We start from the raw sequence: 57,671 nt of genomic DNA, 5'->3' as shown, positions 1-57,671 counted from the left end.
GTCGCGTCCCCGGGCAGGGCCAGGGTCGACACGAGCTTGCGGGTGGCCGTGTCGACGACGTGCAGCATCGGCCCGCTCGCCGTGACGATCCGGGCGCCGTCGTTCTTCACCAGGTCCGGCTCGTCGGCGGCCGCCTCGTGGTTGTTGGTCGTCGAGTGGTCACCCACCGACCGTTGCCGCTGTTCGGCGGGCGCGGCCTCCGCGGGCGCGATCTGCCCCCTCGGCATCGGCGGGTTGCCCAGGCCCCACTCGGTGACCTGGCTCAGCGCCGCCGACTTGAGATCCCGCTCAACCTCCTCGCACGAGCGGTACCCGACCAGCCGCACCTGGCTGTCCCGCACCGCGACACCGGGCTCGACGGTCGCCTGGACACGCTCATCAGGCCCATTCGCCCAGATGACCCCGCCGGTCACGCACGCCCCGGCGAGCACAACGGCCCCCACTGTGATCCACGGACCTCTCATACCCGGATGACGTACCAACCAAGCCGCCCCGTTGCACTGGGCGTATTCCTCCCACCGCCCGCCCCCACTTCCCCACCCGGCATCGTTCCCGACAGGGCGCGGACCCGCTACAGTGGGACAACCGTCGGTGTTTGACCGTGTGCGGTGCGTGTCGATCTAGGTGAGTTCTCCCACAAAGGCGCACGAACCCGCACATTCGGGCTACCCTGGGTGTATGACGGTCGCGTTGGAGCACGTGCTGGCGAAGGCGGGTCTCCGGGTCAACCCGGTCGAGTTCCTCGAACTGGTGGCGGAGGCGGCCCGCAGGCTCTCCCCGGCGAACCCGGACCCGGCCGACTACTTCTCCCCCGACCAGCGCGACGCGCTGACCGACGTGGGACTCGACCTGACCCCGCGCCGCACCGACGAGGTGGACTCGCGGGCGCGCGCGGTGGCCGCCCAGGCGGTGCTGCGCGACTCGGCGCTCACCGTGGCCGACGCCGCCGAGGCGGTCGGCGTGGACACGAGCCGCATCCGGCACCGGCTCGCCGCGGGCAGGCTGGCGGGCTGGAAGGACCGCGGCGGCTGGCGGCTGCCCGCCTGGCAGTTCGCCCCGTCCGGGGTGCTGCCCGGCCTGGAGGCCGTGCTGGCCGCGGTGCCGGACGACCAGCCGCCGCTGGTGGTGGCCGCGTTCATGACCAGCCCGCAGCCGGACCTGCGGGTCGACGACCAACCTGCGACGCCGCGGCAGTGGCTGCTCGCGGGCGGCTCGCCCGCCAGGGTGGCGGCGCTGGCGGCGGTGCTGGGCACCCCGGCCTGAGGGTCAACGTCCCACGATGTCCCGGCTCCCCCAGCCGCCCGCACCCGCCGAGATGAAGACGCTGTTGCGCGTGGACGAGGACGTCGTCGCGCTGCACACCGGCACCCACCTGGTCCGCGTGTTCGCCGCGGCGGGCGCGCACCGGCAGCGGTGGAACTCGTTCCGCTACACCGGTCCGCTGCCGCATGCCCGGTTCGACCCGCAGCCGCTGGGCCCCGAGGGCGGCCCGGCGACCGCGCCCGGCCACGGCGTGCTCTACTTCGGACTGAGCGTGCGCACCAGCATCGCCGAGGTGTACCAGCAGACGTCCGTGGTCGACCGCACCACCCGCAAGCCGCACATGGTGGTGTTCCGGCCGCGCCGCACACTGCGGCTGCTCGACCTGTGCGGGTTGTGGCCGACCAGGGCGGGCGCGTCGCAGGAGATCTCCAGCGGCAGCAAGGCGATCACGCAGGCCTGGGCGCGGGCCATCCGGCAGGCGCACCCCGAGCTCGACGGGGTCTGGTACCGGTCCTCAATGGACAGTGGGGAACCGGCGGTGTGCCTGTGGGACCCGCCGGGCAGCGGCGCGCTGCCGCGCACCCCGGACGTGCTGCTGCCACTGGACTACCCCGGTCTGGACCTGCCGCTGGCCAGGGTGTGCGAGGAGCTCAACTACACCCTGCTCTGAGTCCGATCCGAGTGGGAAACCGGAAAGCACACGGTTCGCAGCCGGTGGGCGAACGCCCTCGCCCACCGGCTGCGAACGGCCCGTGGTCCTACGCCAACCCCGGGCCGCACCTGTCTCACAGGTGCCGTGACCACCACCGCAATACCTCGCGGAAACGTTGCTCGCGGTGGCGGGGCTTACCGGACCGGGTCAGCTCGTGGCCCTCGCCCGGGAAGAGGATGAGTTCGGCGTCGACCCCGCCGCGGCGCAGCGCCACGTACATCCGCTGGGCCTGCTCGACCGGGCAGCGCCAGTCGGTCTCGGAGTGGACGACGGCGAACGGGACGGTGATCCGGTGCGCGTGCGCGAGCGGGCTGCTCGCGAGGTGGTCGGCCGGGTCGGGACCGAGGTAGGCGTCGGCGAACCACCAGCCGATGTCGGAACTGCCGACGAAGGAGTCCCAGGCGTTGACCGCGCGCTCGCTCCACGCGGCGCGGAACCGCCCGCCGTGGTGCGCGGCCAGCCAGCCGGTCATCCAGCCGCCGTAGGACCCGCCCATGACCCCGACCCTGGTGGCGTCGACGTCCGGGCGCTCCAGGGCGGCGTCCAGGACGGACAGCACGTCGTCGACGTCGACGGTGCCCATGGCGCGCAGGATCGCGCGGCCGTGCGCCTGGCCGTACCCGGCCGAACCGCGCGGGTTGCCCAGCACCACGGCGTAGCCCGCGGCGGCGCAGACCTGGGCCTCGTCGAACACGCCCCAGTGGTAGTACGCGAACGGGCCGCCGTGCACCATCAGCAGGACCGGGTGCGGGCCGTCGCCCTCGGGCAGCACGATCCAGCCGTGGGTGGCGTAGCCGTCGGGGGCGACGGCCTTGATCTCGACCGGCTGGCGCACCCGGCCGCGCAGCCCGGCGGAGAAGTCGGTCAGCCTGCGGCTCGTGTCGTTCTCGACCAGCACGACCTCACCCGCGGTGTCCCAGGTGGACACCGTGCAGACCACCCGGTCGCCGTCGGCGGCGAACCCGCGCACCACGGCCTGCTCGCCCGCGACCACCGCCAGCTCGGTCAGGGTCGCCCGGTCGGCGGTGGGCGGGACCCGGCGCAGCTCGACCGCGCCGCGGTTGCGCACGGCGACCAGCAGCCCCGAGGTGGTCTGGACCGCCGCGCCGGAGCTCGGCTCGATGTCGACGGTCTCCGGGTCGGTCAGCCTGCGCGGGGTGGCCGGGCCCGCGTCGAGTGCCAAGGGGACTGTCCACAGTCCCATGGTGCACGCGACGGCACCGACCCCGTCGAACGCCTCACCGAGGTAGGCGACCGTGCCGTCGGTCAGCACGACCGGCCGCTCGACCGTGCCCTCGCTGCGCGCGACCAGAACGGGCTCACCGCCGTCGACCGGGATCGCGTAGAGGTCGGTGTTCAGCGATTCCCGCTCGCCCCAGTCGCGCTTGGCGCGTACCAGCACGTGCTCGCCGGACGGCGCCCACACCGGGTGCGCCGGTTCACCGAGGCCGGTGGTGAGCCGTCGCGGCCGCGCGCCCGCCCGCTCGGTGTCCACTGTGAACAGTTGGGGTGGACGGTCGTGCAGGAACCCGACGCCGTCCAGCCGGTACTCCAGCCGGGTGATCACCCGGGGCGCCTCGGCCGCCGGGCCCGGGGTGTCGCCGTCCGCGGTGGGCACGCCGTAGCGGCCCGGCTCGGCAACCCGCGCCACGAAAGCGATCCGCCGCGAGTCCGGTGCCCACACCGGCGCGTCCGCGCCGAGCGGCGGCGCGGCCACCTCGCGCGGCTCGCCGCCGTCGACCGGCATCACGAACAGCCGCGCGGGCGAAGCAGCGTCAGTGGACCGGAGGAACGCGACTTGGCGGCCGTCCGGGGACAGCGCGGGGGCCTGGTCGCGGAACCCGTGGCTGAAGGCCCGAACATCGCCGCCGCCAAGACCGACCCGGTGCAGGGCGCCGGTGTAGGCGTTCCCCGCCAAGTCCGGGGTGGCGAGACCGACCAGGAGCAGGTCCCCGCGCAACGCGGGCGCGCCGGGCGTCGCCATCAGTTCGATGTCCTCTGGGCGCACGCGATGACCGTACCCGAGTTTCCGTAATCCCCAGGACCCCTCGATTATTCCCACTCGTCCACAGAAAAGCGGTTGTGCATGGGTTTGGACCGCTTTTCCGGGTGGACCGGCCGACCGCCAAGCCGGACTGTCGGGGTTCCGCTCAGTGCCGGTGTTCCACCGGTTCACCCGATTCGGTCGCGGATTCCCGGGCGGGGGAATCAGTCGCCGTGGATTCGGCGGTTCCCGCCGCGATCGCCCGCGCTTCGTCCCGCTTGGACTTGAGCAGGCTGGCCACCGTGGTGATGGCCAGCACGCCCACGATGACCGCCAGCGACACGAGGATGTCCGGCACCGGCACCCCGATCGGCTCGCCGCCGTTGAGGAACGGCAGCGAGTTGTCGTGCAACGCCTCCAGCACCAGCTTCACGCCGATGAACGCGAGGATGACCGCGAGACCGGCCGAGAGGTAGACCAGCCTGCGCAGCAGACCGCCGAGCAGGAAGTAGAGCTGGCGCAGCCCCATCAGGGCGAACGCGTTGGCGGCGAAGACCAGGAAGGGGTGCTTGGTGAGGCCGAAGATGGCCGGGATGGAGTCCACAGCGAACAGCAGGTCCGCGGTGCCGATGGCGATCATCACGATGAACATCGGGGTGACGAACAGCTTGCCGCCGCGCTTGACGAACGAGTTCGCGCCGTCGTAGCTCTCGGTCACCGGGAGGACCTTGCGGGCCAGCCGGGTGAGCGCGTTCTCGTGGTAGTCATCGTCGTCGTCACCGCTGCCGCCGAGGCCCTGCCGGGACAGGTTCCACGCCGTGTAGATCAGGAACGCGCCGAAGAGGTAGAAGACCCAACTGAACTTCGCGATCGCGACCGCGCCGACGGCGATGAACCCGCCGCGCATGACCATGGCCAGCAGGATGCCGATCAACAGCACCTTGTGCTGGTGTATCACCGGCACCTTGAACGCGGACATGATGATGAGGAAGACGAACAAGTTGTCCACCGACAACGAGTACTCGGTGATGTACCCGGCGAAGAACTCACCGGCGTGCGCGCCGCCCGCGAAGGCCCAGATGACACCGCCGAACAGGGCGGCGCAGGCGATGTAGAAGGCGACCCAGCGGCCCGCCTCGCCCACCGTCACCTCGTGCGGGTGCCGATCCACGATGAACAGGTCGACGGCCAGGAGCACGAGCAGGCCACCGATCGTGGCGAACCACGCCCAGACGGGGACAACCATGGGACAAACCTCCGGTTACGGACACACGCCGACAACCGGAGGTCTCTTCCGCCGCCTCCGGATGACCCGATCACGGCCGCCGGTCCCGGGACCCTGGGGTCCGTGCTGACGACACCGGCGCGAAGGAATACTCCCCTCCGACACACTTCTCGATGTCCGATTCTTCCCTGTTTCGCCGCTGCGCACCACCCGACCCGGGGGTTTCCCCGGTTGGCTGGATCACAAACGGCCTGCCGGGCGCGGTCCGGAACCCGCGTGATCACCCGCCCACCTGCGTTGATCGCGGACAGTGCCGGGGCGACCACCGCCCAAGATCCATCCGCTGGACGGGGGCGCGGCCCGCGGGGGAACACAAAGAGCACTCTCAGGATTCGGCGGATAGGTTCGGCACGTGCCCTCCATCCCCCGGCCGAAGCCCCGGCAGATCCTGGTCGCGGCGGTGGTCGTCGTGTTGGCGGCCGCCGGTGTCGTCTGGTTGAACTCCGGCAGCGCGCCCGAGCCGGTCACCACCCGTGAGGCGTTCCTGACGGTCCAGAGCGGACCCGACCGGGACCAGCCGATCCGACTCGACACGACGCTGTACCTGCCCAAGACGACGCCCGCCCCGGCTGTGCTGGTCGCGCACGGGTTCGGCGGCAGCAAACAAAGCGTCGACGCCGACGCGCGCGAACTGGCCCAGCGCGGGTTCGTCGCGCTCGCCTGGTCGGCGCGCGGGTTCGGCCGCAGCGAGGGGCAGATCGGGCTCAACGACCCGGACTACGAGGTCAACGACGCGCGGGGACTGGTCGACTGGCTGGCCACCCAGGCCGAGGTGACCGAGGACGGCCCCGGCGACCCCAGGGTGGGCGTGACCGGCGGTTCCTACGGCGGTTCGCTGTCGCTGCTGCTGGCCGGGCTGGACAAGCGGGTCGACGCGCTGGCCCCGGTGATCACCTACAACGACCTCGGCCAGGCGCTCATCCCGAACTCCGCGGGCCAAGCCGCCGGTACGGCCGCCGCGAACCCGTACAGCGCCAACGGCGTCTTCAAGCGCTCCTGGGCGGGCATCTTCTTCGCGGCGGGCATGGGGGCGGCCGGGCTGGCCAACCCGACCGGCGACGCGGCCGAGGCGGGCACGCAGGACGACAGCGCCGGGTCGACGAGTGGGACCGTGTCCGTGCCGGACACCCCGTCGGCGGGCGAGGGGGCGCGGCAGCAGGCCACCGCCGACCCGTGCGGCCGGTTCACCCCGGCGGTGTGCCGGGCGTACGCGCAGGTCGCGACCACCGGCAAGGCCGACGAGGCGACCACCGACCTGCTCAGCCGGGTCTCCCCGGCGTCGGTCACCAGCAAGATCACCCAGCCGACCATGCTGGTGCAGGGCGAGCAGGACACCCTGTTCGGGCTCGACCAGGCGGACGCCACGGCGCGGCAGGTCAGCGCGGCGGGCGGCAAGGTCAAGGTCGTCTGGTACACCGGCGGCCACGACGGCGGCAACCCGGGCCCGGAACTGCGCGGGGAGATCGCCGACTGGTTCGACTTCCACCTGCGCGGCAAGGGCACCGACCCGGGCACCGGCTTCGAGTACGCGGTGCAGGGAGCGCTCAGGGCCCAGGGCGCCCCGTCGGTGCGGACGGTCAGCGCGGGCGCGTACCCGGGGCTCGGCGGTGGCCAGGCGGCGCAGCGGCGCGAGATCCCCGTGTCAGGGCGCGAGCAGACGGTGGTGAACCCGCCGGGCGGCAACCCGGGCGCGATCTCCAGCATGCCTGGGCTCGGCTCGGTGCTCGGCGGCTCGTCGCGGCTCTCCGGCCGGGTCGCGATCGACCTGCCGGGGCAGGTGGCGCGGTTCCGCAGCGAGCCGATGACATCGCAGTTGCTGATCGCGGGCGCGAGCACCGTCCAGCTCAAGGTGTCGAGCGCGACGGGCGGCGCCCCGGACGGGGCGGTGCTGTTCGCGAAGCTGTACGACGTCGGCTCGGACGGGTCGCGGACGCTGCCGGGGTCGGCGGTGTCCGCGCTGCGCACTCCCCCGCTGCCCGCGGACGGGTCGCCGGTCGAGGTGGCGGTGTCGCTGCCCGGGATCGTGCGCCCGATCGAGGCCGACCACCGGATCGAGCTGGCGATCTCGACCACGGACCAGGCGTACGCGGCGCAGACCGCGTCCGCCGCGTACAAGATCTCCCTGGCCCCCGGCGGTGAACTGGCGGTCCCGGTGGTGCCGGGTACCCGGTCGAGCACCGCGCCGCCCGCCACCCCGCTGATCGGGATCGCGGTCGTGCTGGTCCTGGTGCTGGCCGCGGTCGTCTGGGGTGTGCTGCGGCGCCGCCGCGAGGACGACGTCGACCCGGACCTGGCGGACGTGCCGCTGGTGATCGAGGACCTGTCGAAGTCGTACCCGGGCGGGTTGAAGGCGGTGAACTCGCTGTCGTTCCGGGTGGAGCCGGGGCAGGTGCTCGGGCTGCTCGGCCCGAACGGCGCGGGCAAGACGACCACGCTGCGGATGCTGATGGGCCTGATCCGGCCGACCGGCGGCACCATCCGGGTGTTCGGGCACCGGGTCCGCGCGGGCGCCCCGGTGCTCTCCCGGATCGGGTCGTTCGTTGAGGGCGCCGGGTTCCTGCCGCACCTGTCCGGCCGGGCGAACCTGGACCTGTACTGGGCGGCGACCGGCCGACCGGCGGAGCGGGCGCACTTCGACGAGGCGCTGGAGATCGCGGGCCTCGGCGCGGCGGTCGACCGGAAGGTGCGCACGTACAGCCAGGGCATGCGCCAGCGGCTGGCCATCGCGCAGGCCATGCTCGGCTTCCCGGACCTGATGGTGCTCGACGAGCCGACCAACGGCCTCGACCCGCCGCAGATCCACCAGATGCGCGAGGTGCTGCGCCGGTACGCCGCGACCGGGCGCACGGTGGTGGTGTCCAGCCACCTGCTGGCCGAGGTCGAGCAGGCCTGCGACCACGTGGTGGTCATGCACAAGGGCAGGCTGGTCGCGGCGGGCGCGGTCGAGGACATCGTGGCGGGCGGCGGCGAGGCCACCTTCCGGGTCGACGACCCGACGGCGGCCGCGGCGGCGCTGCACGGGGTCACCGGCGTTCAGGCGGTCACGGTCGAGGGCGACCTCGTGCACGCGGACCTGGACGGGCTACCCCGGTCGGCGGCGCTGGCCACGCTGGTGCGGGCCGGGGTGGCGGTGGAGCAGGCGGGGCCGCGGCGGCGCCTGGAAGACGCGTTCCTGCAACTGGTCGGAGAGGAGCCGTCGGCGTGAGCGAGAACGGCGAGGTGAAGGCCAAGGTCTCGGTGCCCGCGACCGTCGGCACCGAGAACGTGAGCACGGTGCACACCGATCCGGCGGCCATCGACGAGATGGTGGACGCGGCGTCGCACGAGCACGTGGGTTCCGGCGCGGACGGGTCGGTCAACGGGTTCCGGCAGGGGCGGACGCTGCCGCTGCGGGTCGAGTTGGCCCGGCAGTTGCGGCGGCGGCGAACCCAGTTGCTGCTCGGGTTCCTGGTGCTGCTGCCGTTCATCCTGTGGGCGGCGTTCGAGTTCGGGAAGAACGGAAACAACCAGCGGTCCGGCGGGTTCGTCGACCTGGCGACGGCGAGCGCGCCGAACTTCGTGGTGTTCGTGCTGTTCGCGGCCGGGAGCTTCCTGCTGCCGATGATCGTGGCGCTGTTCTTCGGCGACACGATCGCCTCGGAGGCGTCGTGGTCGAGCCTGAAGTACCTGCTGGCGATGCCGATCCCGCGCGGGCGGCTGCTGCGGCAGAAGGCGCTGACGTCCGGTCTGCTGTCGGTGTTCGCCCTCGTCCTGCTGCCCGCGGTGGCGCTGCTGGTCGGGGTGGTCTTCTACGGTGCGGGCGAGGCGGTGAGCCCGACCGGTGACGCGATCACCTTCTCGGACTCGTTGCTGGCCATGGTGTTCGCCGTCGTCTACATCGTGGTGAACCTGCTGTGGGTGGCCGGGTTGGCGATCTTCCTGTCCGTGACGACCGACGCGCCGCTCGGCGCGGTCGGCGGCACCGTGCTGGTGGCGATCCTGTCGCAGATCCTCGACCAGATCACCGCCCTCGGTAACGCGCGCGACTACCTGCCGACGCATTTCTCGTTCGCCTGGTCCGACCTGATCTCCACCGACATCGACTGGTCCGACATGACCCGCGGCGCGTTCTCCGCACTGACCTACGCGGCGATCTTCGGGCTGTTGGCCGCCCGCCGGTTCCGCACCAAGGACATCACAAGCTAGTGACGGTTTTCGTGGTTCACGCGGGTGAAGACCCGCCAGCGGAATGGTCGGCGAGCGTGTTCCTGGCGGGGCCGACCCCGCGTTCCCCCGACGTGCCCTCGTGGCGTCCCGCGGCGTTGGCGGAGATCGAGGCGCGGTGGTCGGGTCCCGGTGTTCTGGTCGTATTCGTGCCGGAACCCGCGACCGGGGTGTGGCCGGACTACGCGCACCAGCGGACGTGGGAATTGCGCTGGGGTGACCGCGCGGATGTCGTCCTGTTCTGGATTCCGCGCAGCGCCGTCATGCCCGCGCTCACCACCAATGACGAGTTCGGGCGGTGGAAGGACTCCGGGCGGGCCGTGCTGGGGACCCCGCCGGACGCGCCAAGTGTGCGCTACCAGCGCGCTTACGCGGGCGATGTCGGGATTCCGTTGGCGGACACGCTGTCCGGCACCATCGGACTCGCTCTCGACGCGCTGGGCGAAGGTGCTTCGCGGCGCGGTGGGGAACGGTTCGTACCGTTGCGGGTGTGGCGGACACCAGGATTCCGGCGGTGGTTGTCGTCACAGGGCGAGAACCGGCTCGACGACGCGCGGCAGGTGTGGGTTTTCCCGGTGACCGGACCGATTGTGTTCTGGGCGCTGCGGGTGTGGATGTGGGTCGCGGCCGAGAACCGGGTCAAGGCCGGCGACATAGTGCTGTCCCGGCCCGATCTGGCCGCCGTCGTCGCCTATCTGCCCGGGGAAACCCCGTGGGACACCGAGGTTGTGCTCGTCCGGGAATTCCGCCCTTCGGCGCGAACCGGGTTCGTGCTGGAGTTGCCCAGCGGATCGCATCCCGACGTCGTCGAACCGATTTCCCTTGCCGCGCTTGAGTTCGGCGAGGAAACGGGGCTGGCGATCCCACCGGACCGGTTGGTGGCGCACTCGTCGCGGCAACTCGCGGCCACGATGAGCACGCACCAGCAGGCGGTGTTCTCCGTCGAGTTGACCGCCGCGGAAATGGACTCCTTGCGTTGTGCCGCGCCGGTTGTGGACGGCTCGGAGATCACGCACCCGGTCGTCTTGCGCGTCCGGGACCTGGTTTCGTCCGACTGCGCCGATTGGACCACTGTCGGCGCGGTGGCCGAGGTGCTGCTCCGCGCACCGTGATCGCTCCGCTACCGTTGTCCGGCGCGAGGGAGGCGAGCAGGCTGGACGAGGTCGACTACTACGAGTTGCTCGGGGTGCGGCGGGACGCCGGTGCCGCGGACATCAAGTCGGCGTTCCGGGCGCTGGCCAAGGTCATGCACCCCGACGCGGGTGGCACGGCGGGCACGTTCCGGCTGTTGAAGTCCGCCTACGAGACGCTGTCCGACCCCCGGCGGCGCGCCGAGTACGACTCGGGCATCGCCGAGCCCAAGCCACCGCCGCCCGCGCCCCGGCCCAAGCGGCGGATGTACCGCGACGAGCCCGCGTACATCCCGGAGGGCTGCGACGTGCCACCCACGTCGTTGCCGTGGTGGCACTTGACGAAACACCAGCCGCGCATCGGGTACGTGCGAACCCCCGGGCACGCGCCCGCCATCGGGATCGGCGTGGCCGCGGTCGTCTTGGCCGTGCCGTTGCTGCTGCCGGAGTGGCTGCCGCCGGTGCTGCTGGTGAGCTGGCTGGGGTTGATCGCGGCGGCGATCGCGGTCGCGGCACGGCTCGGGCGGTTGTACGCGGCGGCGGTGAAGGCGCAGCGGGCGGCGCTGGCGGAATTCGGCGAGCGCACGGTGTTCGGCGTCGCCGACGTCGAACCGGTGGGTGAGCGGCTGACCGCGGACATGCTGGTCACCTACCTGGGTCGGCTGCCGGGGGCGCGGGTGTTCCACGGGCTGTCCACACCGGGGTCGGTGTTCGCCGACGTCGAGCACGCCGTGCTGTGCGGGCACCGGCTCGTGCTGGTCGAGTCGAAGCTGTGGCTACCCGGGCACTACGAGATCGACGACGACGGGTCGCTGTGGCGCAACGACCACGCGTTCCGGGGCGGGTCGACGGAGCTGTCCACCGCGGTGGCGGCGTTCGGGGAGCACCTGCCGGGCGTGCAGGTCCGCGGCGTCGTGTTGGTCTACCCCAGCCGTTCCGGCGAGGTGACCACCGACCCCGCCGCCGGTCGGGGCGTCTCGCTGATGACACCGGGCTCGTTCGTCGAGGAGGTCGGCACCTGGCTGGCGGCCGACTGCGCGACCGTCGACCACCACGTCCTACGGGCCGTCCGCGCCCAGGTGGTCCGCGAACCGGCCGCCTGAACCACCGCGCCTGAACCAACCCCGCCCGATTTACCGCGTCTGGTTCACCATCTCCGGTTCACCGGGTGAAGATCTCCCGGAGCCCGGCCGCGAATCCGGTCGGGCGGGTCATCGGGCCGACGTGGTCGCCGGGAACGATGTCGACCGGGATTCCCAACTCGGCGCCGAGGCCCAGTGCGCACCGGTGCGGAAACGCGTGGGCCGACTTCTCCCCCGCCGCGGGAATGATCCTATCGGCGGCTGACCGAATGGCTTCGACGGCCAATCGGTACCGGTGCACGGCGGGCGCGTCCCGGTCGAGGAAAAGCCGCTGGTTGGCGAAATCGCGCGGGCCGGGCGGCTCGGCGACGACATCCGGCTCGGTATCCGAGTGGTCCATCGCCAGCGCGGCGGCCACCTCCCTCCACTGTGGACCAGACTGCTCCATCTCCGCCTGGATCCCCCGGCTCTCCGCCCGCTCGGCGGCGGGCAGGAACTGCGGCAGCGGCGGCTCGTGCGCCACCAGCAGGCGGACCCGGTCGGGGTGGCGCAGGAGCAGGTCCAACCCGATGACGGCGCCCAGGCTGCTGCCGAAGACCAGCGCGGGCTCACCGGTCACCGCGGCCAGCACCCGCGCGGCGTCATCGGCGTGCCCACCGATCCCCGGGTCCTCGCCGGGATCGTCCTGGGTGCTGCGGGAGAGCCCGCGCCGGTCGAACGTGACCACCTGGAAGTCCGCGGCCAAGCGGTCGGCGAGGGCGGCCAGGGAATCGGCGTCTCCCCCACCGCCGGGCATCAGCAGCAGGGTGGGGCCTGCGCCCCGGACCTCGTAGTACAGGGCGGCACCGGGCGCGGCGAGAGCGGGCATGTGGTGACGATAGAGCACACACCCCGCCCCGATGGGGATTATCCGACCATGTGGGACTGTTGGATTCCTGGGACCGGGGCGCGGATCAGCTCCCCTGGCACACCAGCCACTTGCCGGATTCCTCGACCATGGAGTAGGTGCGCCGGTCGGTGTTCGTGGTGGCCGAGTCGGTGGCCAGGACGGTGAAGGTGGGCGGGTCGGCGGACTCGTCGACCCGTTCCAGCGAGAGGTGGGCGCCCGCGCGCAGGAACAGGTCCGCGGCCCGGGACCGGTTCTGGGTGCAGGTGACCTCTTGCAGCGCGGAGACGTCGGCGACATTGACGGCATCGACGAAGTCGCGGGCGGTGGTCGTCGGGTCGGCGGAACCGGCGCTGAAGATCAGCACACCGGAGACGACCACGGCGGCCACGACGACGACACCGCCGCCGATGACCAGCAACCGCTTGCGGCTGGGCAGCCGGGGCGCCACCTTCGGCCTGCTGACGACCGGTTTGACGGGGGCGGGCGCGGTCGGGCGGGGTCTGGCCGGGACCGGGTCGCCCGACCAGGTCGCCTCCGGCGGCGGGACGCGACGCTCGTTGAACTCGCGGTTTTCGTGGCGCACCAGGGTGGTCCAGGCCTGACCGTCCCAATAGCGCTTCTCCACCCGGCGCTCCGGGTCGGGTTGCCAACCGGGGGCGAGGACCTTCTCGACCTCGGCGGCCAACGGGGGCGGTAAGTCGGTGCGGGCGCGCATCCGCACCAGCAGTCCCCACACGGCGGCCCGCTCGCCTTCGTCGCGCAGCCGCAACCGCAACTGGCGGACCAGTTCGCGCAGCTCGGTCGGGTCCAGTTGGGGCTCGTCGAGCCGTTGGCGGATCGGGTCGAGGTAGGGGACGGCCGGGTCCAGGGGCAGCGGGTCCGGCAGCGGCGGCGCCGGGGGCAAGGCCAGCAAGGCGCCGCGCAGCTTGGGGATCCGCTGGCTGATGTCCAAACCCGACGGTTCGAACAGCGGCGCGGTCTCGGCCTCCGGCGGCAACCCCGTCGCCGCGGCGGACACGAGCAGCACCGGGCGGCGCAGGGCGCGCGCGTAGCGGAGGGTGGCCAGGCACCCGGGTGAACGGACCGCCGCCGGGGAGGTCACCAGGATGAACACGTCGCACCGGCGGACCCGGTGCAACACGCCATCCCACCAGTGCGCCCCGGTGGGCTCACCGCGATCGAGGGCGACCTGCCGCCCGAGTTGGGCCAGGTCGGCGCGAAGTGCCGCCGCGACATCTCGGTCGGACGGCGCGTGGCTGACGAACACCTGCATGCTCTTACTCCGCTACTGCGCTAATCGGCGGTCAGCGACCCGACAGCGCCCGGCTGATGTCGCACACCCTCCACGCGCCGTTCTCGTCGACTAGGGGAATGCGCAACCGCACCGACGTGGCGCCCACGGTGCGGGTGGCGAGAACAGTGAACCGGGGATCGGACCCGCTCACGTCGACACTTTCGAGGGTTACGTTAGCCGCGTCAAGGAACGCCGTGTAGAGATGGGCGTTCTGTTGACGATCAGTCGCGCACACGAACTGCTGCATGGCGTTGGCGTCGTGCGTGTTGACCGCGTCGACGAAGTTGCGGGCGATCTGGGTGGCCGCGTCCTCACCCGGCCCCGAGTTCAGCACCATGACCGCGGCCGTGACACCCGCGGCGAGAACAACCGCGGCACCGGCGCCGGCGAAGAGGAGTTTTTGCCGCTTGGACCGCGGTTTGCGCATCTTGTGCCCGATCCGCTCCGGACGCTTGCGCACGGGCTCCGGCTCGGGTTCCGCGGTGACGACGGGCAACGGGCCGGAGTGGTGCGGCGCGTGCGGGTGCAGCCGGGTGGGTTGGTTGCGGTCGTTGAACTCCCGGCCGTTCTGCACGACCAGGGTGGTCCAGCTCTGTCCGTCCCAGTAGCGGCCCTCGTAGAGCTCGCGCGGGTCCGGCTGCCAGCCCGGCGCCAGGATGTTCTCCACCGCGTTGGCGACCGGGCGGCTCAGCTCCGGCCGGTCGCGCAGCCGCACCAGCAGGTCCCAGACGTCCGCGCGTTCGTCCGGGTTGTCCATCCGGTCGCGCAGTTGGACGAGCAGTTCCCGCTGCGCCCGGTCGTCGAGCTCCGGGGAGTCGATGCGGGCGAGGTAGGCGTTCAGGTAGGAGGTGGGGATCTCGGGCTCCTGGGGCAGGCGGGCGGGGAGGGGACGGGCGGCGGGCAGCGCGCTGAGCGCCTTGCGCAGCCGGATCACGTTCTCCTCGGTCCGGTTGACGTAGTCGACGGGCGCGGGCAGGCCGTCGGGGATCGCGCCCCGGTCGACGGGTCGCACCAGCACCGGCAGGATCGGCCTGCGCAGCGCCGCCGCGTAGCGCAACTCGGCCAGGCACGCCTTGGAGCGCAACGAGTCCGGCGAGAGCGCGAAGGTGAACACGACGCAGCCCCGGACGTGGCTCAGCACGTCGTCCCACCAGTCCTGGCCGCCGTGGGCCTCGCGGTCGTACCACACCCGGTTGCCGAACCGCTCGAAGTCGGCGCGCAGCGAGGCGATCGACGCCTGGTCCCGACGGGCGTAGCTGATGAATACGTGCATCCTCGCTTCTCACGTTCACAGGCAGTAATTCGCGGGTGCACGCACGTTATGTGGGCCGTCTAGTGAAAGACAGGGACCAAAGGCCCTGGCGCGGCCCCGGCGACCGCGCTGCGTGGCCGGAAGAACGCAGGCCGGAGGCGGTGACCGGGATTCGGCGGGCATTCACTGAATGATCTTGTTTGCGGTCCGTGGTTGACCGCCGACCTCACCCGGATGTGATGGCACCCGATCACGCGGGGTTATCGAGTTGGCCGCCGCCGCGCCGGGCGGGCACGCTGGAACGGTGACCGAGTCGACCCTGCGCGCGCAGTTCCGCGGCCCGCTGCCCGCCGCCGTCGAGGCCCTGCCACCGGAGGCGGCCGCCGACCTGGCCGCCGCCCTCCGCGACGCGCGCGAACGGCAGGCCGCGCACCTGGCGGCGGCGACCGAGGACTCCCTGCGCCAACTCCCCCGCCTGCTGCGCCCCCTGGTCCGCCGGGCGTTGGGCCGGTGACCGGCACCGGCGCGGAGATCGCCAAGCTGGCCCGCCTGCTCGGCGAACCCGCCGACCGCTTCCACTACCTGGCCGACCTGTCCCCGGCCGACGTGCGCGCGGTGCGGGACCGGGCGACCGAGGTGCTGTTCGGGTCGAACCGGGTGTGGTTCGAGCGGATCGCGGTGGCCAGCAAACTGGTCCCGGCGGCGTTGACCGCGTCCATCGCGCAACGGTCGTTCGGCCCGCTGCTGAGCGCGCGGGTCGCGGGCGCGCTCGACCCCGAGCGGGCGGTGGACCTCGCCGGGCGGCTCCCGATCACGTTCCTGGCCGACGTCGCCGCCGAACTCGACCCCCGGCGGATCGCCCGGGTACTGCCCCTGCTGCCGGTCGACCGGGTGGTCGCCGTCGCCGGAGAACTCGTCCGCCGCCGCGACCACATCACCATGGGCCGCTTCGTCGGTGACCTCCCAGACCCGACCCTACGCGCCGTGGTGTCCGCTTTGGACGAAGAAGCGCTGCTGCGCACCGCCGTGTACACCGACAGCGTCGACCGGCTGCCGCACCTGTTCGCCCTGATCCCGGACGACCGCCTCCCAGCCGTCGCCACGGTCCTCTGCGACCCAACAGGAACCGATCTCCTACCGCTGTTGACGCACCTCGACACCCCCGGCCAAACCCGCCTCGCCCACGCACTGTCCACTCTGACCACCGCCCAACGCGACCACCTCGCCACCGCAACGGCCACAGTGGACAACCTCGGCCCCATCACCACGGCGCTCACACCATGACCGACCAGATCGCGTTCGCGCACTCAGTCGCCGAGGCCGTCCTCCACCGCTTCGGCCCCCTCACCCCACCCTGGCAAATCCTCGCCGCCGACCTGGACACCAACGTCTTCCCGTCGCCGTTCCTACCCACAAGCGTGGCGGTGACCCTGGGGAACGGCCGGAAACCAGAGATCGCGCTGTACCCGCTGATCACCGACACCGAAACAGCCGTGACCGAGTTGGCCGGCCAAATCCAAGACCACGTCATCGAGAGCACCGGCGGCCTCGCCCTACCCCGGTGCCCCGGACACCAACACCCCATGACTGCCCGCGTGGACAACGGCACCGCCTACTGGCTCTGCCCCGCCAACCCCACCCACCACCGCGAGCCCATCATCCCAACCTAAACCCCCGACGCCACACACACCCTGCCCACGGCCCGATCGCACTCACCGGCACACCCAGAACCAACCCACCGGACCCACGACCCCACCTACCCAAACCGCCACGTCACCACAACAAAACCGACTTCGACGGCACTCCAACCCGCCCCCGGGCGGCCCCACCCTTCCCGGGGGGCGTCCCCGAGGCCAGTCTACCGGTTGGTGAGCGCGGTGGCAGGGGAGGCGCCGATGCTGGGGACGGTTGGGGACGATGTGGACAACTGGTGGCCGGGTTCGGAGTGGACGGCAGGAGACTCCCGGGCTCGAGGGCGGCGAGGGCCGGGATGACCAGCACGGCCCGCAGGGGCTACTGGTGGAGCCAGGCGGACCAGTCGGCACGATTCGATCGCCAAGCCCGGCACACAGCACCTGACGGGGCTATCGCAAGCGGCGAGCCGGGGCGACGACATGATCTGTGGACGGCTTGTCGAGCACGGCGTCCGAGCCACCGACCTGGCAAGCCGCCGGGCGCAGCGCCCTCCGCCAGCACCGTAGGGCGCCTGATCACCCCACGAAACGGGGACCCAAGTGCCCAGCCGTCCTACTTCCGGTTGCGGAGGTAGTCGCTGACGACGGCGGTGCCCAGGCCGTCCACATCCGGGGCGACTACCCGGCCGCCGCCGCGGCGGGCGATGAGGTCGACGAACTCGGCGAGGCTGGGGTTGTCGCCGAGCATGAAGACGGTGACGGAGGCGCCGAGGCGGGCGAGGCTGTCTACTTCGGACAGGGTCTTGCGCAGGGTGGCCTGGGTGGTCGGGTAGTGGAAGACCGCTTCGCCGTCGGGTTCGAGGTGGGCGGTGGGTTCGCCGTCGGTGACGACCAGGACGACGGGGCGGGCGTCGGGGTTGCGGCGGAGGTGGCGGCCTGCCAGCAGCAGCGCGTGGTGCAGGTTGGTGCCCTGCTCCCAGACACCCTCCAACGCGGTCAGCTCTGCGATGTCCACTGTGGACGCGTGCCTGCCGAAGGTGATCAGTTGCAGCTCGTCGGAGCGGAACCGGGTGCTGATCAGGTGGTGCAGCGCCAGTGCCGTGCGCTTCATCGGGACCCAGCGCTCGTCCTGCACCATCGACCACGACGTGTCCACGCACAACGCCACCGCGGCGCGGGCGCGCTGTTCGGTCTCGGCGACCTCCACATCGGACACATCAAATCGGACTCGGCCGGAGCCGGTGGACAGCGTGCGCAGGACGGCGTTGCGGACCGTGCGTGGGACGTCCCACGGCTCGGTCGCGCCGAATGTCCACGGTTTGGTGGACCCGGTCAGTTCGCCCGCCGCGCCCGCCCGTGCCGTGTCCCGCTCGCCTCGGCGACTGCGCAAGCCGCCGATGACCTCCGACAGCGCCGTCTCGCCGAGCCGCCGCATTGCCTTGGGGGACAAGGTAAGCGTCCCATCGGGTGCCCGGTCGAGCAGGCCCTGGTTGCGCAGCTCCCGTTCCAGCTCCGCCAACCGGCGAGCGTCCACACCGGCCTCGCCGCCCAGTTGCCGTTGCAGCGCCTCCAGATCGATGTCCTCCAGCCGGGCACCCGGGTACGACTGTCCCAGTTGTTCGGCCAGACCGTCCAATTCGGCCAGGTCGGCCATCGCCTGGGCACCCTCGCCGAGCCCCAGCGGGTCCTTGCCGCGGAAGCGGGCCGACGACGTCCAGTCCTCGCCCGGCCGCAGCGCCCGCAGGTTCGCGTCGAGGGTGGCGACCTGGTCGGCGAACCGCGGGTCGCCGAACGCGCCCGCCATCAGCTCGGCGAGTTCTTGGCGCTGCTGCTCGGTCATCGAGTTCATCATCCGCTGGGCGGCGGCGGCGCGGGTGGCGAGCGCGTCGACGAGCTCCTCGACCGTGCTGGGGTTCTCCGGGAAGAACTCCCCGTGGTCGGCCATGAACCGGTCGAACCGCTCGTCGGTGTCGTCGCCGCGCAGGTGGGCCAGCAGCAGGTCGTTGAGGTCGGCCATCATCTGCCGGATGCGCTCGGTGTCCTCCGGCCGCATCTCGCCGAGGGCCTGCTTCATGCCCTGGAACCGGGACTCCATCAGCTCCTGGCCGAGCTTCTCCCGGATCTGCTCGTACGCCTCGCGCGCGGCCTGCGAGCGCCAGTCGTAGTCGGCCAGGTCGCGCACCGCGGCGGCGGTACCGGAGGGCAGCGCGTCGAGCTGGGCCTCGCGGAACCGGGCGTCGTCGGACGGGTCCGGGAACAGCTCGGTCCGCTCCGCCGCCAGCGCCCGGTCCAGCAGCTCGCGGACCTCGGTGAGGGTGCCGTCGAGCCGGTGCCTGCGCTGGATGCGGGACCGGCGGTCCCACAGCCTGCGGGTCAGCTCGTCCAGCCCGGCCGTGTCACCCACCCCGCGGCGCAGCAGCTCCTGCAGCGCCGACCGGGGCGAGGCGCCCTCCATCACGTCCCGCCCCAGCGCCTCCAGCGCGGCCCGCAGGTCGACCGGCGGCGCGAGCGGGTCGGGCCCCTCGCGCCAGGGGCCGTAGCGGTAGCCCTCGGCGCTCACGGGCCGTACACCGCCTCCCCGTCGGCGGAGTCCTTGGCCAGTTTCCTGGTCAGGTACAGGTATTCCAGGGCCAGCTCGACGGCGGCGGCGATCCGGCCGGGCGGGTCGGTGGCCTTGACCTCCAGCCGGGCGGCGACCTCGTGCAGCAGCGGCAGCTCCGGCAGCGCGGCCAGCACCTCGCTGCCCGGGACCCGCTCGCCGGTGGCCACCAGGTGCCCGTCGACCACGGCGTCGACCAGCGGGCCGAGGTCGAGCCCGGCGAACCGGTCGCGGGCGGTCTCGGCGACCGCGCGGCGCAGCAGGTGGCTCAGGTGCTCGGTCTCCCTGCCCTCCTCACCCGACTCGAACTCCAGCTTGCCGCGCAGCACGGCGGGCACGGCCTCCAGGTCGATCGGGCGGGCCACCGCGGGTTCCTCGCCGACCAGCGCGGACCGGCGCAGCGCGGCGGCGGCCACCGTCTCGGCGGCGGCGACGGCGAACCGGGCGGACACCCCGGAGCGCTGGTCGATGGCGCTGGAGTCGCGCAGGTTGCGCACGAACCGGGCCAGCACCTCCAGCAGCGGGTCGCCGACCTCGGCCACCAGCTCGGCCTCTTGGCGCACCACGTCGACCTCGGCCTGCACGCCGCGCGGGTAGTGCGTGCGGACCTCGGCGCCGAACCGGTCCTTGAGCGGGGTGATGATCCGGCCGCGGTTGGTGTAGTCCTCGGGGTTCGCGGTGGCGATGAGCAGCACGTCCAGCGGCAGCCGCAGCGTGTAGCCGCGGATCTGGATGTCGCGTTCCTCCATCACGTTCAGCAGCGCCACCTGGATCCGCTCGGCCAGGTCGGGCAGCTCGTTCACCGTCACCACACCGCGGTGCGCGCGCGGCACCAGTCCGAAGTGGATGGTCTCGGGGTCGCCGAGGGTACGGCCCTCGGCCACCCGGATCGGGTCGACGTCGCCGATGAGGTCACCCACGGAGGTGTCCGGGGTGGCCAGCTTCTCCGTGTAGCGCTCGTCCCGGTGCCGCCAGGTCACCGGCAGGTCGGCACCCAGCTCGGCGGCCAGCCGGATCGAGCGCGGGGTGATCGGGGCCAGCGGGTGCTCACCCAGTTCGGCGCCCTCGATGACCGGGGTCCACTCGTCCAGCAGGCCCGCGACCGTGCGCGCGAGCCGGGTCTTGCCCTGTCCGCGTTCGCCGAGCAGCACCACGTCGTGCCCGGCGAGCAGGGCGCGTTCCAACTGCGGGAGCACGGTCTGGCCGAAACCGACGATGCCGGGCCACGGGTCGCGCCCCTCGCGCAGGGCGGCGAGCAGGTTGCCGCGGATCTCGGCCTTGACGCCCCGGGGGGCGTGGCCTGCCGCACGGAGCTCGCCCGCGGTGCGGGGCAGGTGCGGCGGGGGCGGGTTCACAACTGTCACGCCTCGACGCTACGCAGGTTCGGCCGCGCGGTCGACGTGGAGCGACTCCAGCCGGGGTCACGCCCCAGCGTGGTCGGTGTGCTCAGCGTGTCGGATCTCGTCCCGGTCGCCGCGGTAGTGCACCCACTCGTAGCCGAGCATGGCGATGAGCAGCGCGGTCAGCACGACCAGCGCGATCACGGCGGGCACCTGGCCCATCAGCGGGGTGATGGCGAGCAGCAGCACGCCGACGACGATCCGCTGCGCCTTGACGACCCGGGTGCAGCGCCACGAGATCGCCGCGTGCGACAACAGGTACAGGGTCGCGCCGCCGAACAGCGCCCACAGCGGCGGGCCGTGCAGGTGGTCCGCGCCGCTGTGCCCGTCGGCACCGCCCACGTAGGCCAGGACCTTCTTGAAACCCAGCGCCAACAGCACGATCCCGGTGACCAGCGGCAGGTGCAGGAAGGTGAACGCGGTGCGGGCCATGCTGGCGCGCGCGACACCGTCGGCCTCGGCGAGCGCGCGTTCGGTGATGATCACGTGCGTGTCGAAGTACGCCCACCACAGGCCCGCCGAGACGGCGAGGCCGAGCATGGCCGCGACGATGATCGGCCACGAGATGGGCAGGTGGTTCACCCCGACCCCGATCGCCACGATCGACTCGCCCAGCGCGATGAGCACGATCAGGCCGTGCCGTTCGGCGAAGTGCTTGGCCGAGTTGAGCCGCCAGCCCGCGGCGCCGATGGCGAGCGTGCCGCCGTAGTCCGCCACGACAGCGGCGATCCACAGCAGGATCTGCGCGGTCCCGCTCGTACGGGCCGCGACGAGCAACAGGACGGTGCCGCCGACCACGGTCGGGGTGAACCGCGCCAACTGCCTGCGCAGCCCGACGTCACCGTCCGCGCTGATCCAGAACAGCAGCAGGTGCACGGCGCGCACGAGCAGGTAGCAGAAGGCGAACACCAGCGGGCCGGGCAAGCCGCCCGGGATGTCGTCGAAAGCCTCCGGGATGGCCAACGCGATCAGGAACATGGCCGCCATCGCGCCCAGCATCGCCGTGCGGGCGTGTCCCTCGTCGGCCTTCACCAGGTTCGACAGCCACGAGTAGCCCACCCAGCACCACCACACGACGGCCAGCACCAGGGCGCCGCGCAGCAGCCCCTGCCAGGTCGGGTTCTCCGCCATCAACGCGGTCACCTGGGTCAGGGCGAACACGAACACCAGGTCGAAGAACAGCTCCAGGTTGGTGGCCGACGACGACTCCCCCACCCGTTCCAACCTGGCCTTCACCGACTTGCCCACCCGCTTGGTCACGGACCAGATCGTGGCATGCCCCGGCGGGCGTGAGAGCGCCGCGGCGGGCGCCGGGGGCGGGCGCGGTCGCCCGGCGGGCAGCTTGGGGAGCTGATCCACCACGGCGGGAACCGGTCGCGTACCCTCAGCACCCGTGTCAACTCCGAGTGCCACCTTCGCGGTGTGGGTTTCGGCTTGGCTGAACGGCTCCGCCGCGGCGGACGACGTCCTCGACGCGCTCAGCCACTGGTCCCCGGCGCACGACGTCGTCGCTGTCGACGCCGACACCGCCGCCCGCCTGGAGGTCCCGGTGCGCGGCGAGGCGGGCGGCCAGGTCGCCGGTCTGCTCGCCGCCGTCCGCCGGGTCGACGCCACCGGCGGCAGGCTCGTCCTCCCCGTCGCCGGTGACGTGCGCGGCCTCGGCGGGCGCAGCGAGTTCGCCGGTGTGGCCCTGCACGCCGGTGAGGCCGTCGTGCTGCTCGACGCCCCGATCGGCCTGGTCCCCGAGCCCGTCGCGGACGGTGTGCTGCGCTGGACGGCCTTCGAGATCGGCGACGCCCCCGGCGTCGAGCACTTGCCGCTGGGCGAGGCCGAGCACGAGCTGACCGGCGCCATGCGGGTCGCCGCCGGTGTGCTGACCGAACTGGGCGTGGCCAAGCACCGCTCCGGCGTGCGCGAGGAGATCACCGCCCGGATCGCGCACCGCTCCGCCGCGCCGTGGCCCGAGGGCACCCCGCCGCGGGCGCTGCGGGTGCTGCAGCGGGCCAACGAGGTGTCCGCGATCCTGGAGCTCGCCGCCGAGGACTCCCCCGGCGGGGCGCTGTCGTCGTCCTCCGCCCGGCGCCGCGCCGAGGCCCTGCGGCCGCTGTTCGACGCGGTCCGGGTCGCCCGGCTGGCCGCCGTCGCCGAGGCCGTGCGGGTGTTCTCCGAGCACGCCGAGCAGCTCTGAATCGCTCAACCATTCACCCGTCGCGGGCCGCAGGCACCCCCCGTTACGCTGCGTGTCCACCCGGCGCGGAAGTGGGGTGTGACCTGCGCGGCACCCCATCGTCAGCGGCTCACCGAATCGGGCGAACGCGACTGGACCAATCCCGACCTTGATCACTGAATCGCGTCGGACGGCGGCAACCTGGCGGAAACCTTCCGGCCGCCCGCCGCGGGGCATCAGGTGAGCGGGATCCGGTGGGATGTTCCCGCGCCGCAACCGGATGTGGCCGAGAACCGCCGCACCTGTAGATCTTCCGCCGGTACCCCCGGGGAAACCCTTGCCTTCCCGGCGAACCCCGTGCCGACGGCGGCAACCTTCCGCCGCTGAGCAGCGCGAACAGGGCACATCCCGCGACATAACCCGGTGCTATGGCTCTTTGGGATGAGCGTCGGCCGCTCTGGTCGCCGATAGTGTTCGCACTGGACCAAACGCTGTCACCGGAGTCACACCATGACCGCTCAACTGCTCGACCCCAAGCAGGCCGCCCGGCCGCTGGCGCTGGACACCAACCACCTGGGTGCCCTGCAGATGGTCGCGCGGGGCGAGGTCGGCGCCTACGGCGCGAGCGCGGCGCTGCGGCACCGCACCGACGACCTGGGTGTGCTGATGGTCAGCGCCCTGTTCACCCTGCGCCGCGACGGGTTCATCGGCTTCGGCGACGCCGTCCCCGACCCGCACGACGGCTGGCTGCCCGCCGGGCTCACCTCCGCCGGGGAACGCCTGCTCGACATCTGGCTGCGCCGCGGCCGCCGCAGCCCCGACGAGGCCGCCCGCACCCGCGACTGGTTCGTCCTGCTCCGCTGCGCCCAGCGCGGCGACCTCGGCATGACCGAGGCCAACCAGGTCGTCGACCGCGGCACCCCGGTCGAGAGCCGACTCGCCGCCCGCATGCGCGAACTGGTCAACGCGGGCCACCTGGTCATCGGCTCCGCCCGCCTGCGGGACTGCCGGATGATCACCCTCAGCGAGACCGGGAGAGCACTGCACTCCCGCCTCGACCTCTCCCAGTCGAACCACGGGTGACGCGATGATGACGAACCGAAACCCCCGCGTCGAGGTCGACTGGGGCACCAGCATGACCGCCGGTGGCCGAGCGCACGTGCTGTTGCCCGCGGGCAACACCGGCCTCTGCGGCCAACCCGTCGACACCCGCTACCGCGACCGCCCCACCGCCCGCCCCGTCTGCCCCGAATGCGCCACCGCCTACGTCACCGCCGTATTCCCCACCGAGGCGACAGCGCCAGACCTCCGGCACGAGGTCCGGCTGCGCGCCTGAGTGCGGCGTGGGGCCGGGGGTTCCCCTGCACCCCCGGCCCCACGCCCCTCCTTCGTCTCGTCCACAAGCGACACCCACCCCCACCCCCGCCTTCCCAGGCCAGGGTAGGTGAGTTTCCATTTACCGGTCAGAGACCATGTGATGGACCTACGTGAAACCCCACCACCGACCAGTAACCCCACCCCACACCAACAAAGGCCGCCAGCCCGCACCGCGCGCCCAAAACCCAGCCCTGATCGACGAAGCTCCATTCTTGCACCGCGCGCCTCGAAACCCGCCGATACCAACCGCCCGCTGGGGTGAAGTTGTTTTGTTTGGGGGAAGCGGTGGCCTAAGCCGGCAGGCGGGTAAGGCCACGTCTTTCCAGTGGCCCCGCCTTTTAGCCTTACCCAGGCCACCGCCAGGGGCCCCAAACAAAACAACTTCACCCCAGCGGGCACCCCGTATTTATCTGGCGCCCGAGGCCGGCGTCGCCGAAGGCGACCAGGCCGACCCCCGAGGCGCAGCCGAGGCCCAGAGACCCCCTCAACGAGGCCCAGGCCGCCGAGGCAACTCACAACACCCCGGCGCACACAGCGCCCCATTCGCCGTACACCCCAACGCAGGCAGATCCGACAACTTCACCGCAGGCGCAGAATCCAGGTGCTCGCGAATCAACGACACCACCAACTCCGCAAACCGCGGATCACCACTAGCCGTCCCCGCCCGCGCAAAGGCGATCCCAAGCTCAGCCGCCCGAGCAGCCGCCTCCGTGTCCAGATCCCACACGACTTCCAAATGGTCGCTGACGAACCCGATCGGACACACCACCACTCCAGGCGCCTCAACCGCCCCGATGTGGTCGACGATGTCCGGCTCCAGCCACGGCACCTGCGGTGGCCCCGACCGCGACTGCCAGACGACATCAAACTCGGCAACTCCCACCGCGGAAGCAACCAACCGAGCAGCCGTCGCGATCTGGCGCGAGTACAGATACCCGTCCGGCCCCGCAGTCCGGTCAGCGGACACCGGCACCGAATGCGCGGTGAACACCAACCGATATCCCTCCGGCATCCCAGCCGCGGCAACCCGAACAGCGTCCGCGACCGCGTCCACGAACAGCGGATGGTCGAAGAACTGCCGAAGCTTCACCAATTCCGGCGCACCATCAAATGCGCGAGCCCGCGCGATGTCCTCATGGTACTGCCGACACGCCGAATACCCGCCGTAAGCGCTCGTCGGGAACACCAACGCCCGACGCACCCCGTCGGCGGCCATGGCGGCCACCGTGTCCTCGACCAGCGGATGCCAGTTGCGGTTACCGAAGTACACCGGCAGGTCCAGTCCCTGCCGGACCAGTTCGGCCTCGACCGCCGCGATCGCCGACCGGTTGAGGGCGTTGATCGGGGAAACCCCGCCGAAGTGCTGGTAGTGGGCCTCGACCTCGTCCAACCGGTCCGGGGGCACGCCGCGGCCGCGGGTGACGTTCTCCAGGAACGGGCGGACGTCAGCGGGGCCATCGGGGCCGCCGAAGGACAGCCAGAGCAGTGCGTCGACCACGGGTCACATCCCCAGGGCGTGCACGCCCCCGTCGACCCAGACCATGGAGCCGGTGGTGGCGGGCAGCCAGTCCGACAGCAGGGCGCAGACCGACTTGGCGACCGGGGTGGCGTCGTTGACGTCCCAACCCAGCGGCGCCCGGTCGGCCCAGCCCGCCTCCAGGTCGGCGAACCCGGGGATGGACTTGGCGGCCATGGTGCGCACCGGCCCGGCGGCGACCAGGTTGACCCGGACCCCCTTGGGGCCGAGTTCGCGGGCCAGATACCGGTTGGTGGACTCGAACGCGGCCTTCGCCACGCCCATCCAGTTGTACGCGGGCCAGGCGATCCGGGCGTCGAAGTCGAGGCCGACGATGGACGAGCCCTCGCCGAGCAGCGGCAGCGCCGCCACCGCGAGCGCCTTGAGCGAGTACGCCGACACCTCCAGCGCGACCGCGACATCCGACCACGGCGCGTCCAGGAACGGCTCGCCGAGGCAGCTCTTGGGCGCGAACCCGATGGCGTGCACGACCCCGTCGAGGCCGTCGACGTGCTCGCGGACCCGGTCGGCGAGGGTGTCCAGGTGCTCGGGGTTCTGCACGTCCAACTCGACGACCGGGGCGGGCTGGGGCAGCCGCTTGGCGATCCGCTCGACCAGGCTGAGCCTGCCGAACCCGGTGAGCACGACCTGGGCGCCCTGCTCCTGGGCCGCCTTGGCCACGTGGAACGCGATCGACGCGTCGGTGATGACGCCGGTGATCAGCAGCCGCTTGCCTTCGAGCAGTCCGGTCATCGTGAGGTCGCTACCTTCCACTGGAGAGTTCGCTGGAGACATCAACTCAATGCCCCATGCCGAGGCCACCGTCGACCGGGATCACGGCGCCGGTGATGTAGCCCGCCTCGTCGGAGGTGAGGAAGGTGACCGCGGCGGCGACCTCCTCGACGGTGGCGTACCGGTTGGCCGGGATGGTGCCGAGGATCTGCTGCTTGCGCTCCTCGGACAGCGCGTCGGTCATGTCGGTGGCGACGAAACCGGGGGCGACGACGTTGGCGGTGATGCCGCGCGAGCCGAGCTCGCGGGAGATGGAGCGGGCCATGCCGATCAGGCCCGCCTTGCTGGCGGCGTAGTTGACCTGGCCGGGCGAGCCCATCAGGCCGACCACCGACGAGATGTACACGATCCGGCCGAAGCGGGCCTTGAGCATGCCGCGGCTGGCGCGCTTGGTGACCCGCCAGGCGCCGGTGAGGTTGGCGTCCAGGACGCGGGTGAACTGGTCCTCGCTCATCCGCATGAGCAGGGTGTCGTCGGTGATGCCCGCGTTGGCGACCAGGAGCTCGACCGGGCCGTGCGCGTTCTCCACCTCGGTGAAGGCGGCGTCGACGGCGGCGGCGTCGGTCACGTCGCACTGGACGCCGAGCAGGCCGTCGGGGGCGCCGGAGCCGCGGTGGGTGACGGCGACCTTGTCACCGCGCTGCTGGTAGGCACGAGCGATGGCCAACCCGATGCCCCGGTTGCCGCCAGTGACCAGTACCGACCGACCCATGCCCGCTTCCCCGTCCTCCCGGCGACCCGTTCCCGGGGAGGCTATCGGGCGTCCCCCACCCGGCGGCGGCCCGGGGCCGAGGACCAGGGGTGAGCGACGCCACAGCATCGCGGGCCGTTCAGTCGGTCGAGCGCCGCGGCCCGTTCGGGGTAGCGCCGGTGCCGGATTCCTCCCGGCTCGCACCGGTGGTTCGTCGGGGCCACCGTCACCACCCCACACGTTCGGCCGAGCGAATTCGTTTTCCCGGCACTGTCCGTATATCGACCTGCCACACTTTCGTGATGGGCGGAAAGTCCTAGAATCATGGTCATGCCCCGACGGTTCACCGGGTGGCCGGTGCAGGCATTCGACCTGTTGCGCAAGTTGGAAGGCGTGCCCAGCGCCGCGGTGCGCGAGCAGTGCCGCGGGGACCGGGAGAGACTCGTGCGCGCCCCGATGCGCGCCCTGCTGGCCGATCTCGCCGACGCGGACCCCCGGTACGCGGACTCCACGGTGTGGCACTTCGCCGAGGAGCCGTTCTGGTGGCAGCACCAGGGCGCGGTGGTCCGGTTGGCCCGCAACGTGGAACTGGGTCTGCGGTTCGACCTCGACGGGTTGCGGGTGCGCGGCGCCTGGCACTACCCCGACCCCGGCCAGGTGCGCCGGTTCCGCGCCGCCGTGGCCGACGACGACAGCGGGCCGCAACTGGTGAAGATCCTCTCCGTGCTGCCCGCGGACTACGCCGTGTCCGGCGAGGTGACCCGCCGCGCCCCCAGGGAGTTCCCGCCCGAGCACCCGAGGTCCGACCTGCTGCGGTACGGCTCCCTGACGGTCAAGCGCTGGGTCCACCCGGTGGACGCGGTGCACACGAAGGACGCGGTGGAACACGTCCTGGCGATGGCGGGCGAACTCGACGACCTGCTGACCTGGTTGGCGCACAACGTGGTCCTCCCCACACCCCGCGCCGCGGGCTGACTCCCTGGCGGAGGACGGCTATCCGGTCCGCCGCCGCTTGTCCGGCGGCGACCGGTAATCGGAGTCGGAGTCGTCCTCTTCGGTGTCACTGTCGGTGTCGCCGTTGCTTGATGACGACTGCTCCGTCTCGCCCACCCCCGCCCAGGCATCGATCCCGGCGGTGATGGTGTCGATGTGCCGCTGGTGCAGGCCCGCGACCGGCACCCGCACGACTCGGTAGTCCGGATGGTCATGGTGCTCGACGTCGGCGAGACCGGTGAACACGATGTCGATGTCGGGCACCGTCTGGGCGACGATCACCTCGCCGTCGTGGGCCAGTTCGACCCACCAGTGGTCGGGGAGGCCGTACCCACGTCCCATCCGGTAGACGCAGGCGATCGAGGCGACCGCCTCGGCGGGCTCGCACACCGGCAACCCGTAGAACTCCACCACCGTGCGGCACATCCGCTCCATGCGCTGGTGCACCAAGTCCCGCGTCTCCGGCGGATTGAGCCGCTGTTCGATCTCCTTCTCGAGCGTCTTCGCGTACTTCCTCCCCGCCCTGGCCTCGCTCGCCGACAACCGCGGCAGGGCCGCGCGGATGTTGCCCAGCCGCTGCCGGTCCGGATCGACGCTGTCGGCGATCTCCTCGTACCAGGCCTGCGCCGCGGCGATCTCCTGGGTGATCCCGGTCAACCGGGCCCTGGTGCGCGCACTGAGCGCGGCGAACCACGCGGGTCCGGCACCCGTCGGACCCGACATGATCAAAGACCACAGCTCGGGCGCGATCGGCGACTGTCCCGACAGCGCCTGCAACGCCCACACGTGGCAGGCCAACTCCGGATCACTCTTGGCAATCCGGAGCTCTTTCGGCCCCAAGTAGGCGATGAGCGAACTGATCCGGGCGGACAAACCCGCGGCGGGCACGGCCAGGGCGACCGAGGCGGTCTCCTCGTCACCCTCCCGCGCCGCCGCGGGCGGTGGTACCGAATCCGGCTCACCGCCCGGATATCGGGGTACCCATTCCGTGTGCGGCGACGGTGACCATTCCTCCTCCTCATCCGAGGATCGGGTCAACTCCGGCGGCAATCCACCCGAATCGCCGCTCGGCACCCGCTCCTTGCCTTTGCCGGATTCCGTACCTGCGGGGAGCATTCCCGCCAGGCGCGCCCGCAGCGCCCGCGCGAGTTCGCCCGACCGATCGGTACCACCGGCGACAGGCGACCCGCCACGCGGCGTGACCGGACCCGACACGGGCCCGCTCCGCGACTCCGCCGACACCGGGCCGGACGGCGTCCCACTCCACAACTCCGGTGACACCACACCAGACGGCGCCCCGCTCCACGAGTTCGGTGACACAACACCGGACACCAGACCGGACACCAGACCGGACATCAAGTCCGGTTCGCTGCCCTCGTCGTCCGAGTCGTCGATCACGATCGGATCCTGTGCGGTGCCGCGCACCCGTTGGGCGACCGCCGCGTTGCCCGCCAGTCGCTGCAGTGCCACGAGGGCGTCCGGTCCGGTGTGGGCGAACCGCGCCGGGTCCGGCGGCCGCGTATCGGTTTCGGCCGGGAGCTGGTCGCGGTGCTGGCGCATGACCACATTCGACAGCCGGTGCGCGGCCGTTGACAACGGGTGCGGGGTAACTTTGCCCACGCGGACACAATCGACCGATAACGGGCTTTTCACCCGGTGGTGGCGGCAGATTATGGTAAGCGCTGGTTGAACACCAGTGAGGTGGCGGCGGCGAGCAAGGCGACCAGGGTGCCCAGGATCAGCCAGGGTCTGCTCGCGTCGGCGAGTTTGATCTCGTAGCCGATCTGTTCGCCGAGGGTGTCGTAGACCTTGCGCAACTGGTCGGCGGTGGCGGCCTTGTAGAAGTCGCCGCCGGAGAGTTTGGCGATTTCCTGCATGGCGGAGTCGTCGACGGCGACGGACTGGGTGCGGCCCTCGATCTCCACGGTGCCGTCGACGGTGCCGAAGGAGATGGTGGTGATCGGGATCTTCTTGTCGGCGGCGGCCTTGGCGGCGGTGAACGAGCCGCGCGGGTCGTCCTCGTTCTCGGTGGGGATGGTCTGCTTGCCGTCGGACATCAGCACGATGCGGGCGGGCGGCGGGCCGTCCGGTCCGCCGACGACCTGGGAGAACCCGTCGATCGACTGCAGCGCGGCGAAGATCGCCTCGCCGGTGGCGGTGGACTGGGCCAGTTTGAGGTGGTCGATCGCCTGGGCGACCGGCGCCCGGTCGGTGGTCGGCGCCACCAGCACGGTCGCGGTGCCCGCGAAGGTGATCAGCCCCAGGTTGACCCCGGGGGTCAGGCCCTGCGCGAACGACTTGGCGGCGACCTGGGCGGCCTTGAGCCGGGTCGGCGCGACGTCGGTGGCCTCCATGGACAGCGAGACGTCGATCACCAGCATCACGGTGGCCCGGTTGCGCGGGACCCGCTGCTCGGCGGTCGGACCGGCCATGGCGGTGGTCAGCAGCAGCAGCGCGAGCACCATCAGGATGGCGGGCACGTGCCGCCACCGGCTGGGTCCGGCGGAGGTGACCTTCTCCAGCAGTTCCAGGTTGGCGAACCGCAGGGTCCGTTTGCGGCGCGAGCGCAGCACCACCACGTAGCCGAACCCGAGCGCGGCGACGGCCAGCAGCGCCAGGAACCACAGCGGCGCGGAGAAGTTGTGGAAGCTCAGCGTCATGCCGCACCCCCGGACCAGCGGCGCTTGCGGGAGACGACGAACCGCACGGTGTCGGCGATCCAGTCGGAGTCGGTGCGCAGCACCAGGTGCCCGCTGCCCGCGCGGCGGATGCCTGCGGCGACGGCGGCCCGGTGCTCGGCGGCGGCGGCGGCGAACTCCTTGCGCAGCAGCGGCGACGCGGACACCTCGCGCCTGCGGCCGGTCTCCGGGTCGGCCAGCACGACGGTGCCGACGTCGGGCAGGTCGACGTCGCGCGGGTCGACGACCTCGATCGAGACGAGTTCGTGGCGCAGCGACAGCGCGCGCAGCGGCCGCTGCCAGTCGGTGGGCCCGAGGAAGTCGGACACCACCACGGCCAGCCCCCGGCGACGCGGTGGCCTGCGGAGTTGCTCGATGGCGTCGGCGAGGTCGCCGCGAACACCCTCACCCGCGCGCGGGGTCTCGGCGACCTTGCGGACCAGGCCGCGGGCGTGCGCGAGGCCACCGCGGGCGGGGACGCGGATCATGGACTCCCCGGTGGAGATGAGCGCGCCGACGCGGTTGCCGCCACCCCGGGTCAGGTGCGCGACGGCGGCCACGGCGGCCACGGCCAGGTCGCGCTTCTCGCAGCCCGCGGTGCCGAAGTCCAGGCTGGCCGACAGGTCGACCACCAGCCAGGTCTCCAGTTCGCGGTCGGCGACGGTCTCCCGGATGTGCGGGACGGTGGTGCGCGCGGTGACCGCCCAGTCCATCCGGCGCACGTCGTCGCCGGGCTGGTACGGGCGGGCCTCGCCGGGTTCGGAGCCGGGTCCGGGGACCAGGCCGAGGTGGTTGCCCTGCAGGAGGCCGTCCAGCCTGCGCCGGACGTCGATCTCCAGCAGCCGCAGCCCGGCCTCCATCCGGTCGCCGCGCAGTACCGGGGGGACCCAGTTGGGCCGGTCGCCGTCGGTGGACCTCTGCCTGCTCACGGCCTGCCGTTCACCCCGGCCGGGGTCGGCTGGCCGACGGCCTGCGGTCGGGCGGAGACCTGCGGCAGCGGCACGGTCTGCAGCACCCGGGAGATCATGTGGTCGATCGGGACGCCGTCGGCGAGCGCGTCGTAGGAGAGCACCAGGCGGTGCCGCAGCACGTCCGGGACGACGTCGACGACGTCCTGGGGCAGCACGTAGTCGCGGCCGCGGACCAGGGCGAGCGCACGCGAGGCGGCGACGATGCCGAGGCTGGCGCGCGGCGAGGCGCCGTAGGCGATCCAGCCCGCCACGTCGGCGAGGCCGTGCTCGGCCGGGGTGCGGGTGGCCAGCACCAGGCGGACCGTGTAGTCGACCAGCGCGTGGTGCACGAAGACGGTGGACGCCACGGTCTGCAGGCGGCTGAGCTCCTCGGGGGTGAGCACCTGGCTGGGCTCGGGCGGGGTCACCCCCATCCGGTAGACGATCTCCCGCTCCTCCTCCACCGTCGGGTACTCGACGATGATCTTGAACAGGAACCGGTCGCGCTGCGCCTCCGGCAGCGGGTAGACGCCCTCGTTCTCGATCGGGTTCTGGGTGGCCAGCACCAGGAACGGGGTGGGCATCGGGAAGGTCCGGCCGCCGATCGACACGTGCCGCTCGGCCATCACCTCCAGCATCGCCGACTGCACCTTGGCGGGCGCCCGGTTGATCTCGTCGGCCAGCACGAAGTTGGCCACCACCGGGCCGAGCTCCACGTCGAACCGCTCGCTGCCCTGCCGGTAGATGCGGGTGCCGAGGATGTCGGCAGGCACCAGGTCGGGGGTGAACTGCACGCGGGAGAACGACCCGCCGACGACCCTGGCGAAGGTCTCCACGGCGAGGGTCTTCGCCACGCCGGGCACGCCCTCCAGCAGCAGGTGGCCCTTGGCCAGCAGGCCGACCAGCATCCGCTCGACCAGGCGGTCCTGCCCGACGATCACCCGCTTGACCTCGAACACGGTGCGTTCGAGCAGTTGCGCGTCCCGCGCGGGGGTCGTGGGCGCCTCGGCCTCCCCGGGCTCGGTCACCGGCATCCTCCTCGTGCTTGCCGGACCGCGCGGACGGCACTCGCGCGGCCATACTCGTACAGCCAACCGGACCGCCGGTGTGAGCCCTGTGAACTCACTCTGGGAACGCCGGTCCGTCGGTGGGAACAACTCCGGGCATGTCTCCGGGGGTATCGATGTCGCGCGCCGAGCCGTCGCGGTCAGGCACGCGGGCCGGGGACAGTCCCGAGAGGACCTTACGCAGCGCGGCGTTCTCCGGCCGCTCGGGGAGGGCGGCGCGCAACCGCCCGGTGGGCCAGGCGCCGAGCAGCCACTGGTCCCGACCACCCGCGTCGACCAACAGGGCCGGGGCCTCGGCGCGCAGCCGGTCGACGGTTTCCGTTGTCACAGCGGGAAGATCGGCCGCGAGCAGCACGGTGACCGGGGCGGTGACCAACTCCAGCCCGGCGGCCAAGGCGGCCACCGGGCCGGAGCCGGGCACGGGTTCACGGGTCCACCGCACGGGTACCGCCGTGGGTCGCTCAGGACCGACCACGACGATCTCGTCGGCGTGGCCCACGGCGGCGAGGGCATGGTCGAGCAGCGTCTTACCGTTCACGACCAAGGCAGGTTTGTCGATTCCACCCATCCGGGTGGCCCGTCCCCCAGCCAAAACCACCGCCGCCCACATGCCACCGACCCTAGGCGGTGACGCGGGCGTCCCAGTCGATGGTGTGCCGGTGCATCTCGCCGAAGATCCGTTCCGGGCTGAACACGGTGCGCGACAACACGGGGACCAGCGCCTTGCTGACCACCCGGTTGACGGTGCGGGCGACCGGACCGGCCGCCTTGGTGTTGTTGGTGCGCCGGGCGCCCGCGACGATCTTCTCGACCCGGGGCCTGCGCAGCCGCTCGTAGGCGGCGAAGGCGCGCGGGAGGTCGGGCAGGTCGCGCAGGCAGCGGGCGAGCTGCACGGCGCTCTCGACGGTGATCGACACGCCCTGGCCGGAGCTGGCCGACGGGGCGTGCACGGCGTCGCCGACCAGGACCATCCGACCGCGGTACCAGCGGTGGATGGTGGGCAGGATCTCCAGCGCGCCGACCACCTGCACGGTCTCGGCGGCGGCCAGCAGCACCTCGGCCGGGTGGTCGCCCTCGTGCGCCGCGCGCAGCCGCCGCAGCCACTCCTCGCCCGGCACCGCGCGGGCGTCGGCCATGGACAAGGCGCCCTGGTGCGGGAGGTTGCTGAACCACAGGGTGCCGCCGTCGGGGTCGGCCCAGTAGCCGAAGAACGCGCGCCTGCCCTGGGCGAAGTGCATGGTCTCGGACCCGCCGATACCGTCGACCGCCGGGCCGTGGCCGCCGAGGCCGAGCAGACCGACCGGCTCGGGGCCGGGCGCGGTCGGGTCGACCAGGGTGCGCACGGTCGAGCGGATGCCGTCCGCGCCGATCAGCACGTCGGCCGTGGCGGTGGTGCCGTCCGCGAAGACGGCGGTGACGTCGTCGGGTGTCTCCCGCACGTCGACGATCCGCTTGCCGTACTCGACGCGGACACCGGTCTCGGCCGCGTGGGCGTTGAGGACCCGGTAGAGGTCCGGGCGCCACATGGTGCGGCTGGGCGGCAGACCCGGCAGGCCGGGCATGGCGAACACGGCCCGGCCGCGGAAGTCCTCCATGACCATGGTCGTCGTCGGGTGCCCGATCTCGGCGACCCGCTCCCCCACGCCGATCGCGTCGAACGCGTTGAGGCCGTTGGGCGCGACCATCAGCACGCCGCCCACCCCGTCGGCGGGCTCGGCGTACGCCTCGTACACGGTCGCCTCGACCCCCGCCTTGACCAGCGCCGACGCCACCACCGGTCCGGCGACACCGCCGCCGATGACCAGCGCCGTCCTTACCGCTCCCCCTGGTCGGACGAACTCTCCCATTTCTTCTTCCCCTCGTTGAACGCCTCTTGCCAGGCGCGGACGTACTCCGGCGCCCCGAGGCCGTCGATGAGGGAGGTGACGAAGCGGATCTCGGCGTCCAACTGCGCGAGCCGGTACTCCTCCTCGACGAGGAAGACCCACAGCACGCCCATCTTCTTGGTCGCCTCGATGCCCGCGCGGACCCCGGCCGCCTCGGACTCCAGGGCGATCCCCCGCAGGCGGAGCAGGTCCACCGCCTCGGTGGGGTCCAGCACGCCGAGCAGCGAGAGCGCGACCCCGAACTTCGGGTACTCGTGCTCGGGGCGCGAGACCAGCTCCCGCATCCAGTCGTACATCTCGTCCCGACCGGCGTCGGTGAGCGCGTAGACGGTGCGCTCCGGCCGGGCCGTGTCCCGCACCGTCTCCTGTTCGGCGATGAACCCGGCCTTCCGCAACTGCTCCACGACCATGTAGAGCGAGCCGCGGTTGTACCTGATGTTGCGGTCCTTGCCGGTCTCCTTGAGCCTGCGCCCCAGCTCGTAGGGGTGCATCGGCTCGAACAGCAGGTTGGCCAGGACCGCCAACGCCAGCGGGTTACCGACCGCGCGCCGGTTCGCCACCTCATCCTCATTTCCAGCCGACACCAACTATCCATGCCTGACTAGTCAGTGTCAACTATTTTGGGTCAGCCATCTCGGCCCGACTAGTTCGGGTCGGACCATGTCCGGACAGCCTGGCAGGTTCGCGACACCGCGGTTAGGTTGTGCCCATGACCGGCGACGCCGTGCAGGTCGAGGTGGGTGCGCACTCCGTCCGGGTGTCCAGTCCGGACCGGGTGTACTTCCCCGCGCTCGGGATCACCAAGCTCGACCTGGTCCGGTACTACCTGTCGGTCGGCGACGGCATCGTCCGCGCCCTGCGCGAGCGGCCGTGCATGCTGCACCGGTTTCCCAAGGGCGTCACCGCGGACAAGGTCCACCAGAAGCGGGTACCGGGCGGGGCGCCACCGTGGCTGGGCACCGTCCGGGTGCACTTCCCCCGGTACAACCGGTACGCCGACGAGCTGTGCGTGACCGACCTCGCCGAGGTCGTGTGGGCGGTGCAGATGTCCACCGTCGAGTTCCACCCGTGGAACTCCCGCCGCGCCGACACCGAACGCCCCGACGAGTGGCGCATCGACCTGGACCCGATGCCGGACTGCGGATACGACCGGGTCCGCCGGGTCGCGCACGTGGCGCACGAGGTGCTCGACGAACTGGGCGCGGTGGGCTGGCCCAAGACCTCCGGCGGCCGCGGACTGCACGTGTACGTCCGGATCGCCCCGGAGTGGTCGTTCGGCGACGTCCGGCGGGCCGCGCTGGCCTTCGCCCGCGAGGTCGAGCGGCGCGCCCCGGCCGACGTGACCACCACGTGGTGGCGCAAGGACCGCGACCCGTCCGCGTTGTTCGTCGACTACAACCAGAACGCCCGCGACCACACGGTCGCCTCCGCCTACTCGGTGCGCGGCGTCCCCGAGGCGACCGTGTCCACACCGCTGCGCTGGGACGAGATCGACGACGTCGACCCGCGCGACTGCACGATCACCACCGTCCCGGCCCGGTTCGCCGCCCTCGGGGACCTGCACGCGGGCATCGACGACACGGTGTTCGGACTGGAACCGCTGCTGGAATGGGCGGAGCGGGACGAACGGGCGGGCGCCGAGGACCCGGGCGAGCCGGACTAGTCCGGGATCTCGGCCCCACCCGGGCGCAACGGCACTGCTCCGTCCACTGTGGACACTACGTGCACCGCACCGGGACCCACCCCGGGGCGATCAAGCCCGCGGAGCCGGGGCGGTCAGACCTGGCCGAGGTCGGCGGAGGTCCAGTGCTCGACCTTGAGGGTGATCACCGACTGCTGGCCCTCGGCCTTGAGGTACTTGATGTAGGCCTCCAGCCGCTCCGGCCGGACGTAGCGGGTGCACATCTCGACCAGGTGCTCGTCGGTGCCCTCCTCGGTGCTCAGCACCGGGCCCTCGACGGTGACGTAGCGGATGCTCGGCTCCAGCCGCTCCACCAGCAGCGAGAACCGGCCGTGCTCGGCGATCTGCCTGGCCTTGCGGGACTTGGCGGCGGTGAGGATCCACGCCTCGCCGCCGGGCTTGTACTGGTACCACACCGGGACCTGCAGTGGACCCCGACCGGCCGCACCGGCGACGGCGAGGGAGGCGATGTGCGGCTCGAGGAGGAACTGCTCGCGTTCTTCGAGGCTCAATGGCATGCCATGAACATACGGCAACTAACCGACAACCCAACGCGCGCAACGGTTTTTCCTGATCACGGCGTTCAGGGGCCCCTGAACCGGGCATCGCGGGACGAGTCAACCGGTTCCACCGGGGGACCTGGCGGGGGCGGGAACGGCCCGGGTTCGGTATAAGAAGACGTGATCTTCAACGCCGACACCAGGCCCGCGGCGGGTCCGCTGGCCGATCTCGACGCCTTCGTGCGCACCCCGCAGGTGGCCGGGCTGTGGCTGTCCCGCGCCGGTGACCGGATCACGGTCGGCGTCTCGCTGCCCGACGAGTCGGGAACCCGCTACACCCGCTCGCTGTGGGAGATCGACCCGCGCGGCGACCGCCCGGCGCGCAGGCTGACCCGCGGCGCCGAGGGCGAGGTCGGGGCCGGCTTCACCCCATCGGGCGATGTGCTGTTCACCTCACCCCGACCGGGTCCGACCGGCGAGGACGGTCCCGCGCTGTGGTCGCTGCCCGCGGGCGGCGGTGACCCGGAAGCGTTGGCACGCGCGGGCGGCGGGGTGCGGGGCGTGGTGGTTTCCCCCGAGGGGACCGTTGTGTTCGGTTCTTCCCTACTGCCGTCGGCCGTGGACCTGGACACCGATCGGGCCCTGCGCAACCGCCGCTCCGACGCCTGCGTGTCCGCCGTGCTGCACGAGGAGTTCCCGATCCGGCACTGGGACCGCGACTTGGGCCCGGACCGGACCAGACTGCTGACCCTCGGCCCGGCTGGTGTGCGCGACCTGACCGGCCACGTGGGCCGCGCCCTCGGTGAGGACTGCGTCTGGGACCTGAGCCCGGACGGCACGACGGTGGTGACGATGTGGGCGGTGGCCGAACCCGGCGGCTCCCAGCGGCACACGCTCGTCGCGGTCGACGTCGCCACCGGGACCCGCCGGGTGTTGGCCGACGACCCGGACCACGAGTACGACGCGCCCCGGGTGTCCCCGGACGGCACGCAGGTCGCCGTCGTGGTGCAGCGGCGGAAGAACCCGGAGGACCCGGGCGACCGGTGGCTCGGTGTCGTCCCGCTGGCGGGCGGTCCGGTGCGGGCGCTGACCCGGGACTGGGACCGCTGGCCGCACTCGATCCGTTGGACACCGGACGGTTCGCGGATCGTCGTCGTCGCCGACCACGACGGCCGCGCGCCGCTGTGGCTGGTGTCCGTCACGTCCGGCACGGTGACCCGGCTGACCGCCGACGACGCCGCCTACTCCGACCCCTGCGTGTCCCCCGACGGCGAGTGGGTCTACGCCCTGCGTTCCGCGATCGACGCGCCGCCCACCCCCGTGCGGATCGCGTTCGACGGTTCGCTGACCTACCTACCGGACCCGGCCGCCGCGCTCGGGATGACGATCCAGATCCGGGGACGCCTGGAAGAGGTCTCCACGACCGCGGAAGACGGCACGCCGCTGCGGGGTTGGCTCACCTTGCCCCTGTCGGCCGAAGACGACTGCCCGGTCCCGTTGTTGTTGTGGATCCACGGCGGCCCGGTGCTGTCACGGAACAACTGGTCCTGGCGGTGGAACCCGTGGATCGCCGTGGCGCGGGGCTACGCGGTGCTGATGCCGGACCCGGCCCTGTCCACCGGCTACGGCGTCGAGTTCATCCGCCGCGGCTGGAGCGCCTGGGGCGAAACCCCGTACACCGACCTCATGGCCATCACCGACGCGGCACTGCTGCGGCCCGACATCGACGCCACCCGAACCGCCGCGATGGGCGGCTCGTTCGGCGGCTACATGGCCAACTGGATCGCGGGCCACACCGACCGGTTCGCCGCCATCGTGACGCACGCCTCGGTGTGGGACCTCGACCAGTCCACGGACACGGCGGACATCGCCTACGACTTCCGCCGCGAGATGACCCCCGCTGTGGCGGAGGCCAACTCCCCGCACCACTTCGCGGACGCGATCAAGACACCGATGCTGGTGATCCACGGGGCCCGGGACTACCGGGTACCGATCAACGAGGCCCTGCGCCTGTGGTGGGACCTGTCCTCCCGCTGCAACGACGGCACAGGCCCACACCGCTTCCTGTTCTTCCCCGACGAGAACCACTTCGTCCTGGCGCCGAACAACGTGAAACTCTGGTACGCCACGGTGTTGGCCTTCCTGGCCCACCACGTCCTCGGCGAGGAATGGCACCGCCCCGCCCTGCTCGGCTGACCAAGATCCGCACTCATCCACACCCACCACACCCGTCCCCAGCCCACGATCGAGCGGCCCCACCACCGACAATCCGGCCCTAGGCTGGGAGATCGGGGCTGCTCAGCACGGTTGATCTTGGCGTGCGCAGAGAGGGGCACTGGGATCGGCGCTGGCTCGCTCTGGGCTGTTGCCGAGTCGCCGTTGCGGGCGAGCCAGTCGTGCCCGGTCGTACTCGTTGGGGCGTTGGCGGCTTCGCTGGTTGGCGGGACGGCGGTTCGGTCGCTGAGCACGGTCGTCTCCTGACGCGGCTCCAGCGCGGCGTTTTCGCTGGTCAGCGGGAATTCATCGGGACACCGACGAGTTGGGGGACGCGGGTGGTGATGCCGTGTCCGCTGTGTCGTCCGGGGTTCGGCGTGTCTGTCTTGTCTGTGGGGTGTGGAACACGAACTCCAGTGGCTGCCGGAGGGTGTGAGTTGGCCGGGGTCGGCGGTCGGATCGCTGCGTGCCTGCCCCGCACTCGAAGCCGGGCTGCTCAGCACGGTTGATCTTGGCGTGCGCCGGGGGCGGTCAGTCTGGTGGCGGCTTGACCTGGGCGCGGGCAGGCGGGGAAGGTGGACGGGCGGGTGTAAGCGGTTGCGGGGAGTACGTGACCCCCGAAAGACCGTCATGGTTTTCAGTGCCGAATGGGATCTACTGGCCGGACGACACCCGATGCCGCAGGAGGGGATGCCATGCGGCTGCATGCCAGGGCGCTGGGGGCCGTCGCCGTGTTGCTCGCGACGCTGCCCATGTCGACGGCGGCCAACGAGAGCGCGGCCGGACCGGCGCAGGAACCCATAACCGCCGGGAGCACCCGGCCCGTGTTGCCGCCAACCCCCGAGCCGGTGACGGTAGACGATCGGTTAGGCCCCCTGCTTGGCTAGAGCCCGTGCGGGACATCAGGTCGACTGAAGACCTCTACACAGTGCTCGACGGGATGTTCGACCGGATGCCCGGCGAGTGGTGGGACCAGTTCTACGGTGATCGCGGGAAACCCGTGCCGTTCTTCCGCGACGCGCCCGATGAGGGTCTGGTCGAGTAACGTGGAGCGCGGGTTGGTCCAGCCTGGGCGAGCGCTCGACGTGGGTTGCGGTCCGGGTCGGAACGCGCACTACCTCAGGCGGGTCGGGTTCGAGGTTGACGCGATCGATCTGTCCCTGGAGGCGATCGAGTGGGCGCGGGAGCGCGGGAGCGGGGTCAACTTCATCCACGGGGACATGTTCGAGGCGGGGCTGACCGGGCCGTACGACCTCGTCTACGACTCGGGTTGCCTGCACCACCTGCCACCCCATCGGCGGGTGGGGTACCTCGAACTGGTGGGCCGGGTGCTCAAGCCGGGCGGACACCTCGGGCTGGTGTGTTTCGCGGCGGGGGCGATGGGGTCGGAGCGGTCGGACGCCGAGCTGTACCGGGTCGGGAGCCTGGAGGGCGGGCTGGCCTTCACCGAGGAGTCGCTGCGGTGGATCTTCGCGGACTTCGCCGGGGTCGACCTGCGGCGGATGCGCGAGGGCACCGGGCACTTCGGTGAGAGCTTCCTCTGGACAGCCCTGTTCAGGCGGTGACGCGGTCCAGGAACGCGGACAGGTTCGACGTCATGCGGGCCAGTTGCTCGTCGGTGGTCAGGGACTCCTTCAGGCGTTTGCCGGTGGTCAGCTTGCCGCGGACGTGCAGGGGGCAGGCCAGGTCGCCGCAGATGTAGATGCCGACGGAGTCGTCGCGGCGGGTGGACTTGCGGGCGGTCATGAGGGAGACGCCGTCGCCGGGGTGGGTGGTCAGGCAGAGCGAGCACATGCCGCGGCGGAGGTGGCCGGTGTGGGCTGCGACGCGGAGGGCGACGCCGACCAGGCCCGTGTCGCGCGGGGCCACCAGATAGCCGCGGTCGCGGGCGGACGGGTCGCGCCAGCCGTAGAAGTCCAGGTCGGGCCAGGGCTGGTCGGCGAGGTCGCGCGGGACGGCCAGGCGCTGGGTCTCGCCCTTGGTGCAGTTGACGAAGGACGCCCGCACGGCGCGGTCGGTCAGCGGTAGCATAGGTACTATCCTAGAGCAGTTAGGCAAATGGTTAATCTGACTAGGGGGAGCCGTGCCGCGTGCCGGGGTGACCGCCGAGCGGCTGACGCTGGCCGCGGCGGAACTGGCCGACGAGGTCGGCTTCGCGAACGTCACCGTGTCCGCGCTGGCCCGCCGGTTCGGGGTGAAGGACGCGAGCCTGTACTCGCACGTCCGCAACGCGCACGACCTCAAGGTCCGGGTGGCCGTCCTGGCGCTCGCCGAACTGGCCGACCGCGTCGGCGACGCCATCGCCGGTCGAGCGGGCAGGGACGCCCTCGTCGCCTTCGCCAACGCCTATCGCGGCTACGCCACCGACCACCCCGGCCGCTACGCCGCCGCCCAGGTGGAGCTCGACCTGGACACCCTGCTGGCCGGCGCCGCCCGCAGGCACGCCGACATGACCCGCGCCATCCTCCGCGGCTACCACCTGCCCGAGCCCGCTCAGACCGACGCCGTCCGGATGCTGCACAGCACGTTCCACGGCTACGTCACCCTCGAACACACCGGGGCCTTCCAGCACACCGCCCGTCCGGCCGAGGAATCCTGGCGGCACACCCTCAACGCCCTCGACGCGGCCCTCCGCCACTGGCCCACGGACCGGTAGTGACTGGCCGTGCACGACGCACGGCCAGTCACCACATCAGCGGCCTTCGATGAGCAGCTTCGCGGCCACCGTCGCCCCGTCACCGCGAACCTGGGTTGCCACGGATTCGGCACATGCGCGCGTCTCCGGGGTCAGAACCGTTGCGAGAGCGGCGGACAACGACTCCAGTGTCGGGGTCCGACCGTCGTGGGCCACACCCGCGCCGAGTTCGGCGACGCGGGCGGCCCAGTAGGGCTGGTCGGCGATCTGCGGCACGATCACCTGCGGCACACCGGCTCGCGCCGAAGTCGTTGTGGTACCGGCACCACCGTGGTGCACGACGGCGGCCACCCGGCGGAACAGGGCTTGTTGGTTGACCTCACCGACGACGAGGCAGTCGTCGCGATCGTCCACTGCGGACAGTCCAGCCCAACCACGGGCAAGGACGACTCGACGCCCCTGCGCGCGGACCGCCTCGATGGCGATGGGCGCGATGTCCTTGGGCGCGTGGGTGGCCATGCTGCCGAAACCGACGTACACCGGCGGTTCCCCGGCGTCCAGGAACTCCGACAACGCGGCCGGGAGCGGCCGCTCGTCCGGCAGGATCCACGCCCCGGTCTGCACGACGTCCAAGTCCGTCAAACCTGCTGACGGGCACAACAACGGATCGGCCGCCAGCCAAGGTTGTTCGGTGAACACGTAGTCGCGGACGTTGTCCAGTGGTGGCAAGCCAATCGCCGCTCGATGGCTGTTGACCGACGGGCCGTAGAGCGCGTTGACGCGCTCCGCGTCCTGCCGCCACAGCACCCGGTTGTCCGTCTCGCCTTCCGGAGACGGTGTGCCCGGCCGCATTCCCGGCGAGGTGTGCCGCGAAGGCAACCCCAGCAGGTGAAAACACGCCAGCACATAGCGGATTCCCAGTTTGTCGGCCACATCCCGCGCCCCGGCGGGCATGAGACCGGTCGCCAACACCGCGTCGCACCCCTCGGCGACCGCGCCGAGCACCTCGAACCGAGCGGCCACCAGAGCGGGCGCGAGCCGGAAAGCGTCCTCCCTGGTCGGCGGTTTCGCACCCGCGACCACCGATTTCACCGTCGGCCCGAGCGGAACCAGCGGAACACCGGCCCGGCCGAGCAATTCCACGAAATCGTCATCCGGCGGCGCGCACACCTGAACGCCCGCGCCCAGTTCCCGCAACGCCACCGCGAGCGCCACCAGCGGCTCGACGTCCCCGCGCGATCCCCATGTCGTCAACACCACACGCACTTGTGCAACCCCATTTCCCCAGCTCTTGCCCGTTCGGCGGGCAATTCTGCGGTACCACCGGGGTCTTGCCGCAAGCCCCCCACTGCGCTATATGTTGAAGTGGGGGGGAAACGTGTGATCTGCCGCCGCCCTGTGTTCGACGTGGTGGTGGGTTTGACGTGGTGGTGGCTGTTCCGGTGCGGTGCCCCACGACCGCGCGGCCGTGGGGCACGACGCGACTACACGGCGGCGAGCAGGTACTGCACGGTGCTGTCGGGTCTGCAGTTGGAGCTGGGTCGGGTGGCGGTGTAGGTGAACCCGGCGGTCACCTTGCACGCCCATAACCCGGTCTGGGGCACCGTGACGTAGTACAGGGGCTCGCACCCCTGGTCCGCACGCACCATCGTGTAGGTGTAGCCGGCAGGCACCGTGCGACACGACCAGTACGGCGTGTCCTGTGCCGACGCGGGCACGGCCAGGGCCGTCAACGCCAACACCGTCGCCGACGCGACACCGAGCATCTTCCCGAACTTCACGGAGGTCCACCTTTCACCGCGGCTGGGCCCGATGTGGGCCCGCTCCATCAAAGCAGCCCGACCGCCCACGATCATCTGCCAATTGGTTCAACCAATTCGGGGAGGGGTACCGACACCCGGCGCCGGATGGCGACCCGTCCCGCGCGGTGTCCGACCCGCCTCGGCCGGAACGGATGATGTACAACGCCTGCCGCCGGTAACGCTCGTCAACGACCGGACATCCGCAGGAGCGGATGTCCGACGTGACGGGTCCGGTGTGGCCTGGGTGTGCCACATGGCGCCTGCCTGAAGGCGGCGGGTGGCGCAATGCCGGTCCACGCGCCCGACGGGTCTTACAGGACCCGCGTGGCGTACGAGACGATGCCGCCGTAGCGGACCGGGGCGATGCGGACGTGGGAACCCGAGTACGGGGCCTCGACCATCTGGCCGTCTCCGATGTAGAGGGCCACGTGGTGGATCAGGCCGTCGGTCGACCAGAACAGCAGGTCGCCGGGGGCCATCTGGGACAGTGGGACCTGGCGGCCGGAGGTGGCCTGGTAGCCGCTGTAGTGCGGCAGGTCGACGCCGACGCCGGCGAAGGCGTAGATCATCAGGCCCGAGCAGTCGAAGCCGATCTTCGCGTAGTCGCCGTAGCTGTCGGCGACGCCGCCGTCGCGGATGCCGCGGGTCGGGCCGTCCTCGTCACCGCCGCCCCACGCGTACTCGACGCCCAACTGGGACAACGCCCGTTCGATCACGGCGCGGGCCCGACCCGCGGCGGGGGCGACCGGGTGACCGGACGCGGCGCGGCGGGCGTTCTCCTCGTCCTCGCGCTTCTTGTCCGCCAGCCACTGCTGGTAACGCGCCCGCTGGTTCTCCAGGCCGCCGACGTTCGCCTGGGCCTCGTCGAGTTGGCGTTCGTAGTCGGCGCGGGTGGCCTGCAGGTCGTGCGAGCGGGCGAGTTGGTCGCGTTGGGCCTGTTGGGCGCGGGCGGTGGCCTCGTCGGCGGTGTGCTTGGCCTGCTCGGCGTCGGCCTGCTTCTGGTTGGCGACGTTGAGCGCGGCGCGGGAGCGGGAGTCCGCGTTGGCCTTGCCGGTCCGGGCGCGTTCCATCCGGTCGAGCGCGTCCAACTCGCTGCCGGACACGGCGTTGAGCAGTTGCGCGCGGGCGAGCAGGTCTTCCGGGCTCTTGGCGCCGATGTACGCGGTGATCGAACCGATGGTGGTGCCCTGCTTGTAGCTGCCCGCGGCGAAGTCGTCGAGCTGCTTGCGGGCGTCGGTGACGACCTGGCCCGCGCCGTCGGACTCGCGACGGGCGGCGTCGGCGTCGGACTTCGCCCTGGCGGCGGCGTCCTCGGCGGAGCGCAGGTCGACCAGCGCCTTGTTGGCCTCCTCCAGTTTGGCCTCGACCTCGCCCTGCAACTGCATCAGTGTGGACTCGGCCTCGGCGAGCTGGTTGGTGAGCTTGCCGACCTGACCCGCCTTGTCCTGGGCGGCGGCGCGACCGCTGTCGAGCTCGGCGTCGCTGGGGTTGGGGGGTGGCGGTGGGACCGCCGCGGCGACCGCCGTCGACGCCAGCGCCGACCCGAGGGCGATCGATGTGACCATCAGCCCGAGCGAGAGCGTCCGTCGTACGGCCACCGCCTGCCCCTTCCCGTTCACCGGGCGACACCGCACCCGATTCGTCACCCGACCCGTCTCGACTGTGCCACTCAGGACACTCGGCAACCAGCCGTACCAGCAGAAACATCGACATCGGCGACACCACCCGCCTCGATCACGACGGTCCGTGTCATCGAGCAGTCGAAAGAGGACAGTCGCTACCACTCGAACGAGGGCGATGTAACCCGGCCGAGCGGGAGCTGCGAGCATGGTGTGGTGTCCGACTGGAACGCCCGCGCCCGCACCGCGCTGCCCGCCGCCCTCACCGGGGCGGGCTTGGTGGTCGTGGCGGTCGGGATGTTCCTGCCGTGGCTGCGCTCCGGCGCGGTGCTGCGGGACAGCTTCCAGGTGGTCGGCGTGATCACCACCCTGGGGTTCCTGCGCGGGCAGGCGCTGGAGCTGGTGTTGCGGGCGTGGTTCGCGATCATCCCGGCGATCACGCTGAGCGTCGTGCTGTACGCGCTGGGTTTCCGGCGTTCCGGCGCAACGCTCGGGGCGGCGATCGCGATTATCACCGGAACCGTGTCCGGGGGTGCGACCGTCGAAAGCGGTGGCGATGACGGCCCGCTGGGCATCGCGGCGACCGGACCGGCGACCACGCTGACCGGCTCGGTGCTCGCCGTGCTCGGCGCGGTCTTGATCGTGGTGAACGGGCGCGGAGGGACGCGCAGAAACGCAGGAGGGGAACCGTGACTTATCCACCGGGAGGCGGCGGCCAGTGGCAGCCGAACGACCCGTACCAGCAGGGTGGTGGCGGTTTCCCCGCACAGCCCCAGCCGGGCTACCCGCAGACCGGCGGCCGGCCCGCCCAGGGCTACCCGCAGCAGCCGGGGTACCCGCAGCAGCAGGGCCAGGGCTTCCCGCAGACGGGTCCGCAGCCCGCGCAGGGCGGCTTCCCGCAGACCGACCCGCAGGGCTTCCAGTTCCCGCAGCAGCAGTACGGCGGCGGCCAGTACGGCTACCCCGTGCAGCCGCAGCCGGGGCCGACCAAGAAGCGCAAGGGCCTGGTCATCGGCGCGGTCGTCGCCGTGCTCGCGGTGGCCGCGGGCGCCGGGGTGACGGTGTGGGCGCTCAACCGGGGCAGCACGCAGGCGGGCGCGGCGAGCCCGACCGCCGCGGCGACCAACCTGGTCAACGCCATCGGCAAGGGTGACGTCACCGGCCTGCTCACCGGGCTCGCCCCGGCCGAGCGGGACCTGATGACCTCGCTCAACTCCGAGACGACCAAGGAGCTGCAGCGGCTCAACGTCTACAAGTCCGGAGTGGACCCGAACAACATCGCGGGCGGCTTCGAGCTCAAGGCGGAGAACCTGAAGTTCGACGAGGCGGGCGCGGAGAAGGTCAACGACCACCTGACCATCACCAAGCTGGTCGGCGGCACGGTGACGGTCAGCTCCGACATGAGCAAGCTGCCGCTCACCCAGGACTTCATCGACCTGGCGTTCCCGACCGGGGTCACCCAGGCGCCGCAGACGCAGACCTTCGACGTGGCGAAGCTGGTCAAGGAGAACAAGGGCGCGCTGCGGATCGCCACCATCGAGGTGGACGGCGAGTGGTACCCGAGCCTGTTCTACACGATCGCCGACTACGCGCTGGCGGCCGACAAGCAGAAGTGGCCGAGCAAGCCGATCGCCGCCAAGGGCGCGGCCTCCCCCGGTGACGCGGTGCGCCAACTGGCCGACGCCGCGCTCGCCGAGGACATGACCCGGGTGATCGAACTGCTGCCGCCGGACGAGATGGGCGTGCTGCACGACGTCGGCCCGGTGCTGGTCGACGCGGCGGGCAAGGGCAAGCCGTCGGACGTGAAGATCACCAAGCTGGAGACCGAGACCCAGGACGTGGACAACGCCACCAAGGTCCTGCTCAAGGAGATCGAGCTGGACTCGGGCGGCCGGCAGATCAAGGTCACCAAGGACGGCGAGTGCTACGCCGCCGAGACCGACGGCGAGAAGCAGAAGGTCTGCGCGAACGACCTGGCAGGCAAGCTGGGCGGGCGCGGGATGAGCACGGCCGCGACCAAGGCGGTGACCAACCTGGTCAAGGGCATGATGGCCAACACCGGCGTGATCACCACCGAGGTCGACGGCAAGTGGTACGTCAGCCCGATCCGGTCGGTCACCGACCTGGAGGTCACCGCGCTGAAGAGCCTGCAGCCCGAGGACATCAAGGCCCTGATCACCCTGGCCAAGAAGTAGCCCCACCGGCCCCCGCGAACGGCCCGTCCCCCATCTCGGGGACGGGCCGTTCGCCGTTTCGGCGGGCGGGCGCCCGTCCCGCCCGGCGCCCGTTCCCAGGGCCGAACTGGTGATCCATGCGACGTCCGCCACCCTTGAAGGGCTATACAGGACAAGCGTACTGTTTGCAGGGTGAGGCCGTCGACGCGCTCCGCCGCGGAGTGCGCGAGACTCACGGTCGAGTAACCCGCACTGACTTTGCGCCGCCACTGGAGTTGGACGTGACCACACCGAGTAAGGACAGCTTCGGCGCCCGCGCCACGCTGAAGGTCGGGGACGCCTCGTACGAGGTGTTCCGGCTGGACGCGGTCGAGGGGGCCGAGCGGCTGCCGTACAGCCTGAAGATCCTGCTGGAGAACCTGCTGCGGACCGAGGACGGCGCGAACATCACCGCCGACCACGTCCGCGCGCTGGCGAGCTGGGACCCGGGCGCCGAGCCGTCGACCGAGATCCAGTTCACCCCCGGCCGGGTGGTCATGCAGGACTTCACCGGCGTGCCCTGCATCGTGGACCTGGCCACCATGCGCGAGGCCGTCACCCAGCTCGGCGGCGACCCGGACAAGGTCAACCCGCTGGCCCCGGCCGAGCTGGTCATCGACCACTCGGTGATCGCCGACGTCTTCGGCCGCCCGGACGCGTTCGAGAAGAACGTGGACCTGGAGTACGAGCGCAACAGGGAGCGCTACCAGTTCCTGCGCTGGGGCCAGACCGCGTTCGACGAGTTCAAGGTCGTCCCGCCGGGCACCGGCATCGTGCACCAGGTCAACATCGAGCACCTGGCCCGCGTGGTCATGGTCCGCAACGGTCAGGCGTACCCGGACACGCTGGTCGGCACCGACTCGCACACCACCATGGTCAACGGCCTCGGTGTGCTGGGCTGGGGTGTCGGCGGCATCGAGGCCGAGGCGGCCATGCTGGGCCAGCCGGTGTCCATGCTGATCCCGCGCGTGGTCGGCTTCAAGCTGCACGGTGAGCTGCCCGCGGGCGCCACCGCGACCGACCTGGTGCTGACCATCACCGAGATGCTGCGCAAGCAGGGCGTGGTCGGCAAGTTCGTCGAGTTCTACGGCTCCGGCGTGACCGCGGTGCCGCTGGCGAACCGGGCCACCATCGGCAACATGAGCCCCGAGTTCGGCTCCACCGCGGCGATCTTCCCGATCGACGCGGAGACCATCGAGTACCTGCGCTTCACCGGCCGCTCCGCCGAGCAGGTGGCGCTGGTCGAGGCGTACGCCAAGGAGCAGGGCCTCTGGCACGACCCGGCCGCCGAGCCCGCCTACTCCGAGACCCTGGAGCTGGACCTGGCCACGGTCGTCCCGTCCATCGCCGGGCCGAAGCGCCCGCAGGACCGGATCGAATTGACCGACGCCAAGCAGGCGTTCCGGGCCGCCCTGGGCAGCTACACCACGCCGAACTCGGCCGTGGACGAGGCGGGCGAGGAGTCCTTCCCGGCCAGCGACTCGCCCGCCGTCAGCGCGGGCAACGGCGCGGGCAAGCCGTTCGACTACCACTCGGCCGCGCGGGGCGCGGAGGGTCGGACGAGCAAGCCGACCACGGTGACCGTGGACGGCGCGGAGTTCGAACTGGACCACGGCGCGGTCGCCATCGCCGCGATCACCTCGTGCACCAACACGTCCAACCCCTCGGTGATGATCGGCGCGGCGCTGCTGGCGAAGAAGGCCGTCGAGCGCGGCCTGGCGCGCAAGCCGTGGGTGAAGACCACGCTGGCCCCGGGTTCCAAGGTCGTCATGGACTACTACGACCGCGCCGGGCTGACCCCGTACCTGGACAAGCTGGGCTTCAACCTGGTCGGCTACGGCTGCACCACCTGCATCGGCAACTCCGGCCCGCTGCAGGAGGAGATCTCCGCCGGTGTGCAGTCCTCCGACCTGGCCGTCGTGTCGGTGCTCTCCGGCAACCGGAACTTCGAGGGCCGGATCAACCCGGACATCAAGATGAACTACCTGGCGTCGCCGCCGCTGGTGGTCGCCTACGCGCTGGCCGGGTCGATGGACATCGACATCACCACCGAGCCGCTGGGCACCGGGTCCGACGGCGAGCCGGTGTTCCTCACCGACATCTGGCCGTCGCCGCAGGAGATCGCGGAGGTGATCGCCTCGGCGCTGTCGGCGGAGAGCTTCGCGGACAGCTACTCCGACGTGTTCGCCGGTGACGACCGCTGGCGCTCGCTGCCCACCCCGACCGGCAACGTGTTCGAGTGGGACGCCGAGTCCACCTACGTGCGCAAGCCGCCGTACTTCGACGGCATGGCGATGACCCCGGCCGCGGTGACCAACATCGAGGGCGCCCGGGTGCTGGCACTGCTCGGCGACTCGGTCACCACCGACCACATCTCGCCCGCGGGCGCGATCAAGCAGGACTCCCCGGCGGGCCAGTACCTCACCGAGCACGGCGTCGAGCGCAAGGACTTCAACTCCTACGGGTCCCGGCGCGGCAACCACGAGGTGATGATCCGCGGCACGTTCGCCAACATCCGGCTGCGCAACCTGCTGCTCGACAGCGAGAACAACGGCAACGGCGTGCAGGGCGGCTACACCCGGGACTTCACCAACGGCGGCGAGCAGGCGTTCATCTACGACGCCGCGCAGAACTACGCCAAAGCGCAGACGCCGCTGGTGGTGTTGGCGGGCAAGGAGTACGGCTCCGGGTCCTCGCGCGACTGGGCGGCCAAGGGCACCTCGCTGCTCGGGGTGCGCGCGGTCATCGCCGAGTCGTTCGAGCGCATCCACCGGTCCAACCTGATCGGCATGGGCGTGCTGCCGCTGCAGTTCCCCGAGGGCCAGAGCGCGTCCTCGCTGGGCCTGGACGGCACGGAGCTGTTCCTGATCACCGGGATCACCGCGCTCAACGACGGTGGCACCCCGCGCACCGTGAAGGTGTCCGCGGGCCGGTCCGACGGCGTCACGGTGGACTTCGACGCGGTGGTGCGCATCGACACCCCCGGCGAGGCCGACTACTACCGCAACGGCGGCATCATGCAGTACGTGCTGCGCAAGATGGTCAACGGCTGACAGCCGCGTTCTCCGCACGGCGGGGGCTGCCTTCCGGCGGCCCCCGCCGTCGTTTTCCACCGCTGTTTCGCCGAACGGCGGCCGTGCTCGACCGGGTGATCCGGTGCGCGGACCGGACAAGATCAACCTGCGGTACCGGGAACAATTCCGAGCGACTTGTCAAGGGAATTGCCTGCTGCCTCGGGTGAACACCGCAATGGCATTTCCGGACCGGACGACACCCCCGGGAAAGGTTGTCGACCACACCGTCACCAGCGATGTTCCGACACGATCGGAGTAACCGGGAACCGACCGGGAAACCCGTTCGCCGCGCGGTGCACACGTTGCCGATGTGGATACCGGCGTTGCGGTGACAGTGGTCATACGGCGGTTAGCTCGATTGGCCCCACCTCGGCATGACCCTGTGTCATGCTGGTGGTGGGGGAAAACGAGGATTGGGGGATCCTTTGAAGTACAGTGGAAAATCCCTGGTAATCACCGCGGGTACCGGAATCACCGCGGGTGACCCGCCGGACGACCGCGAATGGCTCGCCTTCCCGGCCCGCCGCGCGGCCGCCACCGAGGGGGTGTGGTCGGCACACTAGCTGATCGGCGGTCAGAGCGGACAGGTCGGTCCGCGCGGTGACCGCAGCGAATTCGGGGGAAACGCGGATGGTGTCACCGGGACGAACCCCGGTGACACCATCCGTCCACATCCGTCCACACAGGCCACCCAGTGGCCTGCCGCTAGTCCGCGCGGGCCAGCGACAGCGCGAACCGGCCCGCCTCGTCGGTCCACCAGTGCTCCAGGGAGAACCCGGCGCCACCCAGTTCGGCGGCGACGCGCTCGCGGCGGAACTTGGCGGAGACCTCGGTGCGCACCTCCTCTCCCGCGGCGAACTCGACGGTGAGGCCGAGGTCGGTGAGGGTGGCGGTCAGCGCGCGCCGGGCCCGCAGCCGCATCTCGATCCACTCGTTGTCGTCGTCCCAGCGGGCGACGTGCTCGAAGTCGGCCGGGTCGAAGTCCGCGCCCAGCTCCCGGTTCAGCACGTGCAGCACGTTCTTGTTGAACTCGGCGGTGACGCCCTCGGCGTCGTCGTACGCGCGGACCAGGGTGGCCGGGTCCTTGACCAGGTCGGTGCCCAGCAGCAGCCACTCCCCCGGTTTCAGCACGTCGCGGATGGCAGCCAGGAACTCGGCGCGCTCGGCGGGCAGGAAGTTGCCGATCGTGCCGCCGAGGAAGGCCACCAGCCGGGGCGGCTGACCGGGCAGCAGGCCGAGGTGCTCGGTGAAGTCGCCGACCACGCCGCTGACCTGCACGCCTCGGTACTCCGCCGCCAGCGCCGACGCCGCGTCGCGCAGCGCCGTCTCGGACACGTCCAGCGCCACGATGTGCGCGAGGGTGCCCGCGGTGCGCAGCGCGTCGAGCAGCAGCCTGGTCTTCTCCGACGACCCGGAACCCAGTTCCACCAGGGTGTGCGCGCCGGTCGCGGCGGCGATCTCGTCGGCGCGGGCGGCCAGGATCTCGCGTTCCGCACGGGTCGGGTAGTACTCGGGCAGCCGGGTGATGCGCTCGAACAGCTCACTGCCGCGCGCGTCGTAGAACCACTTGGGCGGCAGCGTCTTCGGTGTGCCGGTGAGGCCCTCGCGGGCGTCCTTGGCCAGGGCCCTGGCCGCGTGGTCCTCGGGCAGGTGCACTTCCACGGGATCAAGCCGGGAGTCGGTCATCGGCGTCCTTGTCCGGTCTGCCGAGCGCGCGCACGCGCACGGTGGGGATGGGGGTGCGGCTCGCGGTGACCAGCGCGCGGTCGGCCACGGAAGTCCACTGTGGATCGTCGTCCCACGGCTCCGAGGCGACGACGACGAAGTCGGGGCCGGTGAGCGTGGACAACGAGTGCCACCAGGTGGTGGCGGCGACGGTCACGCCGTCGGTGATCATGAGGTTGAGCCGGGAGTCGGGGGCGCGGTCGGCGACCGCGAGCACCACCCCGGCCAGCGCGTCGGCCATCGACGCGCCCGCGCGCAGCCGGTGGCGCACCAGCGCCCACAGCAGCGCGCTGTCGGTGGGCGCGTCGAGCGTCACCAGGTCCACTGTGGGCAGTTCGGCGGCCAGGTCGGCGACGCTGCCCGGCCACCCGGCGATCCGGCCGTTGTGGCTGAACAGCCAGCGCCCCCCGGTGAACGGGGCGCACGCCTGGTCGACCACCGGCATCCCGATCGTGGCCGACCGGGCCGCGGCGAGCACCGCCGCGCTGCGGGTGACCGCCGCGATGCCGGTGAACGCCGCGTCGGTCCACATCGGCACGGCCCGCCGGTAGCGCACCGGCTCCGGCTCGCCGTCGACGTACCAGCCGACGCCGAACCCGTCGACGTTCACCGTGCCCCCGCCGCGCATGTCGGCGGGGGCCCAGGTCTGCCGCAGCAGCCCGGTCGGCCGGTCCAGCAGACCGGCCACGGGCACGGCGGGGCCGAGGTAACCCAGATGGCGGCACATGCCTAGCGCGGTCCCGCGTCGCGGGCACAGCGGAACCCGGCGAAGATCTGCCGCCGCACCGGGTGGTCCCAGTTGCGGAAGGTGCCGCGCACGGCCGCCGCGTCGGTGCCGAACGAGCCGCCGCGCAGCATCTTGTAGTCACCGCCGAAGAACACCTCGGAGTACTCCCGGTACGGGAACGCCGCGAACCCCGGGTACGGCCGCAGGTCCGAGTCCAGCCACTCCCAGACGTCGCCGATGAGCTGGCGCACCCCCAGCGGCGACGCGCCCGCCGGGTACGAGCCGACCGGGGCGGGCCGCAGGTGCCGCTGCCCCAGGTTGGCGTGCTCGGGGCCCGGGTCGTCATCGCCCCACGGGAAGCGGCGGGAGCGGCCGGTGGCCGGGTCGAACCGGGCGGCCTTCTCCCACTCCGGCTCGGTCGGCAACCGCTTGCCCGCCCACTTCGCGTACGCCGCGGCCTCGTGGAAGCACACGTGCACCACCGGCTCGTCGAGCGGGACCGGCTCGACCACGCCGAACCGGGTGCGCGACCAGCCGTCGCCGTCGCGGGACCAGAACTGCGGCGCGACCAGGCCCGCCTGCCGCCGGTGGGCCCAGCCCGCCTCGCTCCACCACCTCGGGTCGTCGTAGCCGCCCGCGTCGATGAACGCCAGGTAGTCGCCGTTGCTGACCGGGACGGTGTCGAGGTAGAAGGCGTCGACGTGCGTCCGGAACGCGGGGCGCTCGTTGTCCAGCGCCCACGGCTCGGTGGAGGTGCCCATGGTGAACTCCCCGGCCGGGACGAACACCTCGCGCTCGGCGACGGGCGGCGGGTTCGGGTCGGGATCGGGCGCGTGCAGCACCGGCGCCCCCGCCCGGAGCTGGTGGGTGGCCAGCATGGTCTCGTCGTGCTGCTGCTCGTGCTGGACGATCATGCCGAAGGCGAACCCGCCGTCGACCAGCCTGCGGCCGGTCAGCGGGACCTTGTCCAGCACGTCGAGCACCTTGTCCCGCACCTCACCCACGTACGAGCGGGCCTCGGTCGGCGACAGCAGCGGCAGCGCGGGCCGGTCGGCGCGCGGGTGCTGGAACGCGTCGTAGAGCGCGTCGATGTCCGAGCGCACCGGCTCGCGACCACCCACGTCGCGCACCAGCCACAACTCCTCCTGGTTGCCGATGTGCGCGAGGTCCCACACCAGCGGCGACATCAGCCGCGAGTGCTGGCGGACCAGTTCGCCGTCGTCCACCGCGTCGGTGAGCGCCACGCTGCGCGCCCGCGAGCGGTCCAACGCGGCGGCCACCAGGGCCCGGGTGCGCTCCTGCTCCGCGTTGTCCCCGGTGTTGATCAGCTCGGTTCCGGTCAATTCCGTGGTCACGACGTCCTCCCATGGGCCGTGTCCGAGTTCGTTTCCGAGTTCGCCCGCCCCGGCGCGTCGAGCGCGGCGCGCAGCGCCACCAGCCGATCGGTGACGGCGGCGGCGTGGTCGGGCGGCAGGTGGAGCCGGGGCAGCGCCGGGATGCCCAGGTCGAGCACCCGCCGGGCGGCCAGCGCGAGGTCCGGGTCGGCGACGCCGAGCCGGGCGGCGTCCAGCCACCGGTCGGCGACCGGCGCGCACACGTCCACGACGGCGTCGACCGTCGCCGGGTCGGCCATCACGGCCACCAGCAGCGCGGCAGGCGCCACCCAGTCGTCGCCGTCCTGCGCGTCGAGGTAGCGGACCTCGAAGTAGCCGTGCGGGCGGACCGGCGGGAACAGCGTGGACAGGTGGTAGTCGAGGTCGTCGGTGGTGGGCGGGTCGGGCAAGGCACCGTCCAGCCAGTCGGCGAACGTCACCCCCGGTGGGGCGTCCCAGCCGCCCACGGGTCTTCGCACGCACAGCAGCGGGGCGTCGAGCACGTAGTCGTTCCACGCCCCGACCGGGTCCGCGGTGACCGGGACCGGGCGGGTGCGGCGCGGGTCGACACCGAGGACGTGCAGGATGCGGCCGCTGGCCCAGCCGGTCGACGCCCCGGGTTTGCCCGACGACACCGGCGAGTTGGCGAACAGTCCGATCAGGACCGGGCCGAGCGAGGACAACGCGGCCCACCTGGTCGGCAGGTCGGCCTCCTCCCCGACGTCCAGGCACACCTGCAGACCGGCGCTGGCGCACATCATGGTGATGCCGTGCCGCCCGATCGGGGCGAACGCCCGTTCCATGGCCGCGTAGCGGGGGGTGTCCAACACCCGGCGCGGGGACCGGTGGGCGTCCAGGGCGCGGGCGCCGAGCACGAGGCCAGCGCGGCCGAGGAGTTCGGAGAGGTAGCGGTGGTCGGCGGAGACGGCGTCGACCACGGCGGCCAGGGCAGGCGCGGGGAGCGAGGAGATCTCGACCTGCCCACCGGGCTCGAGGGTGAGCGGGGACCCGGACGGCAACGGCAACTGCGGGCTGTCGTGGCGCAGTGTGACGGGGGCGTGCGGACCGAGGGCGGCGGCCAGGTGATCGGGGTCGAGTCGCCGCCCGGGGTCGTCGCGGTGGTGCACGACCCACTCCAACTCGACACCCAGCAGATCGGGCGGGCCGTGTTTGAAGCACACCGAGGCGACGTACGCCTCGGCCTCAACCCGGGCCCGCAGCCGCCTGCGGTCCGGCTCGATTCCCTCACGGGAACTGGACATTCGTGCTCACTCCTCCCTTGCTCGCGGTGCTGGAAATCGACGCTACACGCGGCCACCGACAGTCGCACGAACCCGCTGCGCCGATCGGGTAGCCGTGCGGCGGCGGGATTCGCCCACCGGGCGGGCCTGTGGCGCCGGACACCCAAAACGTACGTACGGATTGCTTCGGACAGGGCGGACTGACACCATCGACGGGTGCCCAGGGTGAGCCAAGACCATCTCGACGCGCGACGGCGCCAGATCCTCGACGGCGCCCGCACGTGCTTCGCCCGGTACGGCTACGAAGGCGCCACGGTGCGCAGGCTGGAAGAGGCTACCGGACTTTCCCGCGGTGCCATCTTCCACCATTTCCGCGACAAGGAGTCACTGTTCCTCGCGCTGGCCGAGGACGACGTGCTGCGGATGACCGAGGTCGTCGCCGCCCAGGGCCTGGTCCAGGTCATGCGCGACCTGCTCTCCACCCGCCCCGCCGCCGACGGCGAACCGCACAACCCGGCCAACTGGCTGGGCACCCGCCTGGAGGTCTCCCGCAGGCTGCGCACCGACCCCGAGTTCCGAACCCGCTGGGCCGAACGCTCCCAACAGTTGACCGTGGCGACCAGAGAACGCCTCCTCCGCCAACGCGAAGCAGGCAACCTCCGCGACGACGTCGACGTCGAGGTGCTGACCGCGTACCTGGAACTGGTCCTGGAGGGCCTGGTGTCCCACCTGGCCATGGGCCTCCCCGCCGACGACATGGACCCGGTACTGGACGTCGTCGAGGAAACCGTCCGCCGCCACCGCCGGAGTGGTTGACGCAACCCCCGACTTGGACGGATCAGCAGCGGAGTCGTAGTCGGCCCCTCGTGGACAGTGCCACCTGGACAGTGCCGCTCGGCCCCCGCTGAGAACCTGTCGCCGGGAACCTGTCGCCGGGCAGGGGCAGCCGGGATTTGCTGAACTGGTGACCATGGAACTCCACGAGGCCCACGAACGCGCCCGCGACGTGTTCGACCGCGCCGTGACCGAGGTGACCGACTGGTCCGCCCCCACCCCGTGCACCGACTGGACCACCCGGGACCTGGTCAACCACCTGGTGTCCGAACAGCTCTGGGTCCCCCACCTGGTAACCGGCGAGACCACCGCCCAAGTCGGCCCCCGCTACGACGGCGACCTCCTCGGCGACGACCCAGCCGCCGCCTGGCGCTCCGCGTCCGACACCTCCCGCCGGGCCTGGGCCGACGTCCCCGACGACCACCCCGTCCACCTGAGCTACGCCACCGTCCCCGCCCGCGACTACCGCTGGCAAATGACCCTCGACCTAGCCATCCACGGCTGGGATCTGGCGTCCGCCACCAACCACAACCCCCTCATCGGCGAAGCCCTATCCCAAGCCCTGATCGACGAGTTCACCGACCACATCACCCAGTGGGCCGACTCCGGCATCTTCGCCCCACCCCACCCCGTCACCCCCACAGCCGACCCCCAAAACCGCCTCATCGCCCTCACCGGCCGCAACCCCAACTGGCACCCCCCACGCTGAGCAAGCGCCACCCCACCCCCGCGCACCTCAGAAGAACCCGCCCCCATCGACAAAGCCCACCAACCAGCACCGCGCGCCCCAAAACCCCCAGCCCCATCGACGAAGCCCTCCAACCGGCCCCGCGCGCCTCGAACCCGCCGACACCAACCGCCAACCAGGCGGAAAAGCATCACGACCAACTCGCCCCCCGCGCCTCGAAACCCGCCGACACCAACCGCCCGTTGGGGTGGACTTGTTTTGTGTGGGGAGGCGGTGACCGCAAGCTCTCCGGCGGGTAAGGCCACGTCTTTCCAGTGGCCCCGCCTTTAGCCTTACCCGCGGTTGCCGTAGGGGCCCCACACAAAACAAGTCCACCCCAACGGGCGCAGCCCGCAAAATCTGGCGCCCGAGGCCGGCGTCGCCGAAGGCGACCAGGCCGAACCCCGAGGCGCAGCCAGGCCCAGAGCCCCCTCACACCAAGATCAACCGAGAACAAAGCCC

The 57,671-nt window shown here is 71.6% G+C and carries 52 protein-coding genes (1 of these 52 running past the window's edge); 24 read left to right on the top strand and 28 right to left on the bottom strand.

The features are described from left to right. A protein-coding gene (locus H504_RS35930; RefSeq protein WP_169735422.1) for a beta-propeller domain-containing protein crosses the window boundary here: on the bottom strand, positions 1-443 show its 5' portion. It extends 1,417 nt beyond the left edge of the window; only the first 443 of its 1,860 coding nucleotides appear in the window; its start codon is at positions 441-443; its stop codon lies off the left edge, out of view. A gap of 235 nt (positions 444-678) precedes the next feature. Here H504_RS35930 and H504_RS0119145 point away from each other — a divergent pair, with 235 nt between their 5' ends. Further along, complete coding sequence (locus H504_RS0119145) at positions 679-1,263, top strand: hypothetical protein (protein ID WP_026424091.1); 585 nt, start codon at positions 679-681, stop codon at positions 1,261-1,263. Positions 1,264-1,279: 16 nt separating this feature from the next. After that, the gene (locus H504_RS0119140) at positions 1,280-1,933 is read left to right on the top strand and encodes an RES family NAD+ phosphorylase (protein WP_026424090.1); all 654 of its coding nucleotides are present in this window, start codon (positions 1,280-1,282) and stop codon (positions 1,931-1,933) included. A gap of 115 nt (positions 1,934-2,048) precedes the next feature. On the opposite strand, the gene H504_RS0119135 is transcribed toward H504_RS0119140, so the two are convergent. Further along, positions 2,049-3,983 carry a S9 family peptidase gene (locus H504_RS0119135; protein WP_026424089.1) on the bottom strand — a complete coding sequence of 645 codons (1,935 nt, stop codon included), beginning with the start codon at positions 3,981-3,983 and terminating at the stop codon, positions 2,049-2,051. 142 nt (positions 3,984-4,125) lie between these two features. After that, positions 4,126-5,205 carry a TerC family protein gene (locus H504_RS0119130; protein ID WP_026424088.1) on the bottom strand — a complete coding sequence of 360 codons (1,080 nt, stop codon included), beginning with the start codon at positions 5,203-5,205 and terminating at the stop codon, positions 4,126-4,128. A 391-nt stretch (positions 5,206-5,596) separates the two neighbouring features. On the opposite strand from H504_RS0119130, the gene H504_RS0119125 reads away from it, so the two are divergent. The 4 genes from H504_RS0119125 (at position 5,597) to H504_RS0119110 (ending at position 11,680) form a co-directional block, all read left to right on the top strand. Continuing rightward, entirely contained in the window at positions 5,597-8,449 is a 2,853-nt protein-coding gene (locus H504_RS0119125; protein ID WP_026424087.1) for an alpha/beta fold hydrolase, read from the top strand. Positions 8,450-8,547: 98 nt separating this feature from the next. Continuing rightward, on the top strand, positions 8,548-9,429 hold the full coding sequence (locus H504_RS0119120; protein ID WP_051386034.1) for an ABC transporter permease: 882 nt from the start codon (positions 8,548-8,550) through the stop codon (positions 9,427-9,429). Beyond that, positions 9,429-10,559 (top strand): nucleoside 2-deoxyribosyltransferase domain-containing protein, encoded by a 1,131-nt coding sequence (locus tag H504_RS40245; protein WP_026424085.1) that lies wholly within the window; start codon positions 9,429-9,431, stop codon positions 10,557-10,559. The genes H504_RS0119120 and H504_RS40245 overlap by 1 nt, the downstream gene beginning before the upstream one ends. Then, positions 10,556-11,680, top strand: a complete 1,125-nt coding sequence (locus H504_RS0119110) for a J domain-containing protein (protein WP_245614357.1) — start codon at positions 10,556-10,558, stop codon at positions 11,678-11,680. Before H504_RS40245 ends, H504_RS0119110 begins: the two co-directional genes overlap by 4 nt. Before the next feature lie 58 nt (positions 11,681-11,738). Here H504_RS0119110 and H504_RS35925 read toward each other — a convergent pair whose 3' ends face one another. The 3 genes from H504_RS35925 to H504_RS0119095 form a co-directional block, all read right to left on the bottom strand. Next, entirely contained in the window at positions 11,739-12,527 is a 789-nt protein-coding gene (locus H504_RS35925; protein ID WP_035304915.1) for an alpha/beta fold hydrolase, read from the bottom strand. 85 nt (positions 12,528-12,612) lie between these two features. Beyond that, positions 12,613-13,821: a toll/interleukin-1 receptor domain-containing protein gene (locus tag H504_RS0119100; RefSeq protein WP_026424083.1), complete on the bottom strand. Its 1,209-nt coding sequence runs from the start codon at positions 13,819-13,821 to the stop codon at positions 12,613-12,615. Positions 13,822-13,852: 31 nt separating this feature from the next. After that, positions 13,853-15,115: an Rv0361 family membrane protein gene (locus tag H504_RS0119095; protein ID WP_026424082.1), complete on the bottom strand. Its 1,263-nt coding sequence runs from the start codon at positions 15,113-15,115 to the stop codon at positions 13,853-13,855. A gap of 283 nt (positions 15,116-15,398) precedes the next feature. On the opposite strand from H504_RS0119095, the gene H504_RS0119090 reads away from it, so the two are divergent. From H504_RS0119090 to H504_RS0119080, 3 genes are read left to right on the top strand one after another with little or no spacing between them, the layout of a single operon-like run. Beyond that, positions 15,399-15,608: a hypothetical protein gene (locus tag H504_RS0119090; RefSeq protein WP_026424081.1), complete on the top strand. Its 210-nt coding sequence runs from the start codon at positions 15,399-15,401 to the stop codon at positions 15,606-15,608. Next, a complete protein-coding gene (locus H504_RS35920; RefSeq protein WP_051386032.1) occupies positions 15,605-16,378 on the top strand; it encodes a hypothetical protein in 774 nt (257 codons plus the stop codon). Before H504_RS0119090 ends, H504_RS35920 begins: the two co-directional genes overlap by 4 nt. Further along, the gene (locus H504_RS0119080) at positions 16,375-16,764 is read left to right on the top strand and encodes a hypothetical protein (protein ID WP_026424080.1); all 390 of its coding nucleotides are present in this window, start codon (positions 16,375-16,377) and stop codon (positions 16,762-16,764) included. Before H504_RS35920 ends, H504_RS0119080 begins: the two co-directional genes overlap by 4 nt. 577 nt (positions 16,765-17,341) lie before the next feature. Here H504_RS0119080 and H504_RS0119075 read toward each other — a convergent pair. From H504_RS0119075 to H504_RS0119065, 3 genes are all read right to left on the bottom strand, one after another. After that, the gene (locus H504_RS0119075; RefSeq protein WP_026424079.1) at positions 17,342-19,288 is read right to left on the bottom strand and encodes a vWA domain-containing protein; all 1,947 of its coding nucleotides are present in this window, start codon (positions 19,286-19,288) and stop codon (positions 17,342-17,344) included. Beyond that, a complete protein-coding gene (locus H504_RS0119070) occupies positions 19,285-20,682 on the bottom strand; it encodes an ATP-binding protein (RefSeq protein ID WP_026424078.1) in 1,398 nt (465 codons plus the stop codon). The genes H504_RS0119075 and H504_RS0119070 overlap by 4 nt, the downstream gene beginning before the upstream one ends. Positions 20,683-20,748: 66 nt before the next feature. After that, positions 20,749-21,987, bottom strand: a complete 1,239-nt coding sequence (locus H504_RS0119065; protein ID WP_211239358.1) for a low temperature requirement protein A — start codon at positions 21,985-21,987, stop codon at positions 20,749-20,751. A 133-nt stretch (positions 21,988-22,120) separates the two neighbouring features. Here H504_RS0119065 and H504_RS0119055 point away from each other — a divergent pair, with 133 nt between their 5' ends. From H504_RS0119055 to H504_RS41400, 3 genes are all read left to right on the top strand, one after another. Further along, entirely contained in the window at positions 22,121-22,915 is a 795-nt protein-coding gene (locus H504_RS0119055; protein ID WP_026424076.1) for a hypothetical protein, read from the top strand. Positions 22,916-23,404: 489 nt separating this feature from the next. Then, positions 23,405-23,977, top strand: a complete 573-nt coding sequence (locus tag H504_RS0119050; RefSeq protein ID WP_026424075.1) for a hypothetical protein — start codon at positions 23,405-23,407, stop codon at positions 23,975-23,977. Positions 23,978-23,981: 4 nt separating this feature from the next. Continuing rightward, positions 23,982-24,230, top strand: a complete 249-nt coding sequence (locus H504_RS41400) for a hypothetical protein (protein WP_026424074.1) — start codon at positions 23,982-23,984, stop codon at positions 24,228-24,230. 525 nt (positions 24,231-24,755) lie between these two features. On the opposite strand, the gene H504_RS0119040 is transcribed toward H504_RS41400, so the two are convergent. From H504_RS0119040 to fabG, 3 genes are read right to left on the bottom strand one after another with little or no spacing between them, the layout of a single operon-like run. Further along, positions 24,756-25,769 (bottom strand): ferrochelatase, encoded by a 1,014-nt coding sequence (locus tag H504_RS0119040; protein WP_026424073.1) that lies wholly within the window; start codon positions 25,767-25,769, stop codon positions 24,756-24,758. 3 nt (positions 25,770-25,772) lie between these two features. Continuing rightward, positions 25,773-26,540 (bottom strand): enoyl-ACP reductase FabI, encoded by a 768-nt coding sequence (gene fabI / locus H504_RS0119035; RefSeq protein ID WP_026424072.1) that lies wholly within the window; start codon positions 26,538-26,540, stop codon positions 25,773-25,775. Positions 26,541-26,586: 46 nt separating this feature from the next. Then, positions 26,587-27,291 (bottom strand): 3-oxoacyl-ACP reductase FabG, encoded by a 705-nt coding sequence (fabG, locus tag H504_RS0119030; RefSeq protein WP_026424071.1) that lies wholly within the window; start codon positions 27,289-27,291, stop codon positions 26,587-26,589. A 309-nt stretch (positions 27,292-27,600) separates the two neighbouring features. On the opposite strand from fabG, the gene H504_RS0119025 reads away from it, so the two are divergent. Beyond that, positions 27,601-28,245 (top strand): DUF2461 family protein, encoded by a 645-nt coding sequence (locus H504_RS0119025; RefSeq protein WP_026424070.1) that lies wholly within the window; start codon positions 27,601-27,603, stop codon positions 28,243-28,245. Between the two features lie 18 nt (positions 28,246-28,263). Here H504_RS0119025 and H504_RS0119020 read toward each other — a convergent pair whose 3' ends face one another. The 7 genes from H504_RS0119020 to H504_RS0118990 form a co-directional block, all read right to left on the bottom strand. Then, positions 28,264-29,823 (bottom strand): hypothetical protein, encoded by a 1,560-nt coding sequence (locus H504_RS0119020; protein WP_157440509.1) that lies wholly within the window; start codon positions 29,821-29,823, stop codon positions 28,264-28,266. 110 nt (positions 29,824-29,933) lie between these two features. Then, positions 29,934-30,917: a VWA domain-containing protein gene (locus tag H504_RS0119015; RefSeq protein ID WP_026424068.1), complete on the bottom strand. Its 984-nt coding sequence runs from the start codon at positions 30,915-30,917 to the stop codon at positions 29,934-29,936. A 2-nt stretch (positions 30,918-30,919) separates the two neighbouring features. Then, a complete protein-coding gene (locus H504_RS0119010; RefSeq protein ID WP_211239359.1) occupies positions 30,920-31,801 on the bottom strand; it encodes a DUF58 domain-containing protein in 882 nt (293 codons plus the stop codon). 65 nt (positions 31,802-31,866) lie between these two features. Continuing rightward, positions 31,867-32,925 carry an AAA family ATPase gene (locus H504_RS0119005; RefSeq protein ID WP_169735421.1) on the bottom strand — a complete coding sequence of 353 codons (1,059 nt, stop codon included), beginning with the start codon at positions 32,923-32,925 and terminating at the stop codon, positions 31,867-31,869. Between the two features lie 88 nt (positions 32,926-33,013). Then, on the bottom strand, positions 33,014-33,568 hold the full coding sequence (gene mobA / locus H504_RS35910) for a molybdenum cofactor guanylyltransferase (protein WP_051386031.1): 555 nt from the start codon (positions 33,566-33,568) through the stop codon (positions 33,014-33,016). Between the two features lie 10 nt (positions 33,569-33,578). Then, entirely contained in the window at positions 33,579-34,805 is a 1,227-nt protein-coding gene (locus H504_RS0118995) for an FAD-dependent oxidoreductase (RefSeq protein WP_026424065.1), read from the bottom strand. Beyond that, positions 34,772-35,404 carry a PadR family transcriptional regulator gene (locus tag H504_RS0118990; RefSeq protein WP_026424064.1) on the bottom strand — a complete coding sequence of 211 codons (633 nt, stop codon included), beginning with the start codon at positions 35,402-35,404 and terminating at the stop codon, positions 34,772-34,774. Before H504_RS0118990 ends, H504_RS0118995 begins: the two co-directional genes overlap by 34 nt. A gap of 149 nt (positions 35,405-35,553) precedes the next feature. On the opposite strand from H504_RS0118990, the gene ligD reads away from it, so the two are divergent. Beyond that, positions 35,554-36,507, top strand: a complete 954-nt coding sequence (ligD, locus tag H504_RS0118985; protein WP_026424063.1) for a non-homologous end-joining DNA ligase — start codon at positions 35,554-35,556, stop codon at positions 36,505-36,507. Positions 36,508-36,620: 113 nt separating this feature from the next. Here the strand turns inward: ligD and H504_RS0118980 are convergent, their stop codons facing one another. Further along, entirely contained in the window at positions 36,621-37,043 is a 423-nt protein-coding gene (locus H504_RS0118980) for a pyridoxamine 5'-phosphate oxidase family protein (protein ID WP_026424062.1), read from the bottom strand. Between the two features lie 162 nt (positions 37,044-37,205). Between H504_RS0118980 and H504_RS0118975 the strand changes: the two genes are divergently transcribed. The 3 genes from H504_RS0118975 (at position 37,206) to H504_RS35905 (ending at position 40,804) form a co-directional block, all read left to right on the top strand. Then, complete coding sequence (locus H504_RS0118975; protein WP_026424061.1) at positions 37,206-39,221, top strand: S9 family peptidase; 2,016 nt, start codon at positions 37,206-37,208, stop codon at positions 39,219-39,221. A gap of 910 nt (positions 39,222-40,131) precedes the next feature. Further along, on the top strand, positions 40,132-40,284 hold the full coding sequence (locus H504_RS43210) for a hypothetical protein (protein ID WP_245614356.1): 153 nt from the start codon (positions 40,132-40,134) through the stop codon (positions 40,282-40,284). Positions 40,285-40,297: 13 nt separating this feature from the next. Continuing rightward, positions 40,298-40,804, top strand: coding sequence for a class I SAM-dependent methyltransferase (locus H504_RS35905; protein WP_245614355.1), 507 nt, complete (start codon positions 40,298-40,300; stop codon positions 40,802-40,804). On the opposite strand, the gene H504_RS0118960 is transcribed toward H504_RS35905, so the two are convergent. Continuing rightward, complete coding sequence (locus H504_RS0118960; RefSeq protein WP_026424059.1) at positions 40,794-41,270, bottom strand: FBP domain-containing protein; 477 nt, start codon at positions 41,268-41,270, stop codon at positions 40,794-40,796. The two genes, H504_RS35905 and H504_RS0118960, sit on opposite strands and share 11 nt — an antisense overlap. 52 nt (positions 41,271-41,322) lie before the next feature. On the opposite strand from H504_RS0118960, the gene H504_RS0118955 reads away from it, so the two are divergent. Continuing rightward, the gene (locus H504_RS0118955) at positions 41,323-41,895 is read left to right on the top strand and encodes a TetR/AcrR family transcriptional regulator (protein WP_026424058.1); all 573 of its coding nucleotides are present in this window, start codon (positions 41,323-41,325) and stop codon (positions 41,893-41,895) included. Positions 41,896-41,931: 36 nt separating this feature from the next. Here the strand turns inward: H504_RS0118955 and H504_RS0118950 are convergent, their stop codons facing one another. From H504_RS0118950 to H504_RS0118940, 3 genes are all read right to left on the bottom strand, one after another. After that, entirely contained in the window at positions 41,932-43,140 is a 1,209-nt protein-coding gene (locus H504_RS0118950) for a glycosyltransferase (protein ID WP_026424057.1), read from the bottom strand. A 218-nt stretch (positions 43,141-43,358) separates the two neighbouring features. Further along, positions 43,359-43,655 (bottom strand): hypothetical protein, encoded by a 297-nt coding sequence (locus H504_RS35900; RefSeq protein WP_051386030.1) that lies wholly within the window; start codon positions 43,653-43,655, stop codon positions 43,359-43,361. Positions 43,656-43,987: 332 nt separating this feature from the next. Continuing rightward, entirely contained in the window at positions 43,988-45,241 is a 1,254-nt protein-coding gene (locus H504_RS0118940; protein WP_084467882.1) for an NlpC/P60 family protein, read from the bottom strand. 270 nt (positions 45,242-45,511) lie between these two features. On the opposite strand from H504_RS0118940, the gene H504_RS35895 reads away from it, so the two are divergent. From H504_RS35895 to H504_RS41395, 4 genes are all read left to right on the top strand, one after another. Next, positions 45,512-45,988 carry a hypothetical protein gene (locus H504_RS35895; protein WP_157440508.1) on the top strand — a complete coding sequence of 159 codons (477 nt, stop codon included), beginning with the start codon at positions 45,512-45,514 and terminating at the stop codon, positions 45,986-45,988. Next, the gene (locus tag H504_RS35890; RefSeq protein WP_051386028.1) at positions 45,985-47,490 is read left to right on the top strand and encodes a hypothetical protein; all 1,506 of its coding nucleotides are present in this window, start codon (positions 45,985-45,987) and stop codon (positions 47,488-47,490) included. Before H504_RS35895 ends, H504_RS35890 begins: the two co-directional genes overlap by 4 nt. A gap of 260 nt (positions 47,491-47,750) precedes the next feature. After that, positions 47,751-50,561: an aconitate hydratase AcnA gene (gene acnA, locus H504_RS0118925; RefSeq protein WP_026424055.1), complete on the top strand. Its 2,811-nt coding sequence runs from the start codon at positions 47,751-47,753 to the stop codon at positions 50,559-50,561. Between the two features lie 446 nt (positions 50,562-51,007). Continuing rightward, the gene (locus H504_RS41395) at positions 51,008-51,145 is read left to right on the top strand and encodes a hypothetical protein (protein ID WP_157440507.1); all 138 of its coding nucleotides are present in this window, start codon (positions 51,008-51,010) and stop codon (positions 51,143-51,145) included. 142 nt (positions 51,146-51,287) lie between these two features. Here H504_RS41395 and egtD read toward each other — a convergent pair whose 3' ends face one another. From egtD to egtA, 4 genes are read right to left on the bottom strand one after another with little or no spacing between them, the layout of a single operon-like run. Next, on the bottom strand, positions 51,288-52,268 hold the full coding sequence (gene egtD, locus H504_RS0118915; RefSeq protein ID WP_026424054.1) for an L-histidine N(alpha)-methyltransferase: 981 nt from the start codon (positions 52,266-52,268) through the stop codon (positions 51,288-51,290). Further along, positions 52,249-53,034, bottom strand: a complete 786-nt coding sequence (egtC, locus tag H504_RS35885) for an ergothioneine biosynthesis protein EgtC (protein ID WP_035304910.1) — start codon at positions 53,032-53,034, stop codon at positions 52,249-52,251. The genes egtD and egtC overlap by 20 nt, the downstream gene beginning before the upstream one ends. Before the next feature lie 2 nt (positions 53,035-53,036). Then, positions 53,037-54,377, bottom strand: a complete 1,341-nt coding sequence (egtB, locus tag H504_RS0118905) for an ergothioneine biosynthesis protein EgtB (RefSeq protein WP_157440514.1) — start codon at positions 54,375-54,377, stop codon at positions 53,037-53,039. An 8-nt stretch (positions 54,378-54,385) separates the two neighbouring features. Then, positions 54,386-55,669, bottom strand: coding sequence for an ergothioneine biosynthesis glutamate--cysteine ligase EgtA (gene egtA / locus H504_RS35880; protein WP_051386027.1), 1,284 nt, complete (start codon positions 55,667-55,669; stop codon positions 54,386-54,388). 195 nt (positions 55,670-55,864) lie between these two features. Here egtA and H504_RS0118895 point away from each other — a divergent pair, with 195 nt between their 5' ends. Both H504_RS0118895 and H504_RS0118890 read left to right on the top strand, forming a co-directional pair. Next, the gene (locus H504_RS0118895) at positions 55,865-56,464 is read left to right on the top strand and encodes a TetR/AcrR family transcriptional regulator (RefSeq protein ID WP_026424052.1); all 600 of its coding nucleotides are present in this window, start codon (positions 55,865-55,867) and stop codon (positions 56,462-56,464) included. Positions 56,465-56,618: 154 nt separating this feature from the next. Next, positions 56,619-57,191, top strand: a complete 573-nt coding sequence (locus H504_RS0118890; RefSeq protein ID WP_026424051.1) for a TIGR03086 family metal-binding protein — start codon at positions 56,619-56,621, stop codon at positions 57,189-57,191. Positions 57,192-57,671: the final 480 nt, after the last annotated feature.

The sequence above is a fragment of the Actinokineospora inagensis DSM 44258 genome (genome assembly GCF_000482865.1).
GTDB classification, from domain to species: domain Bacteria; phylum Actinomycetota; class Actinomycetes; order Mycobacteriales; family Pseudonocardiaceae; genus Actinokineospora; species Actinokineospora inagensis.
The sequence above is the reverse complement of the archived record's forward strand: the minus strand, read 5'-3'. Positions and strand labels throughout refer to the sequence as shown.

Excerpts from the sequence above, each read along its gene's own strand:
- H504_RS0119010 (WP_211239359.1), bottom strand. The coding sequence starts at position 31,801 with ATGGAGGCCGGGCTGCGGCTGCTGGAGATCGACGTCCGGCGCAGGCTG.
- ligD (WP_026424063.1), top strand. The coding sequence starts at position 35,554 with ATGACCGGCGACGCCGTGCAGGTCGAGGTGGGTGCGCACTCCGTCCGG.
- egtC (WP_035304910.1), bottom strand. The coding sequence starts at position 53,034 with ATGTGCCGCCATCTGGGTTACCTCGGCCCCGCCGTGCCCGTGGCCGGT.
- H504_RS0119005 (WP_169735421.1), bottom strand. The coding sequence starts at position 32,925 with ATGCCGGTGACCGAGCCCGGGGAGGCCGAGGCGCCCACGACCCCCGCG.
- H504_RS0119095 (WP_026424082.1), bottom strand. The coding sequence starts at position 15,115 with ATGCACGTATTCATCAGCTACGCCCGTCGGGACCAGGCGTCGATCGCC.
- H504_RS0118980 (WP_026424062.1), bottom strand. The coding sequence starts at position 37,043 with ATGCCATTGAGCCTCGAAGAACGCGAGCAGTTCCTCCTCGAGCCGCAC.
- H504_RS0119025 (WP_026424070.1), top strand. The coding sequence starts at position 27,601 with ATGCCCCGACGGTTCACCGGGTGGCCGGTGCAGGCATTCGACCTGTTG.
- H504_RS0118960 (WP_026424059.1), bottom strand. The coding sequence starts at position 41,270 with ATGCTACCGCTGACCGACCGCGCCGTGCGGGCGTCCTTCGTCAACTGC.
- H504_RS0119080 (WP_026424080.1), top strand. The coding sequence starts at position 16,375 with ATGACCGACCAGATCGCGTTCGCGCACTCAGTCGCCGAGGCCGTCCTC.
- H504_RS0119120 (WP_051386034.1), top strand. The coding sequence starts at position 8,548 with ATGGTGGACGCGGCGTCGCACGAGCACGTGGGTTCCGGCGCGGACGGG.
- H504_RS0119140 (WP_026424090.1), top strand. The coding sequence starts at position 1,280 with ATGTCCCGGCTCCCCCAGCCGCCCGCACCCGCCGAGATGAAGACGCTG.
- H504_RS0119020 (WP_157440509.1), bottom strand. The coding sequence starts at position 29,823 with ATGCGCCAGCACCGCGACCAGCTCCCGGCCGAAACCGATACGCGGCCG.
- fabG (WP_026424071.1), bottom strand. The coding sequence starts at position 27,291 with ATGGGTCGGTCGGTACTGGTCACTGGCGGCAACCGGGGCATCGGGTTG.
- H504_RS35925 (WP_035304915.1), bottom strand. The coding sequence starts at position 12,527 with ATGCCCGCTCTCGCCGCGCCCGGTGCCGCCCTGTACTACGAGGTCCGG.
- H504_RS0118890 (WP_026424051.1), top strand. The coding sequence starts at position 56,619 with ATGGAACTCCACGAGGCCCACGAACGCGCCCGCGACGTGTTCGACCGC.
- egtD (WP_026424054.1), bottom strand. The coding sequence starts at position 52,268 with ATGACCGACTCCCGGCTTGATCCCGTGGAAGTGCACCTGCCCGAGGAC.
- H504_RS0119100 (WP_026424083.1), bottom strand. The coding sequence starts at position 13,821 with ATGCAGGTGTTCGTCAGCCACGCGCCGTCCGACCGAGATGTCGCGGCG.
- H504_RS41400 (WP_026424074.1), top strand. The coding sequence starts at position 23,982 with ATGATGACGAACCGAAACCCCCGCGTCGAGGTCGACTGGGGCACCAGC.
- fabI (WP_026424072.1), bottom strand. The coding sequence starts at position 26,540 with ATGACCGGACTGCTCGAAGGCAAGCGGCTGCTGATCACCGGCGTCATC.
- egtA (WP_051386027.1), bottom strand. The coding sequence starts at position 55,669 with ATGTCCAGTTCCCGTGAGGGAATCGAGCCGGACCGCAGGCGGCTGCGG.
- H504_RS0118940 (WP_084467882.1), bottom strand. The coding sequence starts at position 45,241 with ATGGTCACATCGATCGCCCTCGGGTCGGCGCTGGCGTCGACGGCGGTC.
- H504_RS0118995 (WP_026424065.1), bottom strand. The coding sequence starts at position 34,805 with ATGGGAGAGTTCGTCCGACCAGGGGGAGCGGTAAGGACGGCGCTGGTC.
- mobA (WP_051386031.1), bottom strand. The coding sequence starts at position 33,568 with ATGTGGGCGGCGGTGGTTTTGGCTGGGGGACGGGCCACCCGGATGGGT.
- H504_RS0119130 (WP_026424088.1), bottom strand. The coding sequence starts at position 5,205 with ATGGTTGTCCCCGTCTGGGCGTGGTTCGCCACGATCGGTGGCCTGCTC.
- H504_RS0119050 (WP_026424075.1), top strand. The coding sequence starts at position 23,405 with ATGACCGCTCAACTGCTCGACCCCAAGCAGGCCGCCCGGCCGCTGGCG.
- H504_RS0119145 (WP_026424091.1), top strand. The coding sequence starts at position 679 with ATGACGGTCGCGTTGGAGCACGTGCTGGCGAAGGCGGGTCTCCGGGTC.